At 62.6% G+C, this 54581-nt stretch carries 55 protein-coding genes and 1 tRNA gene (1 of these 56 running past the window's edge); 23 read left to right on the plus strand and 33 right to left on the minus strand.

Annotated features, from left to right (window positions below; translation table 11 throughout):
- Positions 1-247, plus strand: a 247-nt coding sequence (locus EG244_RS20805; protein WP_233588896.1) for a hypothetical protein, incomplete at its 5' end; no start/stop codon positions are given.
- Positions 248-385: 138 nt separating this feature from the next.
- On the opposite strand, the gene EG244_RS02220 is transcribed toward EG244_RS20805, so the two are convergent.
- Together EG244_RS02220 and EG244_RS02225 are read right to left on the minus strand one after the other, a co-directional pair.
- Positions 386-462 (minus strand) — tRNA-Arg (locus tag EG244_RS02220).
- A 73-nt stretch (positions 463-535) separates the two neighbouring features.
- Positions 536-1921, minus strand: a complete 1386-nt coding sequence (locus tag EG244_RS02225) for a sensor histidine kinase (protein WP_124963386.1) — start codon at positions 1919-1921, stop codon at positions 536-538.
- A 229-nt stretch (positions 1922-2150) separates the two neighbouring features.
- Here EG244_RS02225 and rpmH point away from each other — a divergent pair, with 229 nt between their 5' ends.
- The 3 genes from rpmH (at position 2151) to yidD (ending at position 3021) form a co-directional block, all read left to right on the plus strand.
- Entirely contained in the window at positions 2151-2285 is a 135-nt protein-coding gene (gene rpmH / locus EG244_RS02230; RefSeq protein WP_124963387.1) for a 50S ribosomal protein L34, read from the plus strand.
- A 113-nt stretch (positions 2286-2398) separates the two neighbouring features.
- Positions 2399-2767, plus strand: coding sequence for a ribonuclease P protein component (gene rnpA / locus EG244_RS02235; RefSeq protein WP_124963388.1), 369 nt, complete (start codon positions 2399-2401; stop codon positions 2765-2767).
- Positions 2764-3021 (plus strand): membrane protein insertion efficiency factor YidD, encoded by a 258-nt coding sequence (gene yidD / locus EG244_RS02240; RefSeq protein ID WP_124963389.1) that lies wholly within the window; start codon positions 2764-2766, stop codon positions 3019-3021. The genes rnpA and yidD overlap by 4 nt, the downstream gene beginning before the upstream one ends.
- A 3-nt stretch (positions 3022-3024) precedes the next feature.
- On the opposite strand, the gene EG244_RS02245 is transcribed toward yidD, so the two are convergent.
- The 4 genes from EG244_RS02245 to rpsA all read right to left on the minus strand — a co-directional run bounded on the left by EG244_RS02245 (position 3025) and on the right by rpsA (position 6263).
- The gene (locus tag EG244_RS02245) at positions 3025-3726 is read right to left on the minus strand and encodes a phosphoribosylanthranilate isomerase (protein WP_124963390.1); all 702 of its coding nucleotides are present in this window, start codon (positions 3724-3726) and stop codon (positions 3025-3027) included.
- 1 nt (position 3727) lies between these two features.
- A complete protein-coding gene (locus tag EG244_RS02250; protein ID WP_233588897.1) occupies positions 3728-4087 on the minus strand; it encodes a LapA family protein in 360 nt (119 codons plus the stop codon).
- On the minus strand, positions 4080-4388 hold the full coding sequence (gene ihfB / locus EG244_RS02255; protein ID WP_124963391.1) for an integration host factor subunit beta: 309 nt from the start codon (positions 4386-4388) through the stop codon (positions 4080-4082). The genes EG244_RS02250 and ihfB overlap by 8 nt, the downstream gene beginning before the upstream one ends.
- A 195-nt stretch (positions 4389-4583) precedes the next feature.
- Entirely contained in the window at positions 4584-6263 is a 1680-nt protein-coding gene (gene rpsA / locus EG244_RS02260; RefSeq protein WP_124963392.1) for a 30S ribosomal protein S1, read from the minus strand.
- Between the two features lie 278 nt (positions 6264-6541).
- On the opposite strand from rpsA, the gene secB reads away from it, so the two are divergent.
- Positions 6542-7012 carry a protein-export chaperone SecB gene (gene secB / locus EG244_RS02265; RefSeq protein WP_124963393.1) on the plus strand — a complete coding sequence of 157 codons (471 nt, stop codon included), beginning with the start codon at positions 6542-6544 and terminating at the stop codon, positions 7010-7012.
- A 76-nt stretch (positions 7013-7088) separates the two neighbouring features.
- Here the strand turns inward: secB and dnaQ are convergent, their stop codons facing one another.
- From dnaQ to EG244_RS02285, 4 genes are read right to left on the minus strand one after another with little or no spacing between them, the layout of a single operon-like run.
- Entirely contained in the window at positions 7089-7787 is a 699-nt protein-coding gene (gene dnaQ / locus EG244_RS02270) for a DNA polymerase III subunit epsilon (RefSeq protein ID WP_124963394.1), read from the minus strand.
- Positions 7780-8376, minus strand: a complete 597-nt coding sequence (coaE, locus tag EG244_RS02275; protein WP_124963395.1) for a dephospho-CoA kinase — start codon at positions 8374-8376, stop codon at positions 7780-7782. The genes dnaQ and coaE overlap by 8 nt, the downstream gene beginning before the upstream one ends.
- Positions 8373-9224 (minus strand): shikimate dehydrogenase, encoded by an 852-nt coding sequence (locus EG244_RS02280; protein ID WP_124963396.1) that lies wholly within the window; start codon positions 9222-9224, stop codon positions 8373-8375. Before EG244_RS02280 ends, coaE begins: the two co-directional genes overlap by 4 nt.
- Positions 9221-9820, minus strand: coding sequence for a Maf family protein (locus EG244_RS02285; protein ID WP_124963397.1), 600 nt, complete (start codon positions 9818-9820; stop codon positions 9221-9223). The genes EG244_RS02280 and EG244_RS02285 overlap by 4 nt, the downstream gene beginning before the upstream one ends.
- A gap of 397 nt (positions 9821-10217) precedes the next feature.
- On the opposite strand from EG244_RS02285, the gene EG244_RS02290 reads away from it, so the two are divergent.
- The 7 genes from EG244_RS02290 (at position 10218) to EG244_RS02320 (ending at position 17601) form a co-directional block, all read left to right on the plus strand.
- A complete protein-coding gene (locus EG244_RS02290; RefSeq protein ID WP_124963398.1) occupies positions 10218-10679 on the plus strand; it encodes a CopD family protein in 462 nt (153 codons plus the stop codon).
- Between the two features lie 129 nt (positions 10680-10808).
- Complete coding sequence (gene rho, locus EG244_RS02295; protein ID WP_124963399.1) at positions 10809-12089, plus strand: transcription termination factor Rho; 1281 nt, start codon at positions 10809-10811, stop codon at positions 12087-12089.
- A gap of 11 nt (positions 12090-12100) precedes the next feature.
- Entirely contained in the window at positions 12101-13387 is a 1287-nt protein-coding gene (gene mnmE, locus EG244_RS02300) for a tRNA uridine-5-carboxymethylaminomethyl(34) synthesis GTPase MnmE (RefSeq protein WP_124963400.1), read from the plus strand.
- An 11-nt stretch (positions 13388-13398) separates the two neighbouring features.
- The gene (gene mnmG, locus EG244_RS02305; protein WP_124963401.1) at positions 13399-15270 is read left to right on the plus strand and encodes a tRNA uridine-5-carboxymethylaminomethyl(34) synthesis enzyme MnmG; all 1872 of its coding nucleotides are present in this window, start codon (positions 13399-13401) and stop codon (positions 15268-15270) included.
- Entirely contained in the window at positions 15267-15890 is a 624-nt protein-coding gene (gene rsmG, locus EG244_RS02310) for a 16S rRNA (guanine(527)-N(7))-methyltransferase RsmG (RefSeq protein ID WP_124963402.1), read from the plus strand. Before mnmG ends, rsmG begins: the two co-directional genes overlap by 4 nt.
- Positions 15860-16696, plus strand: coding sequence for a ParA family protein (locus tag EG244_RS02315; protein WP_199737741.1), 837 nt, complete (start codon positions 15860-15862; stop codon positions 16694-16696). The genes rsmG and EG244_RS02315 overlap by 31 nt, the downstream gene beginning before the upstream one ends.
- Complete coding sequence (locus EG244_RS02320; RefSeq protein ID WP_124963403.1) at positions 16693-17601, plus strand: ParB/RepB/Spo0J family partition protein; 909 nt, start codon at positions 16693-16695, stop codon at positions 17599-17601. Before EG244_RS02315 ends, EG244_RS02320 begins: the two co-directional genes overlap by 4 nt.
- On the opposite strand, the gene hemW is transcribed toward EG244_RS02320, so the two are convergent.
- The 3 genes from hemW to rph are packed head-to-tail and all read right to left on the minus strand — an operon-like array spanning position 17593 to position 20090.
- On the minus strand, positions 17593-18750 hold the full coding sequence (gene hemW / locus EG244_RS02325) for a radical SAM family heme chaperone HemW (protein ID WP_124963404.1): 1158 nt from the start codon (positions 18748-18750) through the stop codon (positions 17593-17595). The genes EG244_RS02320 and hemW overlap by 9 nt on opposite strands.
- Positions 18751-18774: 24 nt before the next feature.
- Positions 18775-19380: an RdgB/HAM1 family non-canonical purine NTP pyrophosphatase gene (gene rdgB / locus EG244_RS02330; protein WP_124963405.1), complete on the minus strand. Its 606-nt coding sequence runs from the start codon at positions 19378-19380 to the stop codon at positions 18775-18777.
- Complete coding sequence (rph, locus tag EG244_RS02335; protein WP_124963406.1) at positions 19377-20090, minus strand: ribonuclease PH; 714 nt, start codon at positions 20088-20090, stop codon at positions 19377-19379. Before rph ends, rdgB begins: the two co-directional genes overlap by 4 nt.
- Before the next feature lie 127 nt (positions 20091-20217).
- Between rph and hrcA the strand changes: the two genes are divergently transcribed.
- Both hrcA and EG244_RS02345 read left to right on the plus strand, forming a co-directional pair.
- Positions 20218-21288, plus strand: a complete 1071-nt coding sequence (gene hrcA / locus EG244_RS02340; RefSeq protein ID WP_124963407.1) for a heat-inducible transcriptional repressor HrcA — start codon at positions 20218-20220, stop codon at positions 21286-21288.
- Positions 21289-21293: 5 nt separating this feature from the next.
- Positions 21294-21836, plus strand: a complete 543-nt coding sequence (locus EG244_RS02345) for a nucleotide exchange factor GrpE (protein WP_124963408.1) — start codon at positions 21294-21296, stop codon at positions 21834-21836.
- A gap of 52 nt (positions 21837-21888) precedes the next feature.
- Here EG244_RS02345 and mutS read toward each other — a convergent pair whose 3' ends face one another.
- The gene (mutS, locus tag EG244_RS02350; RefSeq protein ID WP_124963409.1) at positions 21889-24540 is read right to left on the minus strand and encodes a DNA mismatch repair protein MutS; all 2652 of its coding nucleotides are present in this window, start codon (positions 24538-24540) and stop codon (positions 21889-21891) included.
- A gap of 124 nt (positions 24541-24664) precedes the next feature.
- On the opposite strand from mutS, the gene EG244_RS02355 reads away from it, so the two are divergent.
- The gene (locus EG244_RS02355) at positions 24665-26920 is read left to right on the plus strand and encodes an NADP-dependent malic enzyme (protein WP_124963410.1); all 2256 of its coding nucleotides are present in this window, start codon (positions 24665-24667) and stop codon (positions 26918-26920) included.
- A gap of 41 nt (positions 26921-26961) precedes the next feature.
- Here the strand turns inward: EG244_RS02355 and EG244_RS02360 are convergent, their stop codons facing one another.
- From EG244_RS02360 to EG244_RS02400, 9 genes are all read right to left on the minus strand, one after another.
- Positions 26962-28062 (minus strand): alpha/beta hydrolase, encoded by a 1101-nt coding sequence (locus EG244_RS02360; RefSeq protein WP_124963411.1) that lies wholly within the window; start codon positions 28060-28062, stop codon positions 26962-26964.
- A 408-nt stretch (positions 28063-28470) separates the two neighbouring features.
- Positions 28471-30342: a DNA mismatch repair endonuclease MutL gene (gene mutL, locus EG244_RS02365; RefSeq protein ID WP_124963412.1), complete on the minus strand. Its 1872-nt coding sequence runs from the start codon at positions 30340-30342 to the stop codon at positions 28471-28473.
- 32 nt (positions 30343-30374) lie between these two features.
- Positions 30375-31673, minus strand: coding sequence for a M16 family metallopeptidase (locus EG244_RS02370; protein ID WP_124963413.1), 1299 nt, complete (start codon positions 31671-31673; stop codon positions 30375-30377).
- Positions 31670-32998 (minus strand): M16 family metallopeptidase, encoded by a 1329-nt coding sequence (locus tag EG244_RS02375; RefSeq protein ID WP_124963414.1) that lies wholly within the window; start codon positions 32996-32998, stop codon positions 31670-31672. Before EG244_RS02375 ends, EG244_RS02370 begins: the two co-directional genes overlap by 4 nt.
- A gap of 102 nt (positions 32999-33100) precedes the next feature.
- The gene (locus tag EG244_RS02380) at positions 33101-33622 is read right to left on the minus strand and encodes a DUF3035 domain-containing protein (protein ID WP_124963415.1); all 522 of its coding nucleotides are present in this window, start codon (positions 33620-33622) and stop codon (positions 33101-33103) included.
- A 61-nt stretch (positions 33623-33683) separates the two neighbouring features.
- Complete coding sequence (gene lspA, locus EG244_RS02385) at positions 33684-34169, minus strand: signal peptidase II (RefSeq protein ID WP_124963416.1); 486 nt, start codon at positions 34167-34169, stop codon at positions 33684-33686.
- Positions 34170-34233: 64 nt separating this feature from the next.
- Positions 34234-35820 (minus strand): bifunctional phosphoribosylaminoimidazolecarboxamide formyltransferase/IMP cyclohydrolase, encoded by a 1587-nt coding sequence (purH, locus tag EG244_RS02390; protein ID WP_124963417.1) that lies wholly within the window; start codon positions 35818-35820, stop codon positions 34234-34236.
- 16 nt (positions 35821-35836) lie between these two features.
- Positions 35837-37555, minus strand: coding sequence for a heparinase II/III family protein (locus EG244_RS02395; RefSeq protein WP_124963418.1), 1719 nt, complete (start codon positions 37553-37555; stop codon positions 35837-35839).
- Positions 37556-37626: 71 nt separating this feature from the next.
- The gene (locus EG244_RS02400; protein WP_124963419.1) at positions 37627-38898 is read right to left on the minus strand and encodes an RsmB/NOP family class I SAM-dependent RNA methyltransferase; all 1272 of its coding nucleotides are present in this window, start codon (positions 38896-38898) and stop codon (positions 37627-37629) included.
- A gap of 112 nt (positions 38899-39010) precedes the next feature.
- On the opposite strand from EG244_RS02400, the gene EG244_RS02405 reads away from it, so the two are divergent.
- The 3 genes from EG244_RS02405 to EG244_RS02415 all read left to right on the plus strand — a co-directional run bounded on the left by EG244_RS02405 (position 39011) and on the right by EG244_RS02415 (position 41770).
- The gene (locus EG244_RS02405) at positions 39011-39202 is read left to right on the plus strand and encodes a DUF1674 domain-containing protein (RefSeq protein ID WP_124963420.1); all 192 of its coding nucleotides are present in this window, start codon (positions 39011-39013) and stop codon (positions 39200-39202) included.
- A 100-nt stretch (positions 39203-39302) separates the two neighbouring features.
- Positions 39303-39842, plus strand: coding sequence for an RNA polymerase sigma factor (locus EG244_RS02410; protein WP_124963421.1), 540 nt, complete (start codon positions 39303-39305; stop codon positions 39840-39842).
- The gene (locus EG244_RS02415; RefSeq protein ID WP_124963422.1) at positions 39839-41770 is read left to right on the plus strand and encodes a vWA domain-containing protein; all 1932 of its coding nucleotides are present in this window, start codon (positions 39839-39841) and stop codon (positions 41768-41770) included. Before EG244_RS02410 ends, EG244_RS02415 begins: the two co-directional genes overlap by 4 nt.
- 154 nt (positions 41771-41924) lie before the next feature.
- Here the strand turns inward: EG244_RS02415 and EG244_RS02420 are convergent, their stop codons facing one another.
- From EG244_RS02420 to EG244_RS02435, 4 genes are all read right to left on the minus strand, one after another.
- Entirely contained in the window at positions 41925-42392 is a 468-nt protein-coding gene (locus EG244_RS02420) for an Hsp20 family protein (RefSeq protein ID WP_124963423.1), read from the minus strand.
- 119 nt (positions 42393-42511) lie between these two features.
- Positions 42512-43300 carry a 3'(2'),5'-bisphosphate nucleotidase CysQ gene (locus EG244_RS02425; RefSeq protein WP_124963424.1) on the minus strand — a complete coding sequence of 263 codons (789 nt, stop codon included), beginning with the start codon at positions 43298-43300 and terminating at the stop codon, positions 42512-42514.
- Entirely contained in the window at positions 43287-44651 is a 1365-nt protein-coding gene (locus EG244_RS02430; RefSeq protein ID WP_124963425.1) for a TldD/PmbA family protein, read from the minus strand. The genes EG244_RS02425 and EG244_RS02430 overlap by 14 nt, the downstream gene beginning before the upstream one ends.
- A 65-nt stretch (positions 44652-44716) precedes the next feature.
- Positions 44717-45901, minus strand: a complete 1185-nt coding sequence (locus tag EG244_RS02435) for a DUF2125 domain-containing protein (protein ID WP_158617220.1) — start codon at positions 45899-45901, stop codon at positions 44717-44719.
- A 157-nt stretch (positions 45902-46058) separates the two neighbouring features.
- Here EG244_RS02435 and EG244_RS02440 point away from each other — a divergent pair, with 157 nt between their 5' ends.
- The 3 genes from EG244_RS02440 to pyrF all read left to right on the plus strand — a co-directional run bounded on the left by EG244_RS02440 (position 46059) and on the right by pyrF (position 48196).
- Positions 46059-46805 carry an SDR family oxidoreductase gene (locus tag EG244_RS02440; RefSeq protein WP_124963427.1) on the plus strand — a complete coding sequence of 249 codons (747 nt, stop codon included), beginning with the start codon at positions 46059-46061 and terminating at the stop codon, positions 46803-46805.
- Positions 46802-47419, plus strand: a complete 618-nt coding sequence (locus tag EG244_RS02445; RefSeq protein WP_124963428.1) for an enoyl-CoA hydratase/isomerase family protein — start codon at positions 46802-46804, stop codon at positions 47417-47419. Before EG244_RS02440 ends, EG244_RS02445 begins: the two co-directional genes overlap by 4 nt.
- Positions 47420-47491: 72 nt before the next feature.
- Positions 47492-48196: an orotidine-5'-phosphate decarboxylase gene (pyrF, locus tag EG244_RS02450; RefSeq protein WP_124963429.1), complete on the plus strand. Its 705-nt coding sequence runs from the start codon at positions 47492-47494 to the stop codon at positions 48194-48196.
- A gap of 41 nt (positions 48197-48237) precedes the next feature.
- Here pyrF and EG244_RS02455 read toward each other — a convergent pair whose 3' ends face one another.
- The 6 genes from EG244_RS02455 to EG244_RS02480 form a co-directional block, all read right to left on the minus strand.
- The gene (locus EG244_RS02455; RefSeq protein WP_124963430.1) at positions 48238-48999 is read right to left on the minus strand and encodes an SH3 domain-containing protein; all 762 of its coding nucleotides are present in this window, start codon (positions 48997-48999) and stop codon (positions 48238-48240) included.
- Between the two features lie 4 nt (positions 49000-49003).
- Positions 49004-49273, minus strand: coding sequence for an NfeD family protein (locus tag EG244_RS02460; RefSeq protein WP_325050377.1), 270 nt, complete (start codon positions 49271-49273; stop codon positions 49004-49006).
- A complete protein-coding gene (locus EG244_RS02465; protein ID WP_124963432.1) occupies positions 49273-50148 on the minus strand; it encodes an SPFH domain-containing protein in 876 nt (291 codons plus the stop codon). Before EG244_RS02465 ends, EG244_RS02460 begins: the two co-directional genes overlap by 1 nt.
- A 65-nt stretch (positions 50149-50213) precedes the next feature.
- Positions 50214-50837: a Smr/MutS family protein gene (locus EG244_RS02470; RefSeq protein WP_124963433.1), complete on the minus strand. Its 624-nt coding sequence runs from the start codon at positions 50835-50837 to the stop codon at positions 50214-50216.
- Between the two features lie 3 nt (positions 50838-50840).
- A complete protein-coding gene (gene mltA / locus EG244_RS02475; protein ID WP_199737754.1) occupies positions 50841-51845 on the minus strand; it encodes a murein transglycosylase A in 1005 nt (334 codons plus the stop codon).
- A gap of 10 nt (positions 51846-51855) precedes the next feature.
- Entirely contained in the window at positions 51856-52527 is a 672-nt protein-coding gene (locus EG244_RS02480) for a Tim44/TimA family putative adaptor protein (protein ID WP_124963435.1), read from the minus strand.
- Between the two features lie 132 nt (positions 52528-52659).
- Here EG244_RS02480 and EG244_RS02485 point away from each other — a divergent pair, with 132 nt between their 5' ends.
- Positions 52660-53160: an FxsA family protein gene (locus tag EG244_RS02485; protein WP_124963436.1), complete on the plus strand. Its 501-nt coding sequence runs from the start codon at positions 52660-52662 to the stop codon at positions 53158-53160.
- Positions 53161-53389: 229 nt separating this feature from the next.
- Positions 53390-54581, plus strand: partial view of a signal recognition particle protein gene (gene ffh / locus EG244_RS02490; RefSeq protein WP_124963437.1) — the 5' portion only. Its footprint extends 323 nt past the window's final position; the window shows 1192 of its 1515 coding nt (coding positions 1-1192); its start codon is at positions 53390-53392; its stop codon lies beyond the right edge, outside the window.

Raw genomic sequence — 54581 nt, forward strand, 5'->3', positions numbered from 1 at the left:
GATGAGCCCAGGCCATCCGCTACAAAATCAGCGCGGCTGTTCCAAGTCATTCGACGACGGACACGGTGCTGTAACCATCTGCTTTGTTGGAGCGTTTTTGCCGGAGTTGATGCGGGCGCCACTGCTGACAGGCCTGAGTGCGATAAGCGTCTCGCTCCTCGGTCCCGTTATGTGCCTGGAGGTCTGGCGCCGCATCTGTATGGGCTATCCAACTCGAAAATGGCGCAGCCAAGTGCAGCCCGACTAAGGCGGGAGAATCGTGGACGCTTTCGGGCGAGAAAAAGCAATTCAGGCAAACAAAACCCAAGCCCCAAAATGCAAACAACGCCATGAGGCAATCTCATGACGCAAAAGGCTGTTTTGCCTGGTGTTTACACGGAAAAAGTGGCGCGCCCGAAAGGATTCGAACCTCTGACCCCCAGATTCGTAGTCTGGTGCTCTATCCAGCTGAGCTACGGGCGCGCTGTCTTCGTGAGGCGGTATCTAGCTGCCTCACGGCGGGGCCGCAAGGGGGAAAGCGCAGATTTTCTGCAGATCATGAAATTTTCCTGATCCCGGGCAGGGTTATCAAAAATTCAGTGCCATCCGTGTCGCTGCGCAGCAGCTCCAGGGTGCCGCCGTGGCCGCGAACAAGCTCCGCCGCGATCACGAGACCCAGCCCGGTGCCCCCCTTGCGGGAACTGCCCTGGAAAGCCGCAAAGAGATTCTCGCGGGCCTTTTTCGGCAATCCCGGCCCGGTGTCGCCGACGCGGATCCAGACGCTTGCCTCATCTTCGGCGCCGCTGATCTCAATCTCTCCGCCCTTGCCTGTCGCCTCAATGGCCTGGCGCGCGTTGCGGATCAGGTTGGCGAAGACGCGGTAAATCTGCTCGCCATCCGCCTCAATGGTGAGATCCGGGGGCAGATCCACGATGGCCGCCACCTGACCTGGCGTATCCAGCCCCTCGCCGCTCAGAACTTCCTCGACCAGGGGCTGAAGCCGCAGCCGGCCGAGCCGCGGCTCTGCTTCATCGGCCTTGCCGAAGGAGAGAGTGGTTTCGCACAGGGTCACCGCGCGGGAGATCGAATTGAGAAGTTTCGGCGCCATCCGCGCCACCTTCGGGTCCTCGCTGGTTTCCAGGCGATCCGCAAAGAGCTGTGCGGAAGCCAGGATATTGCGCAGATCATGGCTGATCTTGGCGACCCCTGCCCCAAGCTGCGCAAGACGTTCTTTCTGGCGCAGCGCACCGGTCAGGCGGGTCTGCATGGATTGCAGGGCCTCCTCGGCCTCGCGCAGTTCCCGGAGGCTGGACGTGGGGGTAATGACGAGGTGGGCATCCTCGGGCGAGGCGGCATAGGCCTTGATATGCTCGACCACACGCCCGATAGGGCGCACCATCAGCGCATGAACCGCCATAAAAAGCAAAAGCGCCGTTGCCGCAACGATCAGCGCCGAAGTCAGCAGGATGCGCAGACCCGATTCCAGCAAAGCCTCCCGCAGCGGGGCGCTCTCCGTCGTGACCTCAATCAGCAGCCCGGCATCATTTGAGGGGGTCCCGATGATGCGGATTACCTCATTGCCGCGACCGAGCATCGCAGCCATGGCGTCGCGCACCAGATCCCAGACCCCCGAGAAGCGCAGATCATAGGTGGCCGCAACGGGGGCGGGGATCGGGGAGGACAGGATCAGCTGGCGTGCCTCATCGCGCCGCAGAACGACGTTGAACACACCGGCATTCGCCAGCAGTTCGGCCTCCAGATTTTCGTCCACCGGTCCGTCTGTCGTCAGCCGCGCAAGCGCAGCAATCTGAGCCTTATCAAGGCGCTGCTTCATCCAGTCCTCGCGGAAACCCGCAACGGACGGCAGAAAAATCAGCACCTCTGCCAGAAGCACAAAGGTCAGGGTCAGGCCGAGGAACCGCCCGGAAAGGCTGTTCAGCATATCCTCCGTCCGTCTCAGGCCCTGCGGATGATCCGATCACGGCCGTTTGAACAACTGCCTAGCAGATAGGTCGGATCCACAACAGAGCAAGGAGATTTAGCGGCAGGATTCCGCGAAAAAACAGGGCCATCGCGATTGACTTGATGTCTAAGCCCAGGTATGGACTGCGCCTTATTGACGACAGTGTTCCGAATCCACCCGGGCTCCTGTCAACCGAATGGAGAGCGCGATGAAACGCACTTATCAACCCTCGAAGCTGGTCCGCAAGCGGCGCCACGGCTTCCGTTCGCGTATGGCGACCAACGGTGGTCAACGCGTTCTGGCAGCACGTCGTGCAAAAGGTCGTAAGCGCCTTTGCGCATAAGACCTTGGTAAGGGCCGGCCTGCTGGCCCGAACCGGACTGACCCGCCCCTTCGGGGGCAGGCAAGGCGCCGCATGCGGCGCTTTTTGTCGTTTCAAGCCCTGACAGGTTCCCGATGAATGTTCTGAAACTCCGCTCTGATTTTCTGCGTGCAGCCCAGGCACGTCGTCAGGGAACGGGGGGCTTCCTTCTTCAGGCGCGCGAGCGCGGGGATGGCTCTGACCTGATGCGGATCGGCTTCACCGCCTCTAAGAAGGTTGGCAATTCCGTGATGCGCAACCTGGCGCGGCGGCGGATGCGCGAGCTTGCCCGCGAAATTCTGGTGCGCGATGGCAAACCGGGCTGGGATTACGTGATGGTCGCGCGGCCTGGCGCGACCGTGGTGCGCGACTTTGCTGAGCTGAAAAACGACCTGGCTTTCGCGATCCGCCGCGTTCACACCCCAAAAGAGCCCGCCCCGAAAGAAGGCGCTGCGAAGCCATGAGCCCCCTGGCCCATGTATTGACCTGGGCCGTTAAGGGCTATCGGCTGATCCTCAGCCCCTGGATCGGCTATGCCTGCCGCTTTCAGCCGACCTGCTCGGTCTATGCGCTGGAGGCTTTAAGGCTGCATGGCGGGCTGAAGGGGGGCTGGCTGGCGGCCTGGCGCATTGCGCGCTGCAACCCCTGGGGCGGCAGCGGCTATGATCCGGTGCCGGGAAGTGATCCCCGGCACGACTGCGGCTGCGGCCGCCATTAAGTTTCAGAGCTTTGGTGCCCCGGTAAGGGCCAGCGCCGCCGTAAAGGCCGCTATGAGGCCCGGGTCTTTGCGGCCCGGGCTCGCCTCCACCCCGGAAGAGACGTCGACCTGGCGGGCCCCTGTGAGGCGCACAGCCTCAAGGACATTACCGGGGGTCAGACCACCGGCGAGCATCCAGGGCCTGCGCCACTGACGCCCCTGCAGCAGACGCCAGTCAAAGGCGAGGCCGTTGCCGCCGGGAAGGTCCGCTGTCTTAGGTGGCTTCGCATCAACCAGGATCTGATCGGCCACGGCTTCATAAAGCGCCAGAGCCGCCAGATCCTCTGCCTCTGCAACCCCGATCGCTTTCATCACCGGCAGGCCATAGCGGGCGCGCACTTCTGCCACCCGCTCCGGGCTTTCCGCGCCGTGAAGCTGCAGCATATCAAGCGGCACGCGCGCGGTGATTGCATCCAGCAGATCATCCCCTGCGTTGACCACCAGCGCCACCTTGGCAAGGCCAACCGGCGCTTCGAGCGCCAGAAGGGCAGCCTCATCAATGGTCAGATTGCGCGGAGATTTCGGGAAAAACACGAAGCCTGCATAGGCTGCGCCGGCCTTCGCCACCGCAGCCACATCCTCAGGGCTGCGCAATCCGCAGATTTTGGCGCGCACAGCGCCGCCCTGGCCCGGCAGCTGCCCGGGCGCTACAAAACGAACGGGCATCTCAGATCGCCTTGCGCGGCGATTCCAGCAGCGCCAGAACCTCGTCCTTCTGGACGGCCTGGGGTGCGTTGACGGCAACCACCTGCTGCAGACGAGCCACCTCACGCGCGCGGGCTGAGGCTTCGGCGCGGTGACGGTGCCCCCGCAGCCATTCCCAGACAAAGCCGATCAGCAGCCCCATCAGGATCCCGCCGAAGGCCACCACAAAAAGCGGCACTTCGACAGAGGTGTTGAACCTGGCGACCTGGCCAATGTCATGGGGCAGGGCGTTCAGGGTGACAGTATCGCGGTTCGCCAAAGCAACGGTGATCAGGAAAAGCCCGATCACCCCAAGGACGAGCCAGCGGAGATATTTAATCATTATCCTCATCCGGTCCGGTGTCATGACCGTTCAGTCGGTCGCGCAACAGTTTCCCGGTTTTAAAGAAGGGAACGCGCTTTTCGTCAACCTCAACTGACTCGCCCGTTCGCGGATTGCGACCGGTCCGTGCATCACGTTCCTTGACCGAGAATGCACCGAAACCGCGCAATTCGACGCGGTCACCCCGCGAAAGCGCAGAAATGACCTCTTCAAAAACCGTGTTCACGATGCGCTCAACGTGCCGCTGGGTCAGGTGCGGATTTTCGTCCGCGATCTTCTGGATCAGCTCAGAGCGTATCATCAAATCCCCCCGGATTATATACGGACCCTGTTCGGCCGGGCCTGGCACAGACGTAAGCAGAACTACAGCCTGCACAATTCTGTTTACCTGTAAAGAGTTTGCTGCATTTTACAAACTTTGTCGGGCGGAAACGAAAACGGCCCTGCCACCGAAAGGGGCAGGGCCGTCCATGTCTCAGCTTACGCTGTCAGGCAATCAGTTGTTGCCGCGCAGTGCTGCACCGAGGATGTCGCCCAGCGACGCGCCCGAATCGGACGAACCGTACTGCTCGACAGCTTCTTTCTCTTCTGCGATCTCGCGTGCTTTGATCGACAGACCCAGACGACGGGTTTTCGGGTCGATGTTGGTCACGCGGACATCCAGGGTGTCACCAACCTGGAAGCGCTCGGGGCGCTGGTCGCCACGATCACGTGCGAGGTCCGAACGGCGGATGAACGACTTGGCGCCGTTGTATTCCACCTCGATGCCGCCCTCTTCGATCGCCGAGACGACAACCGAGATGACCGAACCGCGTTTCACGCCGTCAACTGCATCGGTGAAGGTGTCTTCGCCGAGAGCTTTGATCGAGAGCGAGATGCGCTCACGCTCAACGTCGACTTCCGAAACAACTGCACGGACGGTGTCGCCCTTGCGGTAGTTGGCAATCGCGTCTTCGCCGCGCTGATCCCACGACAGATCCGAGAGGTGAACCATGCCGTCGATGTCGCCTTCGAGGCCAACGAACAGACCGAACTCGGTGATGTTCTTGACTTCGCCTTCGATCTGGGTGCCGGCCGGGTTGTTCTCAGCGAACACTTCCCACGGGTTGCGCATAACCTGCTTGAGGCCAAGCGAAACACGACGTTTTGCCGAGTCGATCTCGAGGACCATGACGTCGACTTCCTGCGAGGTCGAAACGATCTTGCCGGGGTGCACGTTCTTTTTGGTCCAGGACATTTCCGAGACGTGAACGAGACCTTCAACACCGGCTTCCAGCTCAACGAATGCGCCGTAATCGGTGATGTTGGTGACGCGGCCTTTGTGGACCGAACCCAGCGGGTAGGTTTTCTCAACAACATCCCACGGATCGGTCTGCAGCTGTTTCATGCCGAGCGAGATACGGTGGGTTTCTTTGTTGATCTTCACAACCTGGACCTTCACGGTCTCACCGATTGCGAGGATTTCCGACGGGTGGTTCACACGGCGCCATGCCATGTCGGTGACGTGCAGCAGGCCATCAACGCCGCCCAGGTCAACGAAGGCACCGTATTCGGTGATGTTCTTGACCACGCCGTCAACGATTTGACCTTCAGCCAGTTTGCCGATGATTTCAGCACGCTGTTCTGCACGCGACTCTTCGAGGATCGCACGACGCGAAACCACGATGTTGCCACGACGACGGTCCATTTTCAGGATCTGGAACGGCTGCTTCAGACCCATCAGCGGGCCGGCATCACGCACCGGACGGACGTCAACCTGCGAACCCGGAAGGAACGCAACAGCGCCGCCCAGATCAACAGTGAAGCCGCCTTTGACGCGACCGAAGATGGCGCCATCGACGCGCTCTTCTTTAGCGTAAGCTTTTTCCAGACGATCCCAGGCCGCTTCGCGTTTTGCTTTTTCGCGCGAAATAACAGCTTCGCCACGAGCGTTTTCAACGCGGTCGAGATAGACTTCGACTTCGTCGCCAACAGCAACCTCAGGCGCTTCGCCCGGGTTTGCGAATTCTTTAAGATCGATGCGGCCTTCCATTTTGTAGCCGACGTCGATGATGGCCTGGCCAGCTTCGATAGCAATGACCTTGCCTTTGACAACCGTGCCCTCTTCGGGGGTGTCCAGCTCAAAGCTCTCGTTAAGAAGGGCTTCGAATTCTTCCATAGTCGATTTAGCGCACATGCGTATGCAGTCCTTTTAATCTGTTTCACGGGCCAGGCGGTTGTCTCCGCCGGTCTTTCATGGTCCCGTTCGCAAAGCTGAAAGGTCCGGAAAACTCCGGCCCCGGCTAGTCATGCCATCGGGATGGGGCGCATCTAGTGCATTTTGGCCTTAGATACAAGGAAAACCGCCGCTGCGCCCAGGCCGTCGGCGGGTTTAACAACCTGCATCTGCGGCATTGAGGCCCGTTGAATCGGCTGCTAACACTTCGGGTAACGGAATTTCACGAGGAGACCCCGATGTCTGAAGAGAACGCCGCACCGCCGCAGGTCCGGATGAATGTTGTCACTCAATACGTCCGTGACCTCAGCTTTGAAAACGTTCTGGCCCGCAAAGGCGCGAACTCGGGCGATGTGCAGCCGGATATCCAGGTTCAGGTCTCGCTGGATGCTTCGAAGCGTCCGGTCGACAACCAGTTCGAAGTGATCCAGAAATATAAGATCACCGCGGTCAACAAAGTGAACGGCGAAAACCTGTTCCTGCTGGAAATCGAATATGGCGCCGTCTTCCATATCGAAGGCGTGCCGGAAGACCAGATGCACCCCTTCCTTCTGATCGAATGCCCGCGGATGGTCTTCCCCTTCGTGCGCCGCATCGTGTCGGATGTGACCCGTGACGGTGGCTTCCCGCCGCTGAACCTGGATCCGGTTGACTTCCTGGCCCTCTACCGCCAGGAGCTGGCGCGTCGCGCCCAGGTCGGACACGCCTGATCCATCTCAGGAGGGGCGCTGCGGTGCCCTTCCTTTTCACTGGCATCTGAAGATCAGAAGATTGAAATTCTGCGTATTACGCGAATTTCTTCCAGATCGCACTCTCACCCATTTTAGACACGAAAGCCTCATGGGCTGAGGTCTCTTCCGCGCTGAGCCTGGAGGCCAGAGGCTGTGATCGCGGCCGGGCGCGCCAGTTTTCATCCATCGTCAGCGCGCCGCTGCTGCGCCGCTCGGCAACCGGTGCAAGAACCAGGTCGGGCTGACGCCCGCCGATCAACTCAAGATAGACCTCCGCCAGGATTTCACTGTCAAGCAAAGCGCCGTGCTTTTCCCGCGCCGAGTTATCAACCCCGAAACGGCGGCACAGCGCATCCAGCGTCGCCGGCGAGCCGGGGAATTTTTGCCGCGCCATGGCCAGGGTGTCGGTGACGTTCTCCCAGCGAAGATGCGTCAGCCCGGCCTTGCCCAGTTCGAAGTTCAGAAACTTGATATCGAACCTGGCGTTATGGATGATGAGGCGGGCATCGCCGATAAAATCAAGGAAAGCCTGACCGACTTCGCGAAAGAGGGGATAGTCGCGCAGAAACTCTTCTGAGAGGCCGTGGACGTTAAAAGCCTCAACCGGCATGTCGCGCTGCGGGTTAACATACTGATGATAGCTGCGGCCGGTCGGCATGTGATTGAACAGCTCAACCGCGCCGATTTCAACGATACGGTGCCCCTCAGAGGGCTCAAACCCCGTGGTCTCCGTATCGAGAACGATCTCACGCATGATCCAGATCCTTACGAATTTCTGAAAGGATCTGATCCACCTTCGCCTGCGCCATATCAAGGGTCATCGTCTCAATCACCCAGGTCGCGCGGTCACGTTTTTCGGCGTCCGGCATCTGAAGGCTGCGGATCCGCTCAAACTCCGCCTCGGTCATGGTGCCCCGCGCCAGCACCCGCCCGCGTTGTACCTCAGCGGGCACCGAGACCACGGCAATCCCGTCACAAAGTTCCTGCGACGGGCCTTCCAGCAGAAGCGGGATATCAAGCACGAGGACAGGCGCATCGGTGGTTTCAATGAAAACCTGGCGATCCGCCGCGACCAGAGGATGCACAATCGCCTCGATCTGACGGAGCACGCCAGGTTCACGCGCAATCGCCGCCTTCAAAGCGCCGCGATCAATTCCGCCGTTCACAAGGGCCTCTGGCAAGAGGCGCGCCAGAGGGGCAACCGCCGCCCCGCCAGGTTCATAGAGGCGGTGCACAGCCGCATCCGCATCCCAGACCGGCAGGCCTGCAGCGCGAAACATCGCAGCCGTGGTGGATTTCCCCATGCCGATGCCACCCGTCAATCCAAGGATATAGGGCGTCATGCCGAAAGCACCGCCTGCCGGGTTTCGTCATCAACCACAGGGCGGGTCCCGAACCAGCGCTCAAAGCCGGGAACGGCCTGGTGCAGCAGCATCCCCAGGCCGTCGACAGTCCGGCAACCGGCCTGGGCTGCCGCTTTCAGGAAGGGCGTCTCAAGCGGAGTATAGACGATGTCGGTGACCAGGGCGTCCCTGTTAATCCGGTGCAGCGGCGTTCTGAAATCCGACTTGCCCACCATCCCCAGCGAGGTGGTGTTCACCACGGTAGCCGCGTCTTCGATCATCTCACCGCCGGCATTCCAGTCCACGATAACGACACGGGTGCCGAAATCATGGCGCAGGATGTCAGCGCGGGTTCGTGTGCGGTTCGCAACCCGAACCTCCGGCGCTCCGGCCTCAAGAAGTGCGGAAATCACCGCCCGCGCGGCACCGCCCGCGCCGAAGACCGCCGCCGCACCGAGGGCGGGATTCCAACCTGGCGCTTCCTGGCGAAGATTGTTCAGGAAACCAATGCCATCGGTGTTATCCGCCTGAATTTTACCGTCTTTTCGGAAGATCACCGTATTGGCCGCACCGATCAGCGCCGCACGATCGGTCACGATATCGGCCACCGACAACAGAGCCTCTTTATGCGGGATGGTCACATTGCAGCCCACGAAACCCATCTTCGGCATCATCTGCAGCGCAGCCGCAAAATCCTGGGGCGCAATATCAAGCGGGATGTAATGTCCCGCAATCCCATAGCGCTTCAGCCAGAAGCCATGCAGCGCCGGCGAGCGCGAATGCGCGATCGGGTGGCCAATGACACCGGCAAGAGGGATCTGGACCGGGGCAGGGATCTGAGAGGTCATGCTGCAATCATTCCGCGTTGAGCCAGGTAACCAAGAAGGGCGACAAGCGGCAGCCCCAGGACGGTGAAGTAATCGCCCTGAACCGCTGAGAAAAGCCGGACACCTTCTTCCTCCAGCTTATAGCCTCCCACGCTGTCGAGCACGGAGGTGCCGTTGCGCGCCAGATAGGCCTCCAGATAATCGTCTGAAAACTCACGCATCGTCAGCCGCACCTCTCCCACATGCCGCCAGACCGGCTTTTCCCCCTCATAGACTACCACCGCTGACAGAAGTTTGTGAGTCTGTCCGCGAAGTGTCTGCAACTGTGACCGCGCCGCATCGCGGTCGCCAGGTTTGGAAAAGACCTGGCCTTTGAAGTCCAGAACCTGGTCACAACCGATCACCACCGCGCCAGGAAAGCGCCCGGCCACCTTGCGGGCCTTCATCTCGGCCAGGGCATCGGCCTGATCACGGGGGGTGGCGCCCTCGGCCTCCAGGGCCGCGCGGATGGCCTCTTCGTCGATGCGGGCGGGATGAAGCGTCACGTCAACGCCTGCCCGTGCCAGCAGTTCAGCCCGGATCGCAGATGCGGAGGCGAGGATCAGTTCTGTCATCATAAAACCTGTGGAAAACCCCGGTTATTTTCACCTCATAAGTTCGCGGAACCTGGCGCTGCCCGCGGGAATGGGCGATACTGTGGGATAAGTGTCAAGTCTGACCCCTGAAAATCCACAGCCGGATAACTTCTCAAGCCCTGGGTTGAAAACCCTGTCGGCGAAAAAGTTTCCATAAACATGTCCACAGGCCTGGTGAAGGCCCATGGTTGTGTAATACACTGAGATTCCGACGGAATTTCTTCCGGACGGACTGATTCTGTGAATCCCTACCAGGTTTTTCCACAGCTGGCCAGGCCTGTGGGAAAGAAACCTGGTAATTTGTGTTTTCCTGTTTTCCACTGCCCCTACTATCTACTACATCTTTAATTCTTATTTCTTATTATAAAGAAGAAGACGGATGACCTGGCTGGCCGCGGTGCTCTCGGATCTCTACCCTTGGACCAAAACGCTGCATGTGATCTCGGTGATCTCCTGGATGGCAGGGATCTTCTATCTGCCCAGACTTTACGTTTATCACGCCGAGCGGGTCTCTCAGGGCCTCCCTGAGGCTGAGGAGATGTTTCGCACGATGGAGCGTAAGCTTCTGCGCGGGATTATGAACCCGGCGATGATCGCGACCTGGTTCTTTGGCCTTTGCCTCGTTTTCACTCCAGGAATTGTGGACTGGTCGATGGCCTGGCCCTGGACGAAAGCGGCCTCTGTCCTCGGGATGACCTGGTTTCACCATTGGCTGTCGTCCAGGCGCAAAGAGTTTGCCCTGGGGCAGAACCAGCGGCCAGGACGGACTTACAGGCTGATGAATGAGGTTCCGACCCTGCTGATGGTGCTGATTGTCGCCTCTGTGATCGTGAAATTCTGAAGGCTCCGTTGACTCGCCAGGTCCGACCAGGCTATCAGCGGGTTTGGCGGCCGTCCGGCCAGGCCAATTCCCATTTCTGACCCTTCTGGCCGCGCTTCGGTGTGGCCCCTTTGTATTTGAGGCCCGCCCATGAGCCAGGACGTCCTGGAACAGCTGAAACTCTCGGACCTGAAAGCCAAGACCCCGGCAGACCTGCTGGCCATGGCTGAGGAATGGGAGATTGAGAACGCCTCGTCCATGCGTAAGGGCGAGATGATGTTCCAGATCCTGAAGGAACATGCGGAAGAAGGCTTTGAGATCGGCGGCGACGGCGTCCTTGAGGTGCTCCAGGACGGTTTTGGCTTCCTGCGCAGCCCTGAGGCCAACTACCTGCCAGGTCCGGACGATATCTACGTCAGCCCCGATATGATCCGCCAGTGGTCTCTGCGCACCGGCGATTCGATCGAGGGCGTGATCCAGGCCCCGCGCGAAAATGAGCGCTACTTCAGCCTGACCAAGGTGACGAAGATCAACTTTGATGACCCTGAAAAGGCGCGTCACAAGGTTCATTTCGACAACCTGACCCCGCTTTATCCGGAATCGCGTCTGCAGATGGAGATCGAAGATCCCACCATCAAAGACCGTTCGGCCCGTATTATCGACCTGGTTGCCCCGATCGGCAAAGGCCAGCGTGCGCTGATCGTGGCGCCGCCGCGCACCGGTAAAACCGTGCTGCTGCAGAACATCGCCAAATCGGTCGCTGAGAACCATCCTGAGTGCTATCTGATCGTCCTGCTGATCGATGAGCGCCCGGAAGAGGTGACGGATATGCAGCGCTCGGTGAAGGGGGAGGTCATCTCCTCGACCTTCGACGAGCCCGCAACCCGTCACGTCGCCGTGGCCGAGATGGTGATCGAAAAGGCGAAGCGCCTGGTCGAGCATAAGCGAGATGTTGTGATCCTTCTGGATTCCATCACCAGACTTGGCCGTGCCTTCAACACTGTGGTGCCGTCCTCGGGTAAAGTGCTTACCGGTGGTGTGGATGCCAATGCGCTGCAGCGTCCGAAGCGCTTCTTTGGTGCCGCGCGGAACATCGAAGAAGGTGGCTCGCTGACGATCATCGCGACCGCGCTGATCGATACCGGCTCACGTATGGACGAAGTGATCTTTGAAGAGTTCAAAGGCACCGGCAACGCTGAGATCGTTCTGGACCGCAAGGTTGCCGACAAGCGCATCTTCCCGGCCATGGACATTCTGAAGTCCGGCACCCGGAAAGAGGAGTTGCTGGTTGATCGCAACAACCTGCAGAAGACCTATGTGCTGCGCCGGATTCTGAACCCGATGGGCACCACGGATGCCATCGAGTTCCTGATCTCGAAACTGAAGCAGACGAAATCGAACTCGGAATTTTTCGAGTCAATGAACAGCTGAGGAACCGGGGAATGGACACGATCTATGCCCTGGCGACTGCCCGGGGCAAAGCCGGTGTCGCCGTCATCCGCATCTCAGGGCCCCTCGCATGCGAGGGGCTTTTGCCGTTGGTCGGCAGCTTTGGCGCCCCCAGGGTTGCCGCGCTCCGTCGCCTTCGCCATCAGGGTGAGGTGATCGATCAGGCGCTCGTCCTGCGCTTTACGGCAGAAGCCAGTTTCACCGGCGAAGAGGTGGTCGAACTGCATCTGCACGGCAGTACGGCAATCGTGCGCGCCGTGCTCGATATCCTGGCGCAACTGCCAGGTTTGCGGATGGCCGAAGCCGGAGAGTTTACCCGCCGCGCCCTTGAGAATGGTCGGATGGACCTGGCGCAGGTCGAGGGCCTTGCCGATCTGATTGAGGCGGAAACGGAAGCGCAGCGTCGGCAGGCCATGCGGGTGTTCTCTGGTGCGCTTGGGGATCGGGTCGAAACCTGGCGGTCGCGCATGTTGCGCGCCGCAGCACTGCTTGAAGCAGTCATCGACTTTGCAGATGAAGACGTTCCGGTTGATGTGCGGCCTGAGGTCAGGGATTTGATAACCGTCGTGCTGAGCGAGCTGCGGCAGGAAGCGGACGGCTATAAGGCTGCCGAGCGGATCCGGGATGGCTTTGAAGTTGCTATACTGGGTGCCCCGAATGCCGGGAAATCGACACTGCTCAACCGGCTGGCCGGGCGCGAGGCTGCGCTGACCTCTGAATATGCCGGAACCACACGTGATGTCATTGAGGTTCGCATGGACCTCGGTGGACTGCCTGTGACGCTTCTCGATACCGCAGGGTTGCGAGAGGCCAGCGATCCCGTTGAAGCCATGGGTATCGCCCGGGCCATCGATCGCGCCAGGTCAGCGGATCTGCGGGTCTTTTTGCTGGGCGGTGATGACGACCGCTTCGACCTGGCTCCGGAAGAGGGAGACATCGTCGTTTCAGGAAAAGCAGATGTAGCCCCGGTTAAGGGCTTTTCGGTTTCCGGACGCACCGGAGAGGGTGTTGAGCAACTGGTCTCGATGCTCACCGAGCGCCTTACCGGACTGTCCGCTTCAGCCGCGACGATTACCCGTGCGCGTCACCGTGCGTCAGTCCTGCGCTCCATCGGAGCTTTGGAAACCGCGCTGAAAATGGTAGAAAGCCGAAACCTGAGCGAAGAACTGGCCGCTGAGGCGCTTCGTGTCGCCATTGCTGCAATGGATGATCTTGTCGGTCGGATTGGTGTTGAAGAGCTTTTGGGTGAGATATTCTCGTCCTTCTGCATCGGAAAGTAGGATTGTTTCACATGAAACACTATGATGTGGTCGTGGTTGGCGGCGGACATGCCGGTGTGGAAGCTGCAGATGCTGCTGCGCGCATGGGCGCGGTGACGGCACTCATCTCGCTGAAGCGGGATGGTATAGGTGTTATGTCCTGTAATCCGGCGATCGGAGGCCTGGGTAAGGGCCACCTCGTGCGCGAGGTCGATGCCTTCGACGGCATTATGGCGCGGGCTGGTGATATGGCCGGGATCCAGTATCGTCTGCTCAACCGCCGCAAAGGCCCTGCCGTTCAGGGCCCGCGCATTCAGGCGGATCGAGCACTTTATCGTCAGGCGGTGCAGACACTGCTCAGCCGGCGCCAGGGCCTTGATATCATTGAAGGTGAGGCTGTCAGCTTTGGCCTGGATGGAAACCGGATCACCGGTGTTGAGCTTGCCGATGGTAGCTTTCTTCAGGCAAAGTCCGTCATTCTTACATCTGGTACTTTCCTGAATGGGGTGATCCATGTTGGCCCGGAACGGTCTGCGGGTGGACGAGTGGGTGACCCCGCGTCAGAGCGACTGGCCTCAATGCTGCGGGAAATTGCTCCAGGTCGCGGTCGCCTGAAGACCGGCACTCCGCCCCGATTGGACGGTCGGACGATCGCCTGGGACCGCCTTGAAGTTCAGCAGGGCGATGAAGAGCCGATGATGCTCTCGTTCCTGAACGAGCGGCCATTGGTTCGCCAGATCGCCTGTGGCATTACCCATACCAATGAGCGTACCCACGAGATCGTGCGGGACAACCTCTCGCTCTCCGCAATGTATGGTGGCCATATCGAGGGGGTCGGTCCGCGCTATTGCCCTTCCATCGAAGATAAGATCGTTCGGTTTTCTGAAAAAGACAGCCACCAGGTTTTTCTCGAGCCGGAAGGCCTGAACGATCATACGGTTTATCCGAACGGTATCTCCACCTCACTCCCGGCTCATGTGCAGGAGGCCTATGTGCGCTCAATCAACGGCCTGGAAGAGGTTAAGATACTCCAGGCCGGCTATGCCATTGAGTATGATTACTTTGACCCCTGCGGATTAAGCCGGGGTCTCCAGGTCAACTCGCTGCGTGGCCTGTTCTTTGCCGGGCAGATTAACGGTACCACAGGCTATGAAGAAGCGGCCGCCCAGGGCGTGCTGGCTGGGATGAATGCTGTCCGCTATGCCCGTGAAAAAGACGAAATCGTTCTGCAACGCTCGGACAGCTATATCGGCGTCATGGTGGACGATCTGGTGACCCGTGGGGTCACTGAACCTTACCGCATGTTTACCTCCCGTGCGGAGTATCGTCTGACGCTTCGTGTTGATAACGCGGACCAGCGCCTGACCTCGCTTGGCGTTGAACTGGGTCTGGTGGGCGAGAGCCGGGCCCTGGCTTTTGCCGAGAAAATGGCCCGCCTCGACTCGGGTAAGGCGGCGATGTCGGCGCAGGGCTTCTCTCCGCGAGACCTGGAAGCTGTTGGTATATCGGTCAGCAAAGACGGTGTCCGCCGCACAGCGCTTGAAGTTATGGCCTTTCCTGAAGTGACACGCGCGCAAATTGAAACTCTGGTGCCTGCCGTTTCAGAGATTTCGGGTGCGGATTTCCTGCAACTTCACTCGCAATCGCTTTACGCGGCTTATGAAGACCGCCAGCGCGCACAGGTTGAGATTATGCGTCGTGAAGAGGGACAGATCATTCCGGCAGAGTTCGATTATGACACGGTGTCAGGTCTGTCCAATGAGCTGAAGCTGAAGCTGCAGCGTGCGCGCCCCGAAAGCCTGGCACAGGCGGCGCGAATTGAAGGCATGACACCGGCAGCGATTGCACTCATTCATATTCGGATCAAAATGCTGTCCCGTGCACGCCAGGAGGTCTCCGCTTGACCTGGACTGTTAAGGTTCGGGGCCAATCCCTGACCGCTGAAACCTGCGAACGTCTTGAGACCTTTGAAGCTTTGCTGGCTCGCTGGTCCCCTAAAATCAATTTGGTTTCCAAATCGACTCTTGGGGATATCCGCGAAAGGCATGTGCTGGATTCCATCCAACTTTACGACCATATGCCTGAAACTGCGCTAAAATTTGCAGATTTTGGCAGTGGCGGCGGCCTTCCGGGGATCATTATGGCGATCCTCTCGACGCAGTTTGCGCCTAAGGCACAGCATATTCTGGTAGAGTCAGATCAGCGGAAGGCCACCTTTCTTCGTGAAGCGGCCCGCAGCTGCCAGGTTAACGTGAAGGTCATCAGTGATCGGATTGAGAGTGTCGCACCTCTCAACGCTGAGGTTGTAACGGCCCGTGCCCTCGCGGCCTTGCCTCAACTTTTTGCCTGGATTTCTCCGCATATGGCGCCATCGGCCGTCGCCATCCTGCCAAAGGGTGAGGCGTTCCAATCGGAAGTCGACGCGGCTTTGGAAAAGTGGCAGTTTGACCTTTCAGTGCACAAAAGTGTGACTGAACCCCTGGCGCGCATTCTATGCGTGACCGCATTAAGCAGACGATCATAACCGAGGCGGGAATGAGAATTATCGCGATTGCGAACCAGAAAGGTGGCGTGGGTAAGACCACAACGACCATCAATCTCGGAGCGGCTTTAGCGGAGGCTGGCAAACGCGTACTTCTCATTGATCTTGATCCGCAGGGAAATACCTCTACCGGGGTCGGGATTGAGCCAGAGCAACGGGGCTTTTCCAGCTACGATCTGCTGCTGAGTGGCCGCAAGCCAGTGCCGCTGGAGGTGAAAACCTCGACGGCCTCGTTTTGGGTTGTACCTGCGACAACGGATTTGGCTTCGGCAGATATAGAGCTTCACGCGCATGAAAAGCGCAGCTTCCTGCTAAGCCAGGCTCTTCGCCGTAAAGCATTGATCGAAATGTCTTTCGACTTTGTTTTGATCGATTGCCCGCCCTCACTGAACCTTCTGACTGTTAATGCGATGGTCGCAGCGACATCGGTTTTGGTTCCGCTGCAGGCAGAGTTTTTCGCGCTTGAAGGGCTGTCCCAGCTCATGAGGACGATCCGTGAGATCCGCGCAAAGGCCAATCCCGCCCTGAGGATCGAGGGCGTGGTTTTGACCATGGCCGATATGCGGAACCGTCTGTCGCAGCACGTCGAAGCGGATGTCCGCGCAACCCTTGGTGAAGTAGTCTTTAATGTTGTCATTCCACGCAATGTGCGCATCAGCGAAGCGCCCTCCTACGCAACGACTATTCTGGACTACGACCCCTTATCAAAAGGGGCTCTGGCCTATCGGGCGCTTGCAAGGGAACTGCTGGAACGCCACGATGGACAAAAACGGGGAGAACGGGGATGAGTGAGCGCAGAGCGGAGCGGCGTGGCCTCGGACGCGGGCTTTCAGCCCTGATGGCCGACGTCGGAATGATGGAGCAGTCGACCGGGCGTGGCAGTCATGCGCCCGGCGTGCGCGAAGTTCCCATCGAAAAAGTGCACCCCAACCCGGATCAGCCGCGGCGCATCTTCGATAAAGATGCCCTGGAAGACCTGTCGAACTCGATCCGTGAAAAGGGCGTTCTTCAGCCTTTGCTGGTTCGGGAGGTGAACGGAAGTTTTGAAATTGTTGCGGGTGAGCGTCGCTGGCGCGCATCGCAACTTGCCCGGCTGCACACTCTGCCAGTCATTGTGCGCGAGTATTCTGACACGGAAGTGCTGGAAGTCGCGATCATTGAGAATATTCAGCGAGCGGACCTCAGTGCAGTTGAGGAGGCGCAGGCCTATAAGCAGTTGATCGACCGGTTCGGTCATACGCAGGATAAAGTTGCTGAAAGTCTTGGAAAAAGTCGCAGCTATATTGCGAACTCCCTTCGTCTGCTAAGCCTTCCTGAAGATGTTGTTGAGTTGATTGAGAACGGCTCGCTTTCGTCAGGCCATGCCCGCGCATTGGTGGCGCTGGAGAATGCCTCGACGATGGCGCGGCGCATCGTCGATAAAGGAATGAGCGTCAGGGAAGTCGAACGCCTTGTTCGGGAAGGGAAAACCGGCAAAGGCGAGGCTCGGAAATATGCCGTTCGCTCGGATACCCGTGACGATGATACGGTTGCTTTGGAAGCAGATATCTCCGGAAATCTGGGAATGGCAGTTCGGATCCGGCACGAACCGAACACCGGTGCGGGTACCGTGACGATTGCCTATAATTCACTGGAAGAACTCGACCGGCTCTGCGGACTTCTTTCGCAGATACCGGCCGAAAAATTACACTGACATCAGCGGGACGTCGGTCGCCAGTTCAGCAACCAGAGTGTTGAGGAGCAGGCGACCTTCCAGCGTGGTGCGGATGCCATGCTGGTCAGCGATGACGAACTTTTCGTCAATCATCAGATCCAGCTTCGGCCAGGGGCCACGCGCGATGCCTTCCCGCGCCAGGAGATCCCAGCTCAACCCCTCCCGCACGCGCATGCCCATCATCAGAAGTTCCTCAGCGCGATCCATAGCCGAGAGGGGCGTGCTGAGAAGGTCTCCGCTGCCTTTACGCTCAACAGCGCTGAGCCAGAGCGTGGGCTCACGTATGGCTTCCGTGGCGCGTCTTTGATCCTTAAGGCCAATTCGGCCATGGGCGCCAGGTCCGATCCCGGCATAGCGGCCACCCTGCCAGTACAGGCGGTTGTGGCGCGATTCCTCGCCGGGAATGGCATGATTTGACACTTCATAGGCGAGAAGGCCCGCGCGATCACAGATCTCCTGAGTCGCCATGAACATATCGACTGCGCGGTCTTCGTCGGGCAGCCCCCGCAGTTGTCCTGCGGCAAAGCGGCGGCCAAAGACCGTGCCGTCTTCGATGGTCAGCTGGTACAGTGACAGGTGGCGGCCCCCAAGGCTAAGGGCCTCATGCAACTCTTCGCGCCACTGGTCCAGAGTTTGATTTTGCCGCGCATAGATCAGATCAATATTCACCCGATCAAAGGTTGAATGCGCGATCCCGATGGCTTTTTTTGCTTCTTCAGCACTGTGCATGCGACCCAAAAGCTTCAGATCGGCATCATTAAGAGCCTGAATTCCAAGAGAAACGCGATTTACACCCGCGGCACGGTAACCCGCAAAACGCCCGGCTTCGACGGAGCCGGGGTTGGCCTCCATTGTGATCTCAACATCATTGCTCCAGCGCCAGGCCTTTCGGGCGCTTTCGATGATTGCAGAGACGACCTCCGGATCCATAAGCGAGGGCGTGCCGCCGCCAATAAAGATCGTTTCAAGAATCTCGTCAGGGCATTCCTCAGCAAGACGCTGGATTTCGTTCTGATAGGCCGAAATCCAGCGCTTCTGATCTATATGTGCCACAACATGCGAGTTGAAATCGCAATACGGACATTTCGTCTGACAGTAGGGCCAGTGGATATAGAGGCCAAAGGCCATAGGTCACCTCAGTTCAGATGTGTTTCACGTGAAACATGCCTGGAGCTTTTCAAACGCTCTGGCACGATGGCTTATGCGGTTTTTTTCCCAGCGGTCCATCTCGCCGAAGGTCACATCATAGCCTTCGGGTGTGAAGATGGGGTCATAGCCATGGCCATTACGTCCGAGTCCGGGCCAGACAATTTCTCCGTCCACTTTACCTTCGAAGACCTCATCATGTCCATCGGGCCAGGCCAGGACAAAAGTGCAGACAAACTGAGCCCGCCACGGCTGGGGGCGACCGGATTCCACTAAGCGGTCATAGACTTTGCGCATAGCCATCGCGAAGTCCCGCCCATTTGGTGTTTCGGCCCAATCTGCGGTGTAAACGCCAGGTTCTCCCCCCAGATCATCCACCATCAGCCCTGAATCATCGGAAAGCGCAGGTAATCCGGTCGCGCGGGCCGCTGCATGGGCCTTAATGCGGGCATTGCCTGCAAAGGTCGTCTCGGTTTCGACCGGCTCGGGCAGCCCAAAGTCTGCAGCACCTTTTACGCTGATCTGGCGGTCAGAGAAAAGGGCTGCAATTTCCTCAAGCTTGCCCTTGTTGTGGGTGGCGACGAGCAGTTCCGAGCCGGTAAACTTTCTCATGCTACGGCTGCCTTCTGCGCGGCGACCAGTTGCTGAACGCCGGCCTCCGCCAGGTCCATAAGCCGGTTCATATCATCCCGCGCGAAGGTCGCGCCTTCAGCTGACATCTGGACTTCGACCAGACGCCCGCGGCCGGTCAGAACAAAGTTGCCATCGGTGCCCGCGGCGCTGTCTTCGGCATAATCCAGATCCAGCACCGACTGGCCGGCATAGATCCCACAGGAGACCGCCGCCACATGATCCAGCAACGGGTCCGAGACGATTGCACGGGTCTGCAGCAGACGGTTCGCTGCAAGGCGCAGCGCGACCCAGCCGCCGGTGATGGCTGCGCAGCGGGTGCCGCCATCGGCCTGCAGTACATCGCAGTCAATCACGATCTGACGCTCACCCAGGGCGGCCCGATCGACGCCTGCGCGCAGCGCACGGCCAATCAGGCGCTGGATCTCAACGGTGCGGCCCTGCTGCTTGCCGGTCGCGGCCTCACGGCGGGTGCGCGACCCGGTGGCGCGGGGCAGCATACCGTATTCCGCGGTCACCCAGCCAAGGCCGGTGCCTTTCAGAAACGGCGGCGGGCGGTCTTCAATCGTGGCGGTGCACAGCACATGGGTGTCACCCACCCTGATCAGGCAGGAGCCTTCGGCGTGTTTGACCACACCGGTCTCAATTGAGACCGTCCGCATTTCGTCGAGTTTCCGTCCTGAGGGGCGCATGATCCGTCCTTTCGAAGCACATTCCCCCGGAGTTACTCCTCCACCCCCCCTGAGACAAGGCTGTGCGGGGCAGGGTGCATTGACGCAGCCGCCGGGACTTCCATATTGGAGACGAAAGGCAGGTCCCATGACAGATACACCCAATCCGCTGGCAGAAATGAATGCCCGCTCGCGAGAGGTCTTCCGTCGGGTCGTGGAAGGCTATCTGCAATCGGGCGAACCGGTCGGTTCGCGCACGCTCACCCGCTCGATGTCAGAGAGTGTCTCGGCAGCGACCATCCGCAATGTGATGAATGATCTGGAATATCTGGGTCTGCTCAACAGCCCGCATATTTCCGCAGGACGGGTGCCGACACAGCTTGGGCTGCGGATGTTCGTCGATGGCCTTCTGGAGGTTGAAGAGCTTCAGCATGAGGACCGCGAAAAGCTTGATGCGACCTTTGGCGGCAACAGCCCCGATGTGACGCAGATGCTGGACCGGATCGGGTCCACGCTCTCGCGGATGACGCGCGGGGCCAGCCTTGTGCTGGCGCCAAAGCATGAGGCTGAAATCCGTCATATCGAATTTGTAAGCCTGGGGCCGGATCGCGCACTTGTGGTGCTGGTGCTGGCGGATGGCCATGTGGAGAACCGGGTTTTTGTGCCGCCGAAGGGGATGACCCCATCCGCCATGCGCGAGGCTGCGAATTTCGTGAATGCCTGGGCGGGCGGGCGCAATCTCAGCGATCTGCGCAAGCAGATGCGCGCGGAACTGACCTCCCGGCGGCAGGAGCTGGACGTTCTGGCCGGGCGCCTGGTCGAAAGCGGTCTGGCGCTGTGGGAGGACGCTGGAACGGTGTCAGAGCGGCTGATCGTGCGCGGTCAGGCCAATCTGCTGCCGGAAAGCGACAATTCTGACGATCTGGAGCGGGTTCGCAGTCTTTTTGAGGACCTGGAGCGCAAACAGGACATCGCTGACTTCCTCGATCTGACGGAAAGCGGTGAAGGTGTGCGGATCTTCATCGGTTCAGAAAACAAGCTTTTTTCACTTTCGGGTTCCTCTCTGGTGGTTTCGCCCTATATGAACGCTGAAAGAAAAATCGTGGGTGCGATCGGCGTCATCGGGCCGACCCGGCTGAACTATGGTCGCATTGTCCCGATAGTCGATTACACCGCACAACTGGTCGGACGCGTATTGTCAGATCGAACGAAAGGATGAGGAAAATGCAGGACGAAAAGCTCAACCCTGAAGCTGAAATCGTGGCGGACGGGGCCGAGCAGGAGTTCGGCTACATCGATGCAGCAGAACTCGACGCCCTGAAGGCTGAACGTGATGAGATGCGCGATAAATATATGCGCGCGCTGGCAGATGCCGAAAACTCGCGCCGCCGCGCAGATCGCGACCGCCGTGAGGCGGAGCAATACGGTGGCTCGCGTCTGTCGCGCGATCTGCTTCCGGTGCACGACAACCTGAAACGTGCGCTTGAAGCCCTGGGCGACGAGCAACGCGCCCAGTCGGCGGCTTTCGTCGAAGGTGTAGAGCTGACGCTGCGCGAGCTGCACAGCATTTTCACCAAGCACGGCGTGCGCGTGATTTCTCCGGCTGTGGGCGATGTTTTCGATCCGCAGGAGCATGAGGCGATGTTTGAAGCCCCGGTTCCCGGCACCGTCAAAGGCACCATTCTCCAGGTTATGGGCGACGGCTTCATGCTGCATGACCGTCTGCTGCGCCCGGCCCAGGTGGGTGTCTCGTCCTTCCCGGGCTGAGATCTGCGGACACAAAACGAAAAAGGCCGGCCCCTCGCAGGGCCGGCCTTTTTTATGTCCGGGGCAGCAGGCCGCGCAGTTCATATAGCAGATCAAGCGCCTCTCGCGGGCTCAGATCATCGGGGGCGATCCTGCGCAGCCGGTCTTCCACGACAGAGGCTTTCTCCACCACCACAGGGGCAGGGGGCGGAGCAACCGCCGCCGAAAAGAGCGGCAGATCATCGATCACGGCCTTTTGCCGCCGGGTGCTGCCCTGGCCGCCTTCGCCTTTTTCCAGAGCCTCCAGGACCACGCGGGCGCGCTCCACCACCGTCGCCGGAAGCCCGGCCAGGCGGGCGACCTGGACCCCGTAAGACCGATCCGCCGCGCCTTTCTTGACCTCGTGAAGGAAGATGACCTCTCCCTTCCATTCCCGCACCGAAACGGTGGCGTTTTCAACACCATCCAAGCGCTGCGCCAGCTGCGTCATCTCATGGTAATGGGTGGCGAAAAGCGCACGGCAGCGGTTGGAGCCATGCAGATGCTCCAGCACGGCCCAGGCGATCGACAACCCGTCCCAGGTCGCCGTGCCGCGCCCGATCTCATCAAGGATCACCAGCGCGCGGTCATCGGCCTGGTTCAGAATGCCTGCCGTCTCCACCATCTCGACCATAAAGGTCGAGCGGCCCCGCGCCAGGTCATCCGAGGCACCAACACGGCTGAAAAGCTGGCTCACCAGACCGATCCGCGCTTTGGTCGCCGGAACAAAGGATCCGGCCTGGGCCAGCAGCGCAATCAGCGCATTCTGGCGCAGGAAGGTCGATTTACCCGCCATGTTGGGGCCCGTCAGCAGCCAGATCGCCGGGGTATGCCCGTCCGAGAGTGCGCAGTCATTGGCGACAAAGGCCTCACCCTGGCGCTTCAGCATGCGCTCAACGACCGGATGACGCCCGCCGCTGATCTCAAAGGCGCGGCTGTCATCCACCTCGGGCTCACACCAGTCGAGTTCGGACGCGAGATCCGCAAAGGCGCAGGCCAGGTCAATCTCGGCAAGGCTGGCAGAGGCCAGACCAATCGGCCCGGCACGATCCAGCACAAAGCGCTGCAGGGCGCTGAAGTGGCGCTTTTCGGTCTCCAGCACATGGTTGGCTGCGTTCAGAATGCGGGTCTCCAGCGCGCTCAGCTCGACCGTGGTGAAGCGCACCTGATTGGCGGTGGTCTGCCGGTGGATGAAGCGCTCAGAGAGCGGCGGGGCCATCATGCGCTCGGCATGACGGTCGGTGGTTTCGATGAAATAGCCCAGGACGTTGTTATGCTTGATCTTCAGCGCCTGGATGCCGGTCTCGGTGATGTAATCGGCCTGCATTCCGGCGATGACCCCGCGCCCCTCATCGCGCAGACGGCGGGTCTCATCGAGGTCGGTATCAAAACCTGGCGCGATAAAGCCGCCATCACGGGTCAGAAGCGGCGGTTCGGCCACCAGGGCCGTGCCCAGGTGATCGGTGATCTCTTCATGGCCGTGCAGGGCCAGCACAGCCTGCGCCAGGTTGCGGGGAATACCCTCCTGGCCCAGCAGATCCGAGACATCGGCGGCTTTTTCCAGCCCGCTGCGCAGAGCCGCCAGGTCGCGCGGGCCCCCGCGATCAAGCGCCAGGCGCGAGAGGGCGCGGTCCATATCCGGCACCGCCTTCAGTGCCGCCCGCAGCTTATCGCGCAGACCCGCCGCCCCGCGCAGAAAGCGCACGGCCTCCAGGCGCTCATGGATGACCCGCAGATCGCGCGAGGGGCCTGAGAGGCGGCGCTCCAGAAGGCGCGCACCCGCGGCGGTAACGCTGCGGTCGATGCTGCCCAGAAGTGAGGTCTCACGCCCGCCCTGGGCGCCTTGGGTGATCTCCAGGCTGCGGCGGGTGGCGGCATCGATCTGCATCACGCCGCCAGCGGTCTCCCGCACGGGCGGGCGCAGCAGCGGCAGCTTGCCGCGCTGCGTCAGATCCAGGTAATCCGCCAGCGCCCCCATGGCCGCCAGTTCCGCCCGGTCAAAGGCGCCAAAGCCGTCCAGCGTGGTGACCTTCCACAGCGCCGAAAGCCGCTTCTCAGCCGAGGCCGAGTCAAAGGACGAGCGGGGACGGATCGTCTCTGCCGCACCGCTCTCGGCGACCTGAGAGGCCAGCGCCACATGGGTTTCCGGCAGCAGCACTTCGCGCGGCGCAAGCCGCGCCAGTTCCGGCCCAAGGCGCAGGACCGGGCAGGGCATCACCCGCATCTCCCCGGTCGAAATATCGACCCAGGCCAGTGCGGCCTCATCGCGGACCTCGGCAAAAGCGGCCAGGAAGTTGTTACGCCGCGCTTCCAGAAGACTGTCTTCTGTCAGCGTTCCCGGCGTCACCAGCCGCACAATATCGCGCTTCACCACGGATTTAGAGCCGCGCTTTTTCGCTTCTGCCGGATCTTCCATCTGCTCGGCAATGGCCACCCGGAAGCCCTTGCGGATCAGCGCCAGAAGATAGCCTTCGGCCGCATGGACGGGGACGCCGCACATGGGGATGTCTTCTTCCAGATGCTTGCCGCGCTTCGTCAGCGCAATATCCAGCGCCGCCGCCGCATTGACCGCATCGTCAAAGAACATCTCATAGAAGTCCCCCATGCGGTAAAACAGGATCGCATCCTGGCAGCCGGCTTTGATTTCCAGATATTGTGCCATCATCGGCGTGACGGTAGCGGTCATCAGCATCCCCTTGGTATCCGCGCGACCCTAACCCAGCCGGTGCGGGGGGAAAAGCGTGGCAAATTCATTGCAGCCTCAAGTCCATGAGTGATAAGGACGCAGCAGCGTTCAGAGAGGGTTTTCCATGTCCCGCACCAAGATCACGCCGGAAGAGGCGCTCGCCTATCACCTTGAGCCGCGTCCGGGTAAATACGACATTGTCGCCTCCACTCCTATGGCGACCCAGCGTGATCTCTCGCTCGCCTATAGCCCTGGTGTTGCCGTTCCCGTTCAGGCCATCGCCGACAATCCCGAGACCGCCTATGACTATACGGTTAAGGGCAATATGGTGGCCGTGGTCTCCAACGGCACCTCGATCCTTGGCATGGGCAACCTTGGTGCGCTGGCCTCCAAGCCGGTGATGGAAGGCAAGGCCGTCCTCTTTAAGCGCTTCGCAGACGTCAATGCGATCGATATCGAGCTGGATACCGAAGACGCCGATGAGATCATCCGGGCCGTCAAGCTGATGTCGCCCACCTTCGGCGGCATTAACCTTGAAGATATCAAGGCGCCGGAATGCTTTATCATCGAGCAGCGCCTTAAAGAGATCTGCGATATCCCGGTCTTTCATGATGACCAGCACGGCACGGCGGTGATCTGTGCTGCGGGCCTGATCAATGCGCTGGAGCTTTCGGGCAAGCGTATCCAGGACGTGCGGATCGTTCTGAACGGGGCGGGCGCTGCGGGCATCGCCTGCCTTGAGCTGATCAAATCCATGGGGGCCACCCCCGATAACTGCATCATGTGCGACACCAAGGGCGTGGTCTATCAGGGTCGCACCGAGGGGATGAACCAGTGGAAGTCGGCCCATGCCGCCCGTACGGATCACCGCACCCTCGAAGAGGCGATGCGCGGCGCGGATGTCTTCCTCGGCGTCTCGGCCAAAGGCGCTGTGACCCAGGACATGGTCGCCTCGATGGCGGATAATCCGGTCATTTTTGCGATGGCGAACCCTGATCCGGAAATCACCCCGGAAGAGGCCCATGCCGTTCGGCCGGATGCGATTGTGGCGACCGGGCGTTCGGATTACCCGAACCAGGTCAACAATGTCCTTGGTTTTCCTTATCTTTTCCGGGGCGCGCTGGATATCCATGCCCGTGCCATCAATGATGAGATGAAGATCGCCTGCGCCGAAGCCCTGGCCCGCCTGGCCCGGGAAGATGTGCCGGATGAAGTGGCTATGGCCTATGGCCGCAAACTTTCATTCGGGCGCGATTACATCATCCCGACGCCCTTTGATCCGCGTCTGATCTATGTGATCCCGCCGGCGGTGGCCCGTGCCGGGATGGATACCGGCGTGGCCCGGCGTCCGATCATCGACATGAAGGCCTATGAGCAATCGCTGAAAAGCCGGATGGATCCGACCGCTTCCATCCTTCAGGGGGTGCATGCCCGCGCCAGGCAGGCTCAGGCCCGGATGATCTTCGCTGAAGGCGACGATCCCCGCGTGCTGCGGGCTGCCGTGGCCTATCAGCGTGCAGGCCTTGGCCGTGCCCTGGTGGTCGGCCGTGAGAATGACGTGCGCGAAAAGCTGGAGGCCGCCGGCCTTGCCGATGCGGTGCGCGAGCTGGAGGTGGTGAACGCCGCCAATACCCGCCATCTCGAGGCCTATAAGGACTTCCTTTACAAGCGCCTGCAACGCGATGGCTTTGACCGTCAGGACATCCACCGCCTGGCCGCCCGCGACCGCCATGTCTTCGCGGCGCTGATGCTGCAGCATGGCCATGGGGATGGCCTGGTGACCGGCGCGACCCGGAAATCGGCGCATGTGCTGAACCTCATCAACCATGTCTTCGACGCCAAGGCCGAAGACGGTGCGGTGGGCGTCACGGCACTGCTGCACAAGGGCAAGATCGTGCTGATGGGCGACACCCTGGTGCACGAATGGCCCGAGCCGGAGGACCTTGCGACCATTGCGGAACGTGCTGCCGGCGTGGCGCGCAGCCTTGGGATTGAGCCGCGGGTGGCCTTCGTCTCCTTCTCAAACTTCGGCTATCCGGTCTCAGAGCGCGCGACGAAGATGTACCGCGCCGCTGACGTGCTTGACCGCCGCCGCGTCGATTTTGAGTATGAAGGCGAGATGACCGTTGATGTCGCCCTCAATCCCGATCAGATGAAGCAATATCCCTTCACCCGCCTCTCCGGCCCGGCGAATATCCTGGTCGTGCCGGCGCGTCACTCGGCTTCCATCTCGGTCAAGCTGATGCAGGAGATGGCCGGCGCGACCGTGATCGGCCCGATCCTGACCGGTGTCAAAAAACCGATCCAGCTCTGCTCAACCACGGCGACGGTCAATGACATCGTCAATATGGCTGTCATGGCCGCCTGCAAAATCGGCTGATGTATCAAATACTTAGAAGGGGCGCTCCGGGCGCCCCTTTCTCATTCTCCCCAACGGCTGCCCGGCGTCAGCACCATCTGTGTCACCCCCTGAACCCGTAAAACCGCACCGGGCAGCAAGCCCACGCGTGAGCGGGCATCCTGGCCCAGAGCCTGGTCGATATCTCCCGCCCGCCTGAGAATAGAGATCAGCGCAGGCGAGGTTGCAGCCGTAAAGTGGCTGTCGCCGTCCGAATAGGCCCCGGTCTCCACCAGCGTCACATTGAGCCCCGCCAGAACGGCAGGATCGCGCAGATTGCCAAGGCGGGCGGACTCTCGGGCGATGGTGGCCGAGAGCGCCAGCGCATTGTCGCGCCTTGACGTCATCACCACGAAGGGCTGCGGCAGGGCCCCGATCCGCGCGGCCTGCGATTTGAACACATCAACATCCAGATCCGGCGACATCAGCACCACCCCTGCAAGGCGGCTGCGGATCTGCCGGTTCTGCCCGACCAGGCGCAAAGTCTCCATCGTCAGGGCCGAACCCATCGAATGCGCGACGATCAGGATGCGGTCTGCCCCGGCTGAAGCCACATCCTGCAGCAGCGTCTCAAGCCCGTCCCTGGCAAAAAGCGTTGAATCGCGGTCATAGGCATAAGCCAGCACCGACCCCCGCGAGGGCCAGGAGTAGTGGACAGCCACACCCGGCATCTCAAGGTCATGATAAAGCTGTGCAAATCTATAGAGGCCCTCGGCGAAGGTGTTGTTAAAGCCATGGACAAAGATCACTGCCTCCCGCGTGCCGCGCTGCGAGACGGACATCTCTTTCGCCAGCGCCCTGCGGAAGGCAGCAGAGCCTGGATAGAGGTCGCGGTTCACTGTCACCATATGCTTCCGGGGATCTGCGACGCCGTTTTTTGGCGGCCAGGGCAGGGTGCCTGGCTCTCGTTCAGGCGGAATGGAGACGTCGAACCTGGCGTAGCGGGGCATATAGGTGCGTTGGGCGGACCAGTAATCCCCCTCGCCGTCATCGGCGCGGGTGGTGGCCACGAAAACTTTCTGCACCTCACCGACGCCCTTTGCCTCCGGCATAAAGAGAAGCTGCCCGCGTGGGGCACAGGCCCCCAGCAATACGAACGCACAAATCCCGATCAGACGCAGCACAATCACCTCCGTGAAGATGCGGCATCATGCTGTGAGGGACGGCATGAGGCAATCATCACCTTATGTCATCCCGCGCTGCCGTTTCGTTGAGCCGCCTCCCGGTCCGGCCGGAGGCGTTCGATCTGCGGGGCATCATCAATAAGGCGCCAGACAGGCAGCGGGATTTGTTTCGCCATCACTCAAAGCTGAAGACTGCAGTGAGCGAGGGAAGAGAAAGGCAGGTCCCGAATGCCGGCGTCACCTGTGGGAGTAAAAATCATCGCCCTTTCCGCAGGTAATTTATAGATACATGTTATAGGCATTATTTTGTAATTATGATTATATTGCGATTGAGCGTTAATGAATATAGATCATTCCCCCGGCACATGGCGTGCCGGGAGGCGTGGTCGTCAGCTAATCCGGAAAGCGTCAGGTGCGGCCGAAAAGCCGCTCGATATCGCTGAGGCGCAGCTCAACATAGGTCGGGCGACCGTGGTTGCACTGGCCGGAATGCGGGGTGGCTTCCATTTCCCGCAAAAGCGCGTTCATTTCCTCGGCGCGCATCTGACGGCCCGAGCGCACGGATCCGTGGCAGGCCATCCGGCTGAGGATCGCATCAATCCGGACCTGGAGCGCGGTGGTCGAGCCCTGGTCTGTCAACTCGTCGAGGATATCCCGGATCAGACCCTGGCTGTTCACCTGGCCCAGGATGGCGGGTGTTTCACGCACCGCAATCGCGCTGCCGCCGAAGGCCTCAAGGACCAGGCCCAGCTTTTCCAGCTCTGGCGCAAATTCCAGCAGCATGGCCGCTTCGTCCTGGGCCAGCTCAATAATATCGGGGATCAGCAGGGCCTGGGCGGCGATGCCCTTCACGGCGGCCTGGCGCTTCAGGCGCTCATAGACCAGGCGCTCATGGGCGGCATGCTGGTCCACGATGACCATGCCGGTCTCGGTCTGGGCGATGATGTAATTCTCATGCACCTGCGCCCGCGCAGCCCCTAAGGGGCGGCGGCTCAGATCCTCTGCGACCTCGGGGGAGGGGGCTGGCTCAAACCTGGCGGAAGGCATCTCGGAGAGGCCGGGATCCGGGGCCTGAAAGGCGAAGCTGCTGCGCAAAGCGCCCTGGGAGGGGCGGTCCATCTGCCAGACCCGCGCCGCAGGCGAGGTGGTCCAGGAGGCAGCCCCCGAGAGGGGCGCCTGCGCCGGGGCTTCGGGGCGCATGGCTGACAGGGTCGCCTCGGCAACCGTGTTGGAGCTGCGGTGCCCCTCTGCTGCCAGGGCGTGACGCAGCGCTGAGACGATCAGCCCGCGGGTCAGCGCCGGGTCGCGAAAGCGCACTTCTGATTTCGCGGGGTGTACGTTGACGTCGACAAGCTGCGGATCACAGTCCAGAAACAGCACCGCCCCCGCGTGACGGTCGCGCGACAGCAGATCCTGATAGGCCGCCCGCAGCGCCCCAAACAGCATCCGGTCCAGAACCGGACGGCCATTCACAAAGAGAAACTGCGCCACCGCCGTGCCGCGCGACCAGGTCGGCAAAGCCGCATAGCCGGTCAGGCGCACCCCGTCGCGGGTGGCATCAATCGGCAGCGCATTTTCGGTGAAATCCGCCCCGATGATCCTGGCGAGCCGCCCGCGCAGAGCATCAAAAAGATCGCCCTGTTCGGCATCGGCGCGAAAGATCAGCCGGCCTTCGCCGCCGTCGCTGACATCGCGCAGGGTGAAGCTGACGCCCGGCTCGGCCATGGCAAGCCGCTTCATCACATCCGAGATCGCCATGGCCTCGGCCCGGTCAGAGCGCAGGAATTTCAACCTGGCGGGTGTGGCGTAGAAAAGATCCCGCAACTCTACCACGGTGCCCCGGTTCAGCGCGGCGGGGCGCACAGGCTCCATCCGGCCGCCGGAGACGGTGATGACGGCGGCCTCATTCCCCTCAGCCCGGCTGGTGATCGACAGACGCCCCACCGCGCCCAGACTGGGTAAAGCCTCGCCGCGAAAGCCAAAGGTATGGATATTCAGCAGATCCTGGCCGTCGATCTTGGAGGTGGCATGCCGCGAGAGCGCCAGGGGCAGATCTTCCGGCGTCATGCCGCAGCCGTCATCGATGACCCGGATCAGGGATTTTCCGCCCTGGGCATAGGCCACATCGACCCGCTTTGCGCCCGCATCCAGCGCGTTTTCCACCAGTTCCTTAATGGCCGAGGCCGGGCGCTCCACCACTTCGCCCGCAGCGATGCGGTTGATGGCGGATTCGTCTAACTGCCGGATCACCGGCCGCATCTGAGGGAGGGTCTGGTCCATCCCTCAGATTTAGCAGAAGCCAGAGGGCAGTTCTACTCCTGCTCCAGCCCCACAGGGCGTCCGACGATGATGAACGACAGATCCTTCGCCCGGAAATGCGCTTTCGCCGCAGCCTGCACCTGCGCCAGCGTCACGGCCTCAATATAGCCGTTGCGCTTTGAGGGGTAATCGATCGGCCAGCCCTGCAGCTGCAGGCCCACCAGCGCGCGGGCGATATTGGCATTGCCGTCCCAGCGAAGCGGATAAGAGCCGGTCAGATAACGCTTTGTGGCCTCAAGCTCGTCTTCTGAGATATCCGGCAGCCGCGCCCATTCCGCGCGGATCACCTCAATGGTGTCTTTCACGGTGGCATTGGCGGTCTGAACCTGGCCGGTCAGCAGTTCCGCCTGATCGAGTGAAGAAAACCCCGCGCCGATCCCATAGGTCAGCCCGCGCTTTTCACGCACTTCCGTCATCAGCCGGGTGCCAAAGCGGCCCCCGCCGAGGATTTCAGAGGCGATAAAGGCCGGGAAAAAATCGGGATCGTCGATTTTGATCCCCTCCTGACCAAAGAGGATCACGGCCTGGGGTCCGGGAAACTCTTCCGTCACGACCTGGCCGCTGAGATGAACCTCAGCCGGACCGGGCAGCGCGCCGCCCTTTTCCGGCAGGCCCGAGAGCAGCTTATCCAACAGCACGCCAAGCGCCTCAGCGGTGATATCGCCGGTCGCGGCGATGATCACATTCTCCCGCGTCAGTGCCGCTTTGTGAGCGGCCTTCAGATCCTCCACCGTCAGCGCCTTCACGCTGTCATGGGTGCCCTCCGAGGGGCGGGCATAGACATGGCCTTCAAAGGTGATCTCATTGAAAAGCTTTGCTGCAACCGCACCTGGGTCGCGCTCTTCGGCGGTGAGGTTTGACAAAATCTGCATCCGCACCCGCTCGACCGCCTCTGCGGGGAACGACGGCTCCACCAGCGCGCGGCGCAGCAGATCGATGGCTTTGTCCTGGTTGTCGGTCAGAAACCTTGCGGAAACGCCGACAATTTCACGGGACGGATTAAACGAAAACGAGGCCGCAAGATCATCGCGGGCGGCGGCAAAGCCCTGGCTGTCAAGATCACCGGTGCCCTCTTCCAAAAGCCCGGTCATCAGCGTCACCGCCCCCTCTTTGCCCGAGGGGTCCAGCGTGGCGCCGCCCTTAAAGCGCAGCTCCAGCGCCACAAAGGGGATCTCCTGCGCCTCCACCAGCCAGGCCTTCAGCCCGCCGGGAGAGGTCACCTCTTTCACCGGGACATCGGCGAAAACCGGCAGGGCAATCAGGGCGAAAAATGCTGTCAGTCGCGCGATCATTGCGCAGCCTCCTTTTGCAGCCAGCCGGTGACCGACTGTTTGCGGTCGAGAACTTTCTTTGCCGCGGCCATCACCTGCTCAGGCGTCACCGCCTGCAGAACCTCCGGCCAGGACTGCTGATCCCCCACGGTCAGCCCCGTGGTCAGCGCCGTGCCATAGCGGCGCGCGACGCCCATGGCGCTGTCGCGGGCGTAGATTTCGCTCGCGGTCAGCTGGGCTTTGATGCGGCGAAATTCATCCTCGCCGATGCCGTCTTCGAGAAATTTCGCCAAAGCCGCATCGACAGCGGTCTCGGCCTCTTCCAGCGAGACACCTGGCGCGGGCATGGCATAAACCCCGAAGGTCGTGCCGTCATAGCCGGTCGGATCATAAAAGGCCGAAGCCGAAACCGCGGTTTTGGAATTCACCGTCAGCTCACGTCCCAGCACCGAATTCACCCCGGCCCCGCCCAGAAGCTGCGCCAGAACCACCAGGGCCGCCGCTTCATCCTGGGCACCGCTCTGGCGCGAGGGGGCGATATAATTGCGGATCACATAGGGCTGGCCCACGCGGTCATCCTGCATAATCACCCGCCGTTCCGCGATCTGCGGCGGCTCAAGCGGCCGCTCGCGCCCGGTGATATGCTCAGAGGCCTTGAGCGGGCCGTAATATTCCTTCGCCAGCCGCTCGACTTCAGCCGGGGTGACATCGCCTGCGATGACCACAATGGCATTATCGGGGGCGTAGTGGCGCTTGTAGAAATCCAGCGCCGCCTCGCGGTTCAGCGCCTCCAGCTCATGGCGCCAGCCGATGATGGGGCGGCCATAGGGGTGGTTGAGATAAAGCGTGGCCGACATCTGCTCAGAAAACAGCCCCTCCGGGCTGGCATCAGTGCGGGTGGTGCGCTCTTCCAGAACGACATTGCGCTCAGTCACCACATCGCTTTCGGCGAGGGTCAGATTGACCATGCGGTCGGCTTCCATCCGCATCACCATCTCAAGGCGATCCGCGGCGACGCGCTGGAAATAGGCCGTGAAATCATAGCTGGTGAAGGCGTTATCCGAGCCACCTTCGGCGGCCACAAGCTGCGAGAACGCGCCCGGTGCCATGGTCTTGGTGCCCTTGAACATCAGATGCTCAAGAAAATGCGCCAGCCCGGATTCGCCCGAGCGTTCATCGGCAGAGCCGACCCGATACCACACCATATGAACCACAACCGGGGCGCGGTGATCTTCGATCACCACCACCTGCAACCCGTTGTCGAGCCGGAGTTCGGTGACCTTCTCTTCCGCCTGCGCCACCAGTGGCGCGATGAAAGACAATGCCAGAGCCAGCAATAACCGCATTCCGGGTCTCCTCAGATCAGCCCGGTGCGAGGCTAAATCAGACAGAGGCGGCGTCAAGCGCAGCCGGAGGGCAGAGACGGGATTGTGATCAGATAAAGTGGCTCAGCGACCCGAGCCCTGCGGCGGTGCCGAAGGCGTGCGGGCCTGGGCGGCGCGCCAGCGCTCAAGTTCCTGATAGGACTGGGTGGTCTGACCGCCATAGGCCCGATGATAGGACGAGCGGTTGAAAAGCCGCTCCAGCAGACGCGGGCGTTGCGTTTTGCGGAAGGCCTCATCCTCGGCTGCCAGGGTCTGGCGCACGTTGGGATCAATCCCGTTGCGGCCTGCGGCTGCGACCAGAGCGGCATCGCCGGTGCCTGCGCCAGGTCGGCCACCAAGCGCTACAACCGCATCATCGAGCGGGCGCGGATCCACCAGGTTCGGTGCGCCACGCACCGGCTCGGGCAGGGCGCGCATGTCTGAGGGCATCTCAAGGGGCTTCGTCGGCAGGATCGAGAATTCATCCGGGCCATCGCCGCTGGCCTGAAGACGCATCAGCCGAGGGGCCTCATCTGATCCGCCACAGGCTGAGACCAGCAGCACAGCCGTCAGCACAGCTGCCACCCGCGTTTTCCCTGCCGTCATCGAACTCTCCTGTCCCGATCTTCGCGCTCTCGCCAAGCCTTAACGCATCATGCCGCAGGCGTCACGGCTTCTTTGCTTCCCCGCGCGGGCTGCCGCCTGAAAACAGCACAAGGCCGATAGCCCCGGCGAAAATGGTGATATCGGCGACATTGAAGGAATAGGGATTGCTGAAGCCGCAGCAGGACATGTTCAGAAAATCCGCCACCGCGCCATAGATCAGCCGGTCGATCACATTCCCAAGCGCGCCACCAATCAGAAGGCCGGTGGAAATCTGCACCAGCGGGCGATCCGCCTCGCGTTTGGCCCAGATCCAGACCCAGGCGGAAATGATCAGCGAAATGATAATCAGAACCCAGCGGGTCAGCTCATCCTGGCCGGAAAACAGGCCAAAATTGATGCCCTGGTTCCAGGCCATCCGGAAGTTCAGAAAAGGCGGCCAGACATCAATGCCGCGCACCCGGTCAAGCTCCAGCCCGTGCACCACGGCGAATTTGCTGGCCTGATCGAGAAGAAACACACCCGTGGCGACCAATGCGGCAAGCTTCATGCTGTCTCTTTCCTTTGCAGGCTCCGAAAAACCGGGGGGCGGACCCCCCGGCCGTTTTCACCCGTCAGTGACGGAAGTGGCGCATACCCGTAAACACCATCGCCAGCCCGGCTTCATCTGCCGCCGCGATCACTTCTGCGTCACGCATCGAGCCGCCCGGCTGGATGATCGCCGTAGCCCCCGCCTCAGCAGCGGCCAGCAGACCATCCGCGAAGGGGAAGAAGGCGTCCGAGGCCACGACCGAGCCCACCGTGGTCGGTTGCGCCAGGTTCAGCACTTCGGCCATATCCTGCGATTTGCGCGCCGCAACCCGGGTCGAGTCGAGACGGCTCATCTGACCGGCACCCACGGCGACGGTCGCGCCGTCTTTAACATAGATGATGGCGTTGGATTTCACGTGCTTCGCCACTTTCCAGGCGAAGAGCATATCCGCCAGCTCAGCCTCAGAGGGGGCACGTTTGGTCACAACCTTCAGATCTGCCAGCGAGATCTGACCGACGTCACGGTCCTGCACCAGGAAGCCGCCCGAAACCTGGCGCCAGGCCAGAGCTTTCTCGGTCGCATCCGGCAGCGCGCCGGTGGTCAGCAGACGCAGGTTCTTCTTGGCCGCAAAGATCGCCTTTGCCTCATCGGTCGCATCGGGGGCAATGACGACTTCGGTGAAGATCTCGGCGATTTTCGCAGCCGTTTCACCGTCGAGGGTCTGGTTCAGCGCGATGATGCCGCCGAAAGCCGAGGTGCGGTCGCAGTCGAACGCGCGCTCATAGGCCTCTGCCAGGGTCTCACCCACCGCCACACCGCAGGGGTTCGCGTGCTTCACGATCACACAGGCCGGGTTCGCGCGGTCCAGATCGGCGACCAGCTCAAAGGCGGCATCGGTGTCGTTGATGTTGTTGTAGCTCAGCTCTTTGCCCTGCCACTGCTTCGCGGTGGCCACGCCCGGACGGTTGGTGCCATCGGTGTAGAAAGCGGCCGACTGATGCGGGTTCTCGCCATAGCGCAGGGTCTGCGCCAGACCACCGGCAAAGCTGCGGCGGCGGGGTGCGTCTTCCGCGATCGCACCGGCCATCCAGGTCGAAACGGCGGTGTCATAGGCCGCGGTGCGCGCATAAGCGATCTGCGCCTGACGGGTGCGGAACTTCAGCGAGCTTGCGCCGTCATTCGCAGCCATTTCCGCCAGCAGGGCGGCATAATCTTCCGGATCGGTGACCACGGTGACGAATTTATGGTTCTTCGAGGCTGCACGGATCATCGCCGGACCACCGATATCGATATTCTCGATGCAGTCGTCATAGGACGCGCCTTTGGCGACGGTGGCCTCAAAGGGATAAAGGTTCACGACCAGCAGGTCGATCGGCTCAATGCCGTGGGCGGCCATGGCGACCAGATGCTCATCGTCATCGCGCAGGGCCAGCAGACCGCCATGCACCATCGGATGCAGGGTCTTGACGCGGCCGTCCATCATCTCCGGAAAACCGGTGACATCAGAGACATCGCGTACTTTCAGCCCGGCTGCACGCAGCGCAATCGAGGTGCCGCCGGTCGAGATCAGCTCAACGCCCTGGGCTGCAAGCGCACGCGCAAATTCGATGAGCCCCCCTTTGTCGGATACCGAAATCAGCGCACGGCCAATAGGAACCAGATCAGTCATTTCTCTGTACCTTCTGTCAGACGGGAGGCTCGTCCCGGTCAAGATCGCGGATGGCCAGGGGGGTATCCTGTGCTTTCGCCAAGGTCCAGCCAAGTTCCGCCTGATCTGCGGTGAGTTGCGCAGAAAGGCGGATCTGCAAAGTCGGGCGCGGCTTCAGGCGGCCCTTCTCAAGATAGACCGAGGGCTCAAGCGTCAGCCGCCCGGTGCCGTCATGGCGAAACACCCAGATCTCGCCCGAGCGCAGCACCAGCGAGACCGCCGCGCCGCCCATATCAAGGCGCGCATCCACATCGGGATGCAGGTGAAACCGCAGGCTGAAGGGAATGCCCCCCTCTCCGGCATGAGCGAGAACCTGGGAAAGCCGCGCTTTCATGGCGGCGTCGCGCGCGCCCAGAGTGTCCTGGCCCACCAGAACCCGCCCGTCCTGCGACAGTTCCAGCGCGCGCAGATGCTGCAGGCCGTGGCTGCGCGCCCAGCCGGAATGGCCCGAGATCAGGCTTTGCCCGTCCACGCTCTGAAAAAGCCGTGGCGGCAGGGTCGCGGCGCGGTCTGAGAGGGTCTGTCCCTTCCCAAAGCGCGAGGAGGAAAAGCCCTCAACGACCAGGGTCGAATGGCTGGCCGTTGCACGCCCCGCCCGATGCCAGTCCGGACCAAAGGGCGCTCCCGAACCGCAGGAGACAATGAGGCTCCGCCGCGCTGAGGTCATCTCCAGCGCGAGGGTTGAGGCATGGGCAGTGCTTTCAGCCGCGCCGTCAGGCGGTGAGGCCACATCGACGATCAGCGACGTCCGTCCGCCGCTGAGGCGCGCATAGCCCATGGCGTGGATCATGCTCGGCCCGCGTTTCACCCGCGATCCGGTGAGCGCCAGGTCCAGCCGCCCCTCCAGCCCCCGCCCGCCGCCGTGAAACCTGGCGAGGTTGCCATCCGCATGGCGCAGCGCCCGCAGAGCCGGCGCAATGCGCCCCGCTGTGGTGGTGAGTTCCGGCGGCACAGCCCGGCCCAGATCCTCCAGCGTCATCCGCACCCAGGTCAGAAGCGTGAAGATATCGAGAAGCTCTTCGGGATTGCGCGAGGCGATGGCGCCCTCGGAATCAACGACCGCGCCCGCCTCTGCCATCAACGCCGCAAGCGCGGGGGCGCTCAGGGCTTCCAGCCCGTCGAGCAGAAGCCCGGCCGTTGCCAGCGCGGCCAGGCCTTCAATGCGCGGCAGACCTGGCGGCGCGGTTTTCCAGCGCCGCGCCAGGTAATGCGCCTGGCGGCTGAGGCTGCGCAGTAAAGGCGCGCTCTCGTCGGACATCTGACCCTCGGTCAGCATCTGTCCGTGTGAAATCATCCGCAAAAGCCGCTGCCCGGTGCCCTGGGGGGGCCAGAACGGCCCGCGCCCGAAGCGCGAAATCCAATCGCTGACCCAGGTGCCCGCGAGAGCTCTTGCCGCGGCATCGCCACAGGCGGCCAGGTCGTCGAGCCAGGCAAAGCTCTGTGCGGCTTCTTCAAAAAGCGGACCTGGCGGGGGGATGTCCCAAAGGCTTTGACCATGGGCCTCAACCTCTGATCCGCCAAGCGCGAAGGTGCCGCTGAGGAGTTGCTGCCCCCGCGCCACCAGCCCGATAAAACGCGGCTCAGGCGGAGAGACAAAGCCCGTCGCAACCGGGCCTGCCCCCGCGCGCCAGGTCGCCCAGCGGTCCGCGAGGGGCTGCCGCCTGCCAGTGCCGTTGCCGTCTTTCAGATCCGCCATAGGCCGCTACTTCCCGGATGCCCCGCAATCATAACCGCAGGTTGCGAGGCTGTCACGAGGGGTGCAGACTCTCAGCCGTCTTTCCGGAAGGCTGCGATGAAAAAGCCGTCCATGCCGCCCTCCTGCGCCATGTGATCGGGGCGCAGGCGCAGCCCGCCGCCCTTGGCATCCCAGGCACCGGGCCAGCCCGCAACGGCTTTCTGGTCGCGCTGCAGGTTTTTGTGCCGCGACAGCGCCGAAGCCATCTGCTCTTCGCCCTCTTCCGGCAGCAGTGAGCAGGTGCAGAACACCAGCCGCCCGCCAGGTTTCAGCACGTAAACCGCCTGATCAATCATCTGCGCCTGCAGACGGCTCTGTGCTTTCAGATCCGCGGGATCTTTGATGAAAGGCAGCTCCGGGTGACGACGGATCGTGCCGGTGGCCGAGCAGGGCGCATCAAGCAGCACCGCATCAAACTGGTTCGGAACGCCGTAGGCCAGGGCATCCGCCACCACCTGCTGCGCGCTCAGACCGGTGCGCGCCAGGTTCTCGGCCAGACGCTCCATCCGTTTGGCCGACATATCGAGCGCGGTGACATCGGCCCCGGCTGCGGCCATCTGCATGGTCTTGCCACCAGGTGCCGCGCACATGTCGAGAACCTTCTCGCCAGGCTGCACATCCAGGATCTTTGCGGGCAGGGCGGCTGCGGTATCCTGCACCCACCATTCGCCTTCCGCAAAGCCCGGCAGAGCCGAGACCTGGGCCCCGGCGCTCAGCCGGATCGAGCCGGTGGACAGCAGATCGCCCTCCAGACGTTCCGCCAGTTCCGCCGCGCGGGCCGGATCTTTCGGGGTGATGTCGATCGGCGCGCCCGCCATATGCGCCTCTTCCATGGCGCGAACGGCAGCTTTGCCAAAGCGCTGCACCAGCGGCTGGCGCAGCCACGAAGGCAGGCGCTGCGGCTCAAACCGGAGGTTCGAAGAGGCCACTTTGCGCAGCACCGCATTGACGAAACCCGCCGCCTGAGCCGAGCGGTCATCGCCCCGCGCCAGGTTCACGGCCTCCGAGACGATGCCATGGGCATCCTTCGGGCGCAGCGACAGCTCCGTCGTGGCCAGACGCAGGATGTTCAGCACGAAAAGGCCGGGCCGGCGCTCTGCCTGGCGCGCGATCACCTCATCGCAGCTGTCGATGCGGCGCAGGGTGTCCAGCGCCAGCCGCTGGGCGCGGGCGCGATCCTGCGGCGACAGCTCTTTCAGCGGGTTCTCTGCATCCGACAGGATCTCAGCAATGGTCCGGCCTTTGGCGGTCACTTCCTGTAAAAGTACCACTGCGCCACGGCGGGCTGCCTGACCTTCTGCCATGTTCCTGATCCTTTCGTGAAACACACCTGGCCCGGCCGGTCTTTTCCCGGCAGGGTTTTGGCGCATATAACGCAGCAGACCCTTTAAGGAAATGTCTGAAAGGACGCGGCCCATGAGCGACGACACCCAGGACGGCCCCCGCCCTGACCTTCCCCCCGCCGCGCAGCGTGCGCTGGCCGAAGCGGCTGAACGCCGCCGCCTGGCGCAGGATCTGAACCTGGCGCCTGAACTGGGCGGGCGCAGCGGACCCGAGCCCGTGCGCTACGGCGACTGGGAGAAAAAGGGCCTCGCCGTCGATTTTTAAGCTTTCAGACGCGCCGGATTTCCGGCGCGTTTTTCTTTTGAATTTATTGGAGGGACGCCAGGATTTCTGCTCCGGCCTGCGTCTCAGTGGTATTATGCGGATGGAAACAGCTGACAGTGACCTGGCTCTTGCGGCGGCAGCGGGTGACCGCGCGGCCTTCAGTGCGTTGATTTCACGTCATTACGACCGGATTCATGCCCTGTGCTGGCGGCTGACGGGCACAAAGGCAGAGGCCGAGGATCTGACCCAGGACGTCTGCATGGCCCTGCCGCGCAAGCTCTCGGGCTGGCGCGGTGAGGCAAAGTTTACGACCTGGCTCTACCGCGTGGTGGTCAATGCCGCCCATGACCGCCGCCGCCGTCAGGCGGTGCAGGCAAAGGCGGCGAGCGGCTGGGGCGATTACGAACTCGCCCGCCAGGATGAGATCGCGACGGGCCGCGAGGCCGAGCGCTGGCTTTATGAGGCGATGCGCGCTTTGCCGGGCGATCTGCGCGACACTGTGGCACTCCTCTTTGGCGAAGATCTGAGCCAGGCAGAGGCGGCAGAGGTGCTGGGCATTGGCGAGGGCACGGTGTCCTGGCGGATGTCTGAAGTGAAAAAACGGCTGCGCGACTTCGCGGCCCGGGAGGCGAAGGCATGACAGAGCCCCGCGATGAAATGGACCGCCTGCGCGCTGCCCTGAAGGGGGCGGCCCCGCAGGCTGATGCCGCGCGGCGCGCCGAAATCCTGGCCCGCGCGATGGAGAATTTTGACGCCCTCGCCCAGGATCAGGCCGGGCGGCTGCGTCCTGAGAAGGACCGCCCGCAGTGGGGCGGATTGTTCTCAGGAGTGAAAGATATGTTGAGCCGTCTGACCTCTCGTGCGGCGCTTGCAGCCACGACTTCCGTAGCGGTCCTGGCCCTGGGTGTGACGCTTGTGACCCTGCCGCAGCAGCCCCGGCCCGGTGCCGTTGCGCTGCCTGAGGCCGTGCCTGTCCCGGAGGCTGCCGCTCCGATGGCGGCGCAAAGCGAGATCAGCAACGCCGATGCCATGGCCCTGCCGGCCCCCATTTCGCCCGCGCCGAAGATGGCGAACGGGGGAGGGGCCGCGCCTTCGATGCACCGCATGGCGCGGCCTGCGGCGGGGGCGGCGGCGCAGATGTCTGACGTGGCAGCCCTGCCGCCTGCGGGCTCGGACCGCTTTGCGGAATTTGAGAGCGCAGGCGTGAAGGTGACGGCGGAAGAGCCGGTCTCGACCTTCTCGGTGGATGTCGACACTGCCTCCTGGTCCTGGATCCGGCGCAGCCTGCGCGGCGGGCAGATGCCGGATCCGGCCGCGGTGCGGGTTGAGGAAATGGTGAATTATTTCCCCTATGACTACGCGGCCCCGGCGGCAGAGGCGCCTGAGCCCTTCAGTCTGACTATCGCGCGTTTCGCCAGCCCCTGGGCGGAGGGGAAAGACCTGGTGCGCATTGGTCTGCAGGGAAAACTGCCGCCGCTGGCGGAGCGCCCGGCGCTGAATCTGGTGTTTCTGGTCGATACCTCCGGCTCGATGGAGGGAGAGGACCGTCTGGGGCTTTTGAAAACCTCGCTCTCGCTGCTGCTGGGGCAGCTTCGGCCGGAAGATCAGGTGGCGATCGTGGCCTATGCCGGATCGGCGGGAGAGGTTCTGCCGCCCACCTCTGCGGCGGAGCGCGGGAAGATCCTCGATGCGCTTGGCGCTTTGCAGGCCGGTGGCAGCACTGCGGGGGGGGAGGGGCTGGAGCTTGCGTATCGCCTGGCGGGGCAGATGGCGGGTGACGGGCGGACAGGGCGGGTGCTTCTGGCCACGGACGGCGATTTTAATGTCGGCATCTCTGATCCCGAGGCGCTGAAGACCTATATTAGCGCGAAGCGGGACTCGGGGATTGCGCTGTCGGTTCTGGGCTTTGGGCGCGGCAATTTCGATGATGCGCTGATGCAGGCGCTGGCGCAGAACGGCAATGGCCAGGCCGCCTATATCGACAGCGCGGAAGAGGCCCGCAAAGTCCTGGCGGACCAGGCGGCGGGGGCGCTGTTTACCATCGCGGGGGATGTGAAGATCCAGGTCGAATGGAACCCGGCCCAGGTGGCTGAATACCGGCTGATTGGCTATGAGACCCGGGCCCTCGCCCGCGTGGATTTTGCCGATGACAAAGTGGATGCCGGGGATATTGGCGCGGGTCATCAGGTGACGGCGCTTTATGAGATCACCCCGGTGGGCAGTGCCGCGCGGCTGAGTGAGCCGCTGCGCTATGGGCGCGAGACCCTGGGCGGGGCGGCGGAGGAGGCGGGCTGGCTGAAGCTGCGCTATAAGGCACCGGGCGAGACGGTGAGCCGGTTGATTGAGCGGGCGGTGCCGATGCTTTCAGCAGAGCCGGACCCGGATGCCCGCTTTGCGGCGGCTGTGGCGGGCTTTGGTCAGCTGCTGAGCGGCAGTCGGTTTTTGGGGGCCTGGGGCTACCAGGATGCGGTGGCGCTGGCAGAGGGCGCCAAGGGCGAGGACCGCTTTGGGTACCGCGCGGCGGCGGTGGAGCTGATGCGGCTGGCGGAGGCCCTGGGGAAAAAGTGAAGGGGGACGCGGGGGCGCTGCCCCCGACCCCCGCCGAAGGGGGCAGCGCCCCCTTCGGGAACCCCCGAATACCAAAACGGGGCGCAGATCTCTGCGCCCCGTTGGTCATTTAAGCGGTCTGTTACGAGGCAGGCCGGTCGCGATGGAGGCGCTGTCAGATTTCGACAGGCTCAGCGGTGAGGACTTTGGTCTCCGCGCTGCGGGTGGTGGCGATCTCAATGCGGCGCGGTTTCAGCGCCTCGGGGGTTTCCCGCATCAGATCGATATGCAGCATGCCGTTTTCATGCAGAGCGCCGGTGACCTTCACATGATCGGCGAGCGCGAAGCGGCGCTCAAAGGCGCGGGTGGCGATGCCGCGGTGCAGATAGCTGCGCCCCTCAGGCTCAGCGCCTTTGCGGGCGGTGATATGCAGCGTGCTTTCCTTGACCTCAACCGAGAGCTCATCGGGCGAGAAGCCGGCGACAGCCACCGAGATGCGGTAAGCATTCTCAGCGGTTTTCTCAATGTTATAGGGCGGATAGCTGGTCACGCTATCTGCGCTCAGCGTGCGGTCCATCAGATCGGCGAGGCGGTCAAAGCCGACGGTGGCACGATAGAGCGGAGCAAAATCAATATTACGCATGGTCATCCTCATTGAGCGATGTCAGAGTCAGATGCTCTCCCGATGATGGGCAGAGCGGTCACTGTCCGGACCCGTTGCGGCCTCCGGTGAGGATGATCTGGGAAGCCCCGGGGCGGGTTTCAAGAGGGCAGGTGCAGCGCGAGCAGCCTTGCGTGCAGGGCCGCGCCCGCCGCGAGAACGCCCGAGGGGATGCGGGCCTCGGGGGTGTTGAAGAGCAGCGGTGCGCCGCTGCCGCTGCTGGCGGTGCCGCCTGCGCGCCCGACGATCAGGCTGGCGGCGGCGATGTCCCACTCCCAGGTCGGGCGGAAGCTGGCCATGCTGTCATGGCGCCCCTCTGCCACGAGGCAGAGCCGATAGGCCAGCGAGGGGCGGAAGGCCCGGCGCACATCCGGCAGCCCGCCCGGCCATTGTGCCGGGGTCAGGTTGGGGGTGGCGGTCAGCATGGTGGCGCCATCCGGCTCGCTGCGCTCTGAGGCGGTGATCGGCTGGCCGTTCATCAGGGCCGGGCCATGGGCATGGGCGGTATAGAGCCGCTCCAGCGCGGGCAGATAGACCGCCCCCGAGGTCATGCGGCCCTGGTGGCAGATCCCGGCGGCAATGGCGAAAGTGTCTTCGCCCTGGATGAAGCTGCGGGTGCCATCAATGGGATCGATGATGAAGCAGTCGTCACGGCTCAGGCGGTCGGGGGTATCGGCCGTCTCTTCAGAGAGCCAGCCATAATCGGGCCGCGCCGCGCGCAGCTTTGCGAGCAGCAGATCATTGACCGCGAGATCGGCCTCAGAGACCGGCCCTGCGTCGCCGGGTTTGTCGTAGAATTTCGGCTTATGCCGCCAGTAGCGCAAAGCGAGTTTCCCCGCTTCGCGCAAAGTGTCGCTGAGCAAAGAGAGATCTGCCTCAGGCCCCCGCAAGCGTCATTCCCTCAACCAGAAGGCTTGGCACCACAGCCGAAAGATGGCGTCGCGCGTCATTGGCCGGGATCAGGCGGCCCAGCATATCGATCAGATTTCCGGCGATGGTGCATTCATTGACCGGGCCGGTAATCTCACCGTTTTCAACCCAGTAGCCTGCGGCACCGCGCGAATAATCCCCCGTCGTCGGGTTGATGGTGGAGCCGATCATCGAGGTCACGATCAGCCCGGTGCCCATCTGACGGATCAGATCTTCGCGGCTCACACGGCCTTCCGTCAGGGTCATATTCCCGGCGCTGGGACCGGGCGGGCCACCGGTGCCGCGCGCGGCATTGGCGGTGCTTTCCATCCCCAGTTTGCGCGCGGTCGCAAGATCGAGGATCCAGCTTTCCAGCACACCGTCCCGCACAAAGGCGCGGCGCTGCGTGGCCAGACCCTCACCGTCAAAGGGGCGCGAGCCGGAGATCCGCGGGCGGAAGGGATCTTCAATCAGATCCATTCCCTTGGGCAGAACCTGCTGCCCGAGTTTATCACGCAGAAAGCTGGAGCCGCGGGCAATCGCGGTGCCATTGATCGCCGAGAGCAGATGCCCGATCAGCGAGCCGGAAATCCGCTCATCAAAAAGCACCGGATAGCGCCCGGTCGGCGGGCGCTTGGCCCCCGCACGGGCCAGAGTGCGCTCTGCCGCCAGCAGGCCGATGCTTTCGGGCGAGGGAAGATCCGCCGCCCAGGCGCGGCTTTCGCCGGCATAATCGCGCTCCATCGAGGTGCCGGTGCCGGTGATCGCCACGCAGGAGATCGCGCGGCCCGTGCGGCCGTAACCCCCTGAAAATCCGTTGGTTGCGGCCATATGAAAGGCGCGGCGCGAATAGCTGGCCGAAGAGCTGTCGACCTGGGAAATCCCGGCCACAGCCTGTGCCGCAGCCTCAGCCCGCAGGGCATCTTCCTGCAGCTCTGCCGCCGTGGGGGCAGAGGCCGGGTCGATCATCTGAAGGGCGGCCTGGTTCCAGTGACGGGCCAGCTGCGCGGGATCGGCGAGGCCAGCGGTCGGATCTTCGGGGGCTTCGCGCGCCATGGCGACGGCGCGCTCGGCCATGCCTGCGATCACATCATCGGAAATATCCGAGGCCGAAACCGAGGCCTGGCGGCGCCCGATCAGCACCCGAAGGCCGATGTCAAAGCCCTCGGCGCGTTCGGCCTGTTCCAGCTTGCCGCCGCGAACATCAATGGAGACGGCATCGCCTGCCACCGCCACGGCATCTGCCGTCTCTGCCCCGGCTTTGCGGGCGGCGTCGAGCAGGCGGGCGGTCAGCCCTTCGAGGGTGGCAGGGTCAAAGCGGTTGCCGGACATGGGGCCGTCCTTTCACGTAAAAGCACCCCCGGCGTAGCGCGGGGGATGCTCTGAGGCAAGCGGGCTTACTGCATCGATTGTCCGTTGACGAGGAAGTCACCGGCTTCGGTGATCTCAAGGGTGCTGGTGAGCGAGCCGGGCTTCTCGCCGGCTTTTGAGAACATCGCGAGCATCATCTGAACGCCCATCATCTGATCGGCCGGGATCAGGCCGGTGGCGCTGAGGTTGTCCAGCAGCGCCTGGCTGTCGTTGATCGTCACCGTCAGAGTGCCGGATTTGAAGGCCTCATCGTCATCGGTGGCATTGGGGTTCAGCAGGGCCAGACCGCGCAGCAGCAGATCCGAGGCGCTGGGCTTGTCGCCCGCAGGACCCGCCTGAATGCCGTTCAGGTCGAGATCGAGTTTAATCTCAGAATCGGTCATGCCAAAGCTGCTGGAGGTTGAGCTGAACCGCCCCTCCCCCTTGAAGGGCAGATCGGGCGAGGTGACATCCACCGTGAACTCCACAGCGCCGCTTTTGTTGTTCGACACCCCGTTCAGGCCGGACTTCAAAAGCGCGGTCAGATCGGTCTCAGCTGCCGCTTTCGGGGGCAGGCTGCCCTGGAAATCCGAGGCGATGTCTTTCACATCCAGCGTAAAGCTGCTGCGCTGATCGGCGCCGCCATCGGCTTTCAGCACCATCTTCATATCGGCGGCGATGAAGTTATAGCGCATCTGCTGCGCCTCACCGCTGCCGGTCAGGGTGAAATCCCCGGCAAGCCCGCTCAGGGTGCCGCTGGTGTTCACTGAGCCCGGGGTCTTTGCACCCCCTTCGGTGATCGGCATTTTCTGCGCGAACGACAGGCTGTCGGCTTTGATCTGATAGGCAGGCTCAGCGGCGGTGCCGGTTACGGTCATCAGATAGCCGGTCTGGCTGAGGGTGGTGGTGATGGTCTGGGTCTCATCCTCGACCTTCACGGTGGTCTCGCTGAGCCAGTCGGGAGAGGTGGTGACTTCCACCGCCCCACCGGTTTCCCGCAGCACCATCTCGGGCACGCGGTTGATGATCTTCACATCGTCAGCCGACATGTTGAAGGTCACATCCTTCGCCACCAGCCGGTCACCGCTGCGCACCAGATCCCCGGCCGCCAGCTCATAGCCCATATCCGCGCTGACCGCCTGCCAGTTCTTCCACAGCTCATCGGCACTGATCTGTGCAAAAGCCGGAGCAGAGAGGAGAACGAAAGCACCGGTAAACACACTCTGACGCATTAAGGACATTCTGAAACCTTTCAGGCCACTGGGGGCAATTTTCCGGCGAAATCATTTCAGCCGCCCCGGCAGCGGTCAAGCCTTTCGGCTTTTGCTTGCGGCGGGGCGGCAGGGCTGCCTAACCTTGGCAGCAAAGCGACAGCAGGGAATAAAGACGATGGAGCTGAAGGGTAAACTGGTCGTGATCACCGGCGCGGCACGGGGGATCGGGGCCGCCGCCGCGCGGGAGTTCGCCGCAAAGGGCGCCAGGCTGGCGCTGATCTCGCGCTCAGCCGATGCGCTGCAGAGCCTGGCCGCAGAGACCGGCGGTCTGGCGCTGCCCTGTGATGTGGCCGATGCGCCCGCGCTGAAAGCGGCGATCGCGCAGGCTGAGGCCGCTTTTGGCCCGGCAGAGGTGCTGATCAACAATGCCGGGGTGATCGGTCCGGTGGCGCGGATCACCGATGGTTCGCCTGAGGATTTCAACCAGACGCTCGCGATCAATATCTGCGGGGTTTATAACGGCATGCAGGCGGTGCTGCCGGGCATGATCGCCCGGGGCAGAGGGGTGATCCTGACCGTCGGCTCAGGGGCGGCCTATAACCCGCTGGAGGGCTGGGCGGCCTATTGCGCGTCCAAGGCCGGGGCTTTCATGCTGACCCGCGCCGCCCATCTTGAGGCGGGTCCCGCCGGTGTGCGGGTGCTCTCGCTGTCGCCCGGAACCGTGGCCACCGATATGCAGCGCGCCATTAAGGCCAGCGGCATCAATCCGGTCAGCCAGCTGGACTGGTCAGCTCATGTGCCGCCCGAATGGCCCGCAAAGACCCTGGTGTGGATGTGCGGCGCCGAAGCCACCCGCTTTGACGGCGCAGAGGTTTCGCTGCGCGACGATGAGATCCGCCGCGCCGTGGGGCTGATCGCGTGATCCGCGTCGCGGATGAGGGCGGGCTGCGCCTCCTGACCCTTGCGCGGCCCGATAAGGCGAATTCGCTGACGTCTGAGATGCTGATTGCGCTGCGCGACGCGGTGCGGGGGGCAGCAGAGGCCGGGGCAAAGGCGCTGATCCTGACCGGAGAGGGCAAAGTCTTTTCCGCCGGGGCCGATCTCGAGGAGGCAAAGGCCGGGCTGGCCGTTTCTCCCCTCTGGGAGGAAGTGTCGGGGGCCATTGCCGCCTTTCCGGGCCTCAGCATCGCGGCGCTGAACGGCACGCTTGCGGGCGGGGCCAATGGCATGGCACTGGCCTGTGATATCCGTCTGGGCGTGCCGGGGATGTCGGTGTTTTATCCGGTGATGAAGCTGGGCTATCTGCCCCAACCCTCAGATCCGGCGCGGCTGCGCGCGCTGGTGGGGCCCTCGCGGGCGAAGATGGTGCTGGTCTGCGGCGAGAAAATCCCCGCTGAGGAGGCGCTGGCCTGGGGGCTTCTGGACCGCCTCGTCGCCCGAGAGGCGCTTTTGGACGCCGCAAAGGCGCTCGCTGCGCCGGTGCTGGAGGGGAAACCCGGTCATGCTGCGGCGATTGCCGCCATGATCCCGGGCTGAAAAGGCTTGCGCGGGGGGCAGGCGGGGATTATCGCCTCAGCCGTTTGCCCCCTGACCCAAAGGAAGAGCCCGATGACTGCGGATGATCGTCTGATTGTGGCGCTGGATGTGCCCAACGCGCTTGCGGGCCTTGAGCTGGCCGAAAAGATCGGTGATGCGGCCTCCTTCTATAAGATCGGCCTTGGCATGCTGACCGGTGGCGGTCTGGCGCTGGCCAATGAGCTGAAGCAGGAGCATGGCAAGCGCATCTTCCTCGATATGAAGCTCTTTGACATCGGCGCAACGGTTGAGGCGGCGGTGCGCGGTCTGGTGCAGTTCGATCTCGACTTCCTGACGGTGCATGGCGATCCGCAGGTGGTGCGGGCGGCGGCCGAAGGCCGTAAGGGCAGCGCGACGAAGATCCTGGCTGTCACCGTGCTGACCTCGCTTGACCGGGCGGATCTCGACAACAATCTGATCGTTCCGGGCGATATTCGTGAGATCACCCTGGAGCGTGCGGCCCGTGCGCTGGAAGCCGGGGCGGATGGCGTGATCGCCTCGCCCCAGGAGGCCGCGCTGATCCGCGCGCTGCCCGAAGCGGCAGGCAAGCTGATCGTGACGCCGGGTGTGCGCCCGACCGGGGCAGAGTTGGGCGATCAGAAGCGCATCGCCACGCCTGCGCAGGCGATCTCTGACGGGGCTGATCATATCGTCGTTGGCCGTCCGGTCTGGAAAGCGGCAGATCCGCGCCAGGCCGTTCTGGCGATCAACGCCGAACTGGCGGCGCTGAAGCGCTGAGGTGCTGAAGCGTCAGGGGGGGCCTTCGGGCCCCCTTTTCGTCAGAGGCAGCTGTTGCGCGAATAGACCGTCCCGGCATCCTGCTTCAGGATCCAGCCTGAGAGTGCGGCGGTGCTGACGCTGCACCAGAGCCGCCCTTCGGCATCGCTGTCGCAAAGGCTGACATCAAAGCAGGTGCCGGCCTCTGCCTGGCCGACCACGCCTGAGCCGCTGGTGCCGGCGATGTCGCGCAGGTTCATCCGCGTCAGGGTCTGCAGCTGCCCGCCCGGAGGGGCGTCGATGTCTTCCTCCGCGGCACAGCTGCGCCCGCCCGCATAGGTCCGGCAGTTGCCAGGGGGCGCGGTTTCTTCGGGCATCTCGGCGGAGGGCGGGGTGGTCTCGTCCCCGCTTTCGGCAAAAGCCGGAGCCAGGTCTTCGCCGGTGGTCAGGCCGGTGCGCGGATCGGCGATGCCTTTGGGCCCGGATGTATGCTCCATCCGCAGGGCGACGCCATTGCGCAGGGTGCCACGGTACAGCCCCTCGGCCTCGCGCGCCATCTGCCCGACCAGATCGACCCCTTCGAGGGTCGAGTAAAAGACGATCTCGCCGCCCTCATCATTCAGCGCATAGCCGGTGATGCGGCCGATATCGGGACCGCAGTCGGCCTCGCCGCGGTCGACGAAAAAGATGCCGTCATCGATCATTTCGGGGACCAGGGTGACGGTGCATCCGCCCGTTTCCGCCAGAAGCTCCCATGTGCCGCCCGCCGCCAGCGCAGGCGCGCTCATCAGGGACATCGCGAAGAGGCAGGGCATCAGGCGCATGGTGTCAGTCCTCGTTGATATCGCGGCGAATGATCTTCACATCGCGCTCTGCCACGCCAAAGACATAGCGCAGCGCCGCCCAGGCCACCGCTGAAAGCAGAGCAAAGATCACCAGGGTTAACGCAGTATGCGTCCCCGCGATCCCAAGCGCAGCCAGTCCCCCGGTCAGGACGGCCCCCGCCGCAAAGCCGAGAAAGAAATAGCCAGGCACTGCGAGTTCCAGCCCGGCCAGCACCAGCCCGCCCAATACCCAGAGCCACCAGGCGCTCAGCATCAGCCCCGTCCCTTCAGCAGTTTGAACGCATCGCCAAAGGCCGAAATGGCATCGGCGGGCAGAATGATGGTCTGTTTTCCGGCCCCTTTGGCCACTTCGCCAAGCGCTTCGACCTGTTTCAGGGCGACCTGATACTGCGCGGCTTCGAGCCCGTTTTCGCGGATCGCGGCGGCCACCACGCCGGTGGCATAGGCCTCGGCATCGGCGCTGATGCGGCGGGCCTTGGCCTGCTGCTCGGCGGCGTAAAGATCGGCATCGGCGCGCAGCTCGACCGCGCGTTTCAGCCCCTCGGCCTCGGTCACCTGGGCGCGGCGCGCGCGCTCAGCATTGAGCTGCTGCAGCATGGCCGAACGGGTGGCATCATCAAGATTGACGTCCAGAAGCTCAGCCCGCGTCACCTCAATGCCCCAGTCGTCGACCACGCTTGCAAGACTGGAATGGATTTTTGCCATCAGCCGCGCGCGGTTCGACTGCACCTCATCAAGGTCCATCATCCCGATCTCCGCGCGCACGACACCGGCGACCGTGGTGGTGATCGCCCCGTCGATATCGCGGATCCGGTAGACGGTCTTTTCCGGCTCGATGATGCGGTAGAAGACCGAAGTTTCCACCTGGACCAGCACGTTATCGGCGGTGATCGCATCCTGGCGTGAAACCGGCAACTGCCGCTCAAGGATTGAGATTTTATGCGCCACGCGGTCGAGGAAAGGGGTGATGACATTCAGCCCCGGCCCCAGAACTTTGTGCAGCCTGCCGAAGCGCTCAATCACGAATTTATCGGCCTGGGGCACGATGCGGATCGTGAGCCGCGCCACGAAGAGCAGAAGGACCGCAAGGACGATCCAGACCAGGTTTCTGCCAATGAACTCTTCCATGCCGCGCACTTTCTGACTGCATCTCTTCGGGCAGTCTGACGCGGGCCGGGCTTTGGGTCAAACCTTCAGCGCAGACGGCGCAGGTAAATATACCAGGCCCCCGCACCGCCATGCTTGAGATGCGCCTGAGAGGCCTGGAGCACGATATGCCTGAGCGGCGGCAGCGCCAGCCAATGCGGCAGCTGATGGCGCAGCGCCCCGATGCGTGAGGGGATCGGGCCGCCGTCATCGCGGTCCTTGCCCTTGCCGGTGATGACCAGCGCCAGACGTTTGCCATCGCTTTGTGCGTTCATCAAAAAGCGGATCAGCTCGGGATGCGCCTCCGAAAGGGTCAGCCCGTGCAGATCGAGCCGCGCCTCGGGGCTGACCTTGCCGCGGGTCATGGATTTATGCGTGCCCGCATCCATGCGCATCGGTGCAGCGGCCAGGGCCTCGGCGGGCGTGGGGGCCAGATCGACCTTTGTGGCAGAAGGGCGCGCCTTAGTGCCCAGCCGCAGAGAGGCCGGAAGCCGGAAAGGCTGCGGCTTCGGCAGGGGCGGCGGGATCAGCGGGCGGCCCGAGACCTCCGGCGCAGCGGCAGGTTCCGGCGGCTCGGGGGCTTTGCGGGTCTTGTGCATCGGCTCAGCGGTGCGGGCGACCTTGTCCCAGAGCTCGCGCTCATCGGGGCGCAGGGTGCGGCGGCGGGCCATGGCTCAGTCTCCCGCCATCAGCTGCTCAATCGGCAGCAAAGTGATCATCCGGCCGGGGTCTTTGATGCGCCCTGCCGCTTCACCGGCAGGAGCGCCGGTGCCGTAGAAAATATCCGCGCGCTGCGCGCCTTTGATGGCGGTGCCGGTGTCCTGGGCGATCATCAGCCGGTTCATCGGAGCGGCCCCGCCTTTCTCCATCCAGACCGGCGCGCCCAGCGGCGTATACTCCGGGTCCACCGCAAGCGTGCGCAGCGTGGTGACGCTGCGGCCCATGGCCCCGATCGGGCCGCGATGGGCCGCCAGATCCGGCAGTTTGCGAAAGAACACAAACGAAGGGTTATGGCGCAGCAGCTGCAGTCCCGGCCCCGGATTGGCCCGCACCCAGGCCTTGATGCCCTGGGCCGAGACCTGATGCGCAGCCATGGCCCCGCGGCGGATCAGCTCGGCCCCGATGGAGCGGTAGGGGTGGTTGTTCTTGGCGGCAAAGCCCAGGCGCAGGACTGAGCCATCGCTCATCTTGATGCGGCCTGAGCCCTGGATCTGCAGAAAGAAAGCCTCAACCGGATCGTCGAGCCAGGCCAGTTCCAGCCCGCGGCCCCGCAGCAGCCCGCGGTCTTCGATCACATCGCGGCTGTGCCAAATCCCTTTGCCGTCAAACTCAGGCGGGCGGGCGTAAACCGGCCAGGCGAAGCGCGGGGTGCGGATGGGAGAGCCGCTCAGTTCCGGCTCATAGTAGCCGGTAAACAGGGCGGGCGGCTCTCCGGTCAGCACCGGGCGAAAGAACATCTCAAAGAAAGCGCGGGCATCGGTGGCGTCCCGCGCCAAAGCGCAAAGGGGCGCCCAGTCAGGCGCCCGCATCAGATCACAGGTCTCGGTGAATACCGCCAGAGCCTCAGTGTGATCATCCTCAGCCCAGCCGGGAAGATCATCAAAGCTCACGGTTTGGGCCGCAGCGCCGCTCATCGCAAGGCTGAGGCCGAAGACCGCGGCGGAGGCCAGAGCCCGCACCCGCGCAAACTCACTCTCCGGTGGCGACCAGCTGCCAGTTCGGATCATCGCTGCCAAGGCGGCGGGCAAAGGTCCAGACATCGCGCTGGCGTTTCACCTCGGTCGGGCTGCCCTCAACGACTTCGCCCAGACGGTTGCGCACCACAGAGGTGAGCTCCGCGACAAAGCGCACGGTGATCTCGGCGTCCTGGGTGGCAGGATTGAAGGTCGCATCCTGCAGCGTCAGCTCGCGCATACCGATGAAGGTGGCGTCAATCGAAAGGCCCTCACGCTCGCGCGCATCGACGACCGACTGGAAGCTGTCGTAGACCTCTTTGGAGAGAAAGGGGACAATCTCATCCATCCGGCCTTTCTCAAAGGCCATCAGGATCCATTCATAGGCACCCCGGGCACCATTGAGGAATTCGGTCGCAGAGAAGTCCGCCTCGGCCTTTTTCATCGCGGTGAGCGCAGTGGCGGCAGAGGAGCCTGCGGGGACGTGGTCAACGATGTCGTGATCGGGGCCGCCCTCAATGACGCGCAGGTCGCGGCGCGCCGGTTCCGCATCGGGCTCAGCCGGAGTGCCGATCGGTTTTTTGGGGCGTTCAAAGCCGTCACGGGTCCCGAGAACCGATTTCAGCTTGAGGATCAGGAACACGGCAATCGCGCCCAGGACCAGAAGTTGGATCAATGCAGAGTTCATGGGGCCTCGGTTGGGGTATCGCCTCCGGTCTCAGGTCCTGAAATCGGGGGCGAGGGGTTGGTCTTACAGCGGTTGTTCCCATATGTAGGGGACGCCCCCCCGCAAGTCCACCTGCGGCTCGGGAAAACTGACATGAAAGGCCTGTCTTTGCGCGTTTTGCTGCCCCTCCTTCTGTGGCCCCTTGCCGAAATCTTTCTCTTTGTGATTGCCGGAGATCTGTTGGGTTTCTGGCCGACAGTGCTGTGGCTTGTGGCGGCGCTGCTGATCGGCTCGTCGATGATGCGCTCTGTGGGGCGGCCCCCCAATGCGGGGGCTGCGGGGGTGATGCGCGGCTTTGTGGGGCTGCTGCTCTTTTTGCCGGGCTTTCTGTCGGATTTTGTCGCGCTCCTGCTGCTGCTGCCGCCGGTGCGCCGCCTGATCGGGGGCTGGATCGTCAGCCGCCTCATGGCCGGACAGAGCCGGGTCTTTACCTTTCGCGGCTTTGAGCGCGGTCCGGGCCCTGGTCCCCGCACCGCGGCGCCGGGGGCTGCGGCCGAGGGCGATATCATCGACGGAGAGGCCACCGAGATCCGCAGCGCAGCGCCTCCGCTGCCCGGGCAGGGTGGGCGGTCGGGCTGGCATCAGCCGGACTGACAGGAACGTGAGGGGGCGATTTTTCGCCCCCTTTGCTTTGCAGCCCCTGGAAAGCTTGACTCTTTCGCGCTTTCCGGCCTATGGCTGACCCCAAATCCGGAATGAGTGAACATTCCGGTCCCATGGCCTTCGGCCGGGATCGCCATCCGCCAGCGCGTTGCGCCCGTGGGTGCGTTACCGCTTTGGTCCCTGGGAATTTGTGATCCGCGTGCCACGAAGGAGGCCCCGCATGTTCGAGAATCTCTCAGAGCGCCTTGGCGGCGTATTCGAGCGACTGTCGCGTCAGGGTGCCCTGAACGAGGCCGATGTCATCACCGCACTGCGCGAAGTTCGTGTGGCCCTGCTGGAGGCGGACGTCTCGCTGGCCGTCACGCGTGACTTCATCAAAGCGGTGCAGAAAAAGGCGACGGGTCAGGTTGTTACCAAATCGGTGACCCCCGGTCAGCAGGTCATCAAGATCGTCCACGACGAGCTGGTGGCGATGCTGCAGGGCGATGGCCCGACCGAGAAGCTGAAGATCGACAACCCGCCCGCACCGATCCTGATGGTCGGTCTGCAGGGCTCGGGTAAGACCACCACTTCGGGCAAGCTGGCCCGCCGTCTGAAAGAGCGTGAGGGCAAGAAAGTCCTGCTCGCCTCGCTGGATACCCAGCGTCCGGCCGCGATGGAGCAGCTGGCGATTCTGGCCACGCAGATCGGCGTCGACAGCCTGCCGATCGTGGCGGGTGAGTCGGCCGTGCAGATCGCAAAGCGCGCCAAACAGCAGGCGACGCTGGGCGGCTATGACGTTTACATCCTCGACACCGCGGGCCGTCTGCAGATCGACGTTGCCCTGATGGATGAGGTGGCGCAGGTCAGCCAGGTCGCGCAGCCGCGCGAAACCCTGCTGGTCGTCGACGGCCTGACCGGTCAGGTCGCCGTGGAAGTGGCCCAGGAATTCGACGCCAAAGTCGGCATCACCGGCGTTGTGCTGACCCGGATGGACGGCGATGGCCGTGGCGGTGCGGCGCTGTCGATGCGCGCTGTGACCGGCAAGCCGATCCGCTTTGTCGGTCTGGGTGAGAAGTCTGAAGCCCTGGAAGTCTTTGACGCAGAGCGCGTTGCAGGCCGTATCCTTGGCATGGGCGACATCGTTGCCCTGGTGGAAAAAGCCCGCGAGACCTTTGAGGCCGAGCAGGCAGAGCGCATGGCGAAGCGTTTCGCCAAGGGTCTGTTCAACCTGAACGACATGAAAATGCAGCTCGAACAGATGATGAAAATGGGCGGCATGCAGGGCGTCATGGGCATGCTGCCGGGCATGGGCAAAATGGCCAAAGCGGCGGAAGGTGCCGGCTTTGACGACACCATGCTCAAGCGCCAGGTCGCTCTCATCAACTCGATGACCAAAAAAGAGCGCGCCAATCCCGATCTGCTGCAGGCGG

The sequence above is a fragment of the Falsigemmobacter faecalis genome, from assembly GCF_003863335.1.
Lineage (GTDB): Bacteria > Pseudomonadota > Alphaproteobacteria > Rhodobacterales > Rhodobacteraceae > Wagnerdoeblera > Wagnerdoeblera faecalis.

Bases quoted from the DNA above. Each gene is read 5' to 3' on its own strand.
- EG244_RS02225 (WP_124963386.1), bottom strand. From the start codon at position 1,921: ATGCTGAACAGCCTTTCCGGGCGGTTCCTCGGCCTGACCCTGACCTTT.
- rpmH (WP_124963387.1), top strand. From the start codon at position 2,151: ATGAAACGCACTTATCAACCCTCGAAGCTGGTCCGCAAGCGGCGCCAC.
- rnpA (WP_124963388.1), top strand. From the start codon at position 2,399: ATGAATGTTCTGAAACTCCGCTCTGATTTTCTGCGTGCAGCCCAGGCA.
- yidD (WP_124963389.1), top strand. From the start codon at position 2,764: ATGAGCCCCCTGGCCCATGTATTGACCTGGGCCGTTAAGGGCTATCGG.
- EG244_RS02245 (WP_124963390.1), bottom strand. From the start codon at position 3,726: ATGCCCGTTCGTTTTGTAGCGCCCGGGCAGCTGCCGGGCCAGGGCGGC.
- EG244_RS02250 (WP_233588897.1), bottom strand. From the start codon at position 4,087: ATGATTAAATATCTCCGCTGGCTCGTCCTTGGGGTGATCGGGCTTTTC.
- ihfB (WP_124963391.1), bottom strand. From the start codon at position 4,388: ATGATACGCTCTGAGCTGATCCAGAAGATCGCGGACGAAAATCCGCAC.
- rpsA (WP_124963392.1), bottom strand. From the start codon at position 6,263: ATGTGCGCTAAATCGACTATGGAAGAATTCGAAGCCCTTCTTAACGAG.
- secB (WP_124963393.1), top strand. From the start codon at position 6,542: ATGTCTGAAGAGAACGCCGCACCGCCGCAGGTCCGGATGAATGTTGTC.
- dnaQ (WP_124963394.1), bottom strand. From the start codon at position 7,787: ATGCGTGAGATCGTTCTCGATACGGAGACCACGGGGTTTGAGCCCTCT.
- coaE (WP_124963395.1), bottom strand. From the start codon at position 8,376: ATGACGCCCTATATCCTTGGATTGACGGGTGGCATCGGCATGGGGAAA.
- EG244_RS02280 (WP_124963396.1), bottom strand. From the start codon at position 9,224: ATGACCTCTCAGATCCCTGCCCCGGTCCAGATCCCTCTTGCCGGTGTC.
- EG244_RS02285 (WP_124963397.1), bottom strand. From the start codon at position 9,820: ATGATGACAGAACTGATCCTCGCCTCCGCATCTGCGATCCGGGCTGAA.
- EG244_RS02290 (WP_124963398.1), top strand. From the start codon at position 10,218: ATGACCTGGCTGGCCGCGGTGCTCTCGGATCTCTACCCTTGGACCAAA.
- rho (WP_124963399.1), top strand. From the start codon at position 10,809: ATGAGCCAGGACGTCCTGGAACAGCTGAAACTCTCGGACCTGAAAGCC.
- mnmE (WP_124963400.1), top strand. From the start codon at position 12,101: ATGGACACGATCTATGCCCTGGCGACTGCCCGGGGCAAAGCCGGTGTC.
- mnmG (WP_124963401.1), top strand. From the start codon at position 13,399: ATGAAACACTATGATGTGGTCGTGGTTGGCGGCGGACATGCCGGTGTG.
- EG244_RS02315 (WP_199737741.1), top strand. From the start codon at position 15,860: ATGCGTGACCGCATTAAGCAGACGATCATAACCGAGGCGGGAATGAGA.
- EG244_RS02320 (WP_124963403.1), top strand. From the start codon at position 16,693: ATGAGTGAGCGCAGAGCGGAGCGGCGTGGCCTCGGACGCGGGCTTTCA.
- hemW (WP_124963404.1), bottom strand. From the start codon at position 18,750: ATGGCCTTTGGCCTCTATATCCACTGGCCCTACTGTCAGACGAAATGT.
- rdgB (WP_124963405.1), bottom strand. From the start codon at position 19,380: ATGAGAAAGTTTACCGGCTCGGAACTGCTCGTCGCCACCCACAACAAG.
- rph (WP_124963406.1), bottom strand. From the start codon at position 20,090: ATGCGCCCCTCAGGACGGAAACTCGACGAAATGCGGACGGTCTCAATT.
- hrcA (WP_124963407.1), top strand. From the start codon at position 20,218: ATGACAGATACACCCAATCCGCTGGCAGAAATGAATGCCCGCTCGCGA.
- EG244_RS02345 (WP_124963408.1), top strand. From the start codon at position 21,294: ATGCAGGACGAAAAGCTCAACCCTGAAGCTGAAATCGTGGCGGACGGG.
- mutS (WP_124963409.1), bottom strand. From the start codon at position 24,540: ATGACCGCTACCGTCACGCCGATGATGGCACAATATCTGGAAATCAAA.
- EG244_RS02355 (WP_124963410.1), top strand. From the start codon at position 24,665: ATGTCCCGCACCAAGATCACGCCGGAAGAGGCGCTCGCCTATCACCTT.
- mutL (WP_124963412.1), bottom strand. From the start codon at position 30,342: ATGGACCAGACCCTCCCTCAGATGCGGCCGGTGATCCGGCAGTTAGAC.
- EG244_RS02370 (WP_124963413.1), bottom strand. From the start codon at position 31,673: ATGATCGCGCGACTGACAGCATTTTTCGCCCTGATTGCCCTGCCGGTT.
- EG244_RS02375 (WP_124963414.1), bottom strand. From the start codon at position 32,998: ATGCGGTTATTGCTGGCTCTGGCATTGTCTTTCATCGCGCCACTGGTG.
- EG244_RS02380 (WP_124963415.1), bottom strand. From the start codon at position 33,622: ATGACGGCAGGGAAAACGCGGGTGGCAGCTGTGCTGACGGCTGTGCTG.
- lspA (WP_124963416.1), bottom strand. From the start codon at position 34,169: ATGAAGCTTGCCGCATTGGTCGCCACGGGTGTGTTTCTTCTCGATCAG.
- purH (WP_124963417.1), bottom strand. From the start codon at position 35,820: ATGACTGATCTGGTTCCTATTGGCCGTGCGCTGATTTCGGTATCCGAC.
- EG244_RS02395 (WP_124963418.1), bottom strand. From the start codon at position 37,555: ATGGCGGATCTGAAAGACGGCAACGGCACTGGCAGGCGGCAGCCCCTC.
- EG244_RS02400 (WP_124963419.1), bottom strand. From the start codon at position 38,898: ATGGCAGAAGGTCAGGCAGCCCGCCGTGGCGCAGTGGTACTTTTACAG.
- EG244_RS02405 (WP_124963420.1), top strand. From the start codon at position 39,011: ATGAGCGACGACACCCAGGACGGCCCCCGCCCTGACCTTCCCCCCGCC.
- EG244_RS02410 (WP_124963421.1), top strand. From the start codon at position 39,303: ATGGAAACAGCTGACAGTGACCTGGCTCTTGCGGCGGCAGCGGGTGAC.
- EG244_RS02415 (WP_124963422.1), top strand. From the start codon at position 39,839: ATGACAGAGCCCCGCGATGAAATGGACCGCCTGCGCGCTGCCCTGAAG.
- EG244_RS02420 (WP_124963423.1), bottom strand. From the start codon at position 42,392: ATGCGTAATATTGATTTTGCTCCGCTCTATCGTGCCACCGTCGGCTTT.
- EG244_RS02430 (WP_124963425.1), bottom strand. From the start codon at position 44,651: ATGTCCGGCAACCGCTTTGACCCTGCCACCCTCGAAGGGCTGACCGCC.
- EG244_RS02435 (WP_158617220.1), bottom strand. From the start codon at position 45,901: ATGCGTCAGAGTGTGTTTACCGGTGCTTTCGTTCTCCTCTCTGCTCCG.
- EG244_RS02440 (WP_124963427.1), top strand. From the start codon at position 46,059: ATGGAGCTGAAGGGTAAACTGGTCGTGATCACCGGCGCGGCACGGGGG.
- pyrF (WP_124963429.1), top strand. From the start codon at position 47,492: ATGACTGCGGATGATCGTCTGATTGTGGCGCTGGATGTGCCCAACGCG.
- EG244_RS02455 (WP_124963430.1), bottom strand. From the start codon at position 48,999: ATGCGCCTGATGCCCTGCCTCTTCGCGATGTCCCTGATGAGCGCGCCT.
- EG244_RS02460 (WP_325050377.1), bottom strand. From the start codon at position 49,273: ATGCTGAGCGCCTGGTGGCTCTGGGTATTGGGCGGGCTGGTGCTGGCC.
- EG244_RS02465 (WP_124963432.1), bottom strand. From the start codon at position 50,148: ATGGAAGAGTTCATTGGCAGAAACCTGGTCTGGATCGTCCTTGCGGTC.
- EG244_RS02470 (WP_124963433.1), bottom strand. From the start codon at position 50,837: ATGGCCCGCCGCCGCACCCTGCGCCCCGATGAGCGCGAGCTCTGGGAC.
- EG244_RS02480 (WP_124963435.1), bottom strand. From the start codon at position 52,527: ATGAACTCTGCATTGATCCAACTTCTGGTCCTGGGCGCGATTGCCGTG.
- EG244_RS02485 (WP_124963436.1), top strand. From the start codon at position 52,660: ATGAAAGGCCTGTCTTTGCGCGTTTTGCTGCCCCTCCTTCTGTGGCCC.